This is a genomic window from Paenibacillus aurantius, from assembly GCF_032268605.1.
Classification (GTDB): domain Bacteria; phylum Bacillota; class Bacilli; order Paenibacillales; family NBRC-103111; genus Paenibacillus_AO; species Paenibacillus_AO aurantius.
The window spans coordinates 1,885,343-1,943,013 of the sequence record NZ_CP130318.1 but is presented as its reverse complement, the minus strand read 5'-3'; the positions used below and the strand labels follow the sequence as shown (position 1 = coordinate 1,943,013).

The 57,671-nt window shown below is 52.8% G+C and carries 41 protein-coding genes (2 of these 41 running past the window's edge); 4 read left to right on the top strand and 37 right to left on the bottom strand.

Going from position 1 to position 57,671, the window contains the following annotated elements; genetic code table 11:
* The 11 genes from MJA45_RS09045 to pelA form a co-directional block, all read right to left on the bottom strand.
* A protein-coding gene (locus tag MJA45_RS09045; protein WP_315606933.1) for a COG1470 family protein crosses the window boundary here: on the bottom strand, nucleotides 1-330 show its 5' portion. It extends 3,717 nt beyond the left edge of the window; only the first 330 of its 4,047 coding nucleotides appear in the window; the start codon lies at nucleotides 328-330; its stop codon lies beyond the left edge, outside the window.
* A gap of 88 nt (nucleotides 331-418) precedes the next feature.
* A complete protein-coding gene (locus tag MJA45_RS09040) occupies nucleotides 419-2,746 on the bottom strand; it encodes an alpha-L-rhamnosidase-related protein (RefSeq protein WP_315606932.1) in 2,328 nt (775 codons plus the stop codon).
* Nucleotides 2,747-2,828: 82 nt separating this feature from the next.
* Nucleotides 2,829-6,080, bottom strand: a complete 3,252-nt coding sequence (locus tag MJA45_RS09035; RefSeq protein WP_315606931.1) for a DUF5722 domain-containing protein — start codon at nucleotides 6,078-6,080, stop codon at nucleotides 2,829-2,831.
* Between the two features lie 42 nt (nucleotides 6,081-6,122).
* Nucleotides 6,123-8,138, bottom strand: a complete 2,016-nt coding sequence (locus tag MJA45_RS09030) for an alpha-L-rhamnosidase-related protein (RefSeq protein WP_315606930.1) — start codon at nucleotides 8,136-8,138, stop codon at nucleotides 6,123-6,125.
* Nucleotides 8,139-8,287: 149 nt separating this feature from the next.
* Nucleotides 8,288-9,175, bottom strand: a complete 888-nt coding sequence (locus tag MJA45_RS09025) for a carbohydrate ABC transporter permease (RefSeq protein WP_315606929.1) — start codon at nucleotides 9,173-9,175, stop codon at nucleotides 8,288-8,290.
* Nucleotides 9,176-9,189: 14 nt separating this feature from the next.
* Nucleotides 9,190-11,094, bottom strand: coding sequence for a DUF5711 family protein (locus tag MJA45_RS09020; protein ID WP_315606928.1), 1,905 nt, complete (start codon nucleotides 11,092-11,094; stop codon nucleotides 9,190-9,192).
* Between the two features lie 76 nt (nucleotides 11,095-11,170).
* Nucleotides 11,171-12,820: an ABC transporter substrate-binding protein gene (locus tag MJA45_RS09015; protein WP_315606927.1), complete on the bottom strand. Its 1,650-nt coding sequence runs from the start codon at nucleotides 12,818-12,820 to the stop codon at nucleotides 11,171-11,173.
* Between the two features lie 188 nt (nucleotides 12,821-13,008).
* Entirely contained in the window at nucleotides 13,009-14,025 is a 1,017-nt protein-coding gene (locus tag MJA45_RS09010; RefSeq protein ID WP_315606926.1) for a LacI family DNA-binding transcriptional regulator, read from the bottom strand.
* A 165-nt stretch (nucleotides 14,026-14,190) separates the two neighbouring features.
* Nucleotides 14,191-16,119 carry a family 20 glycosylhydrolase gene (locus MJA45_RS09005; RefSeq protein ID WP_315606925.1) on the bottom strand — a complete coding sequence of 643 codons (1,929 nt, stop codon included), beginning with the start codon at nucleotides 16,117-16,119 and terminating at the stop codon, nucleotides 14,191-14,193.
* 193 nt (nucleotides 16,120-16,312) lie between these two features.
* A complete protein-coding gene (locus tag MJA45_RS09000) occupies nucleotides 16,313-17,473 on the bottom strand; it encodes a glycoside hydrolase family 88/105 protein (protein WP_315606924.1) in 1,161 nt (386 codons plus the stop codon).
* 26 nt (nucleotides 17,474-17,499) lie between these two features.
* Nucleotides 17,500-19,254, bottom strand: a complete 1,755-nt coding sequence (gene pelA, locus MJA45_RS08995; protein WP_315606923.1) for a pectate lyase — start codon at nucleotides 19,252-19,254, stop codon at nucleotides 17,500-17,502.
* A gap of 375 nt (nucleotides 19,255-19,629) precedes the next feature.
* Between pelA and MJA45_RS08990 the strand changes: the two genes are divergently transcribed.
* The gene (locus MJA45_RS08990; protein ID WP_315606922.1) at nucleotides 19,630-20,406 is read left to right on the top strand and encodes an AraC family transcriptional regulator; all 777 of its coding nucleotides are present in this window, start codon (nucleotides 19,630-19,632) and stop codon (nucleotides 20,404-20,406) included.
* Nucleotides 20,407-20,410: 4 nt separating this feature from the next.
* Here the strand turns inward: MJA45_RS08990 and MJA45_RS08985 are convergent, their stop codons facing one another.
* From MJA45_RS08985 to MJA45_RS08955, 7 genes are all read right to left on the bottom strand, one after another.
* Complete coding sequence (locus MJA45_RS08985) at nucleotides 20,411-21,781, bottom strand: DUF1593 domain-containing protein (protein WP_315606921.1); 1,371 nt, start codon at nucleotides 21,779-21,781, stop codon at nucleotides 20,411-20,413.
* A gap of 32 nt (nucleotides 21,782-21,813) precedes the next feature.
* Nucleotides 21,814-23,313: an FGGY family carbohydrate kinase gene (locus MJA45_RS08980; RefSeq protein ID WP_315606920.1), complete on the bottom strand. Its 1,500-nt coding sequence runs from the start codon at nucleotides 23,311-23,313 to the stop codon at nucleotides 21,814-21,816.
* A 12-nt stretch (nucleotides 23,314-23,325) separates the two neighbouring features.
* A complete protein-coding gene (locus tag MJA45_RS08975; RefSeq protein ID WP_315606919.1) occupies nucleotides 23,326-24,261 on the bottom strand; it encodes a transketolase family protein in 936 nt (311 codons plus the stop codon).
* Between the two features lies 1 nt (nucleotide 24,262).
* Nucleotides 24,263-25,108, bottom strand: coding sequence for a transketolase (locus tag MJA45_RS08970; protein WP_315606918.1), 846 nt, complete (start codon nucleotides 25,106-25,108; stop codon nucleotides 24,263-24,265).
* A gap of 13 nt (nucleotides 25,109-25,121) precedes the next feature.
* Nucleotides 25,122-26,555, bottom strand: a complete 1,434-nt coding sequence (locus MJA45_RS08965) for an L-fucose/L-arabinose isomerase family protein (protein WP_315606917.1) — start codon at nucleotides 26,553-26,555, stop codon at nucleotides 25,122-25,124.
* 320 nt (nucleotides 26,556-26,875) lie between these two features.
* Complete coding sequence (locus MJA45_RS08960) at nucleotides 26,876-28,210, bottom strand: ABC transporter substrate-binding protein (protein ID WP_315606916.1); 1,335 nt, start codon at nucleotides 28,208-28,210, stop codon at nucleotides 26,876-26,878.
* Between the two features lie 70 nt (nucleotides 28,211-28,280).
* Complete coding sequence (locus MJA45_RS08955) at nucleotides 28,281-29,519, bottom strand: nucleoside hydrolase-like domain-containing protein (RefSeq protein ID WP_407083116.1); 1,239 nt, start codon at nucleotides 29,517-29,519, stop codon at nucleotides 28,281-28,283.
* A gap of 403 nt (nucleotides 29,520-29,922) precedes the next feature.
* On the opposite strand from MJA45_RS08955, the gene MJA45_RS08950 reads away from it, so the two are divergent.
* Nucleotides 29,923-30,984 carry a substrate-binding domain-containing protein gene (locus tag MJA45_RS08950; protein WP_315606914.1) on the top strand — a complete coding sequence of 354 codons (1,062 nt, stop codon included), beginning with the start codon at nucleotides 29,923-29,925 and terminating at the stop codon, nucleotides 30,982-30,984.
* A 12-nt stretch (nucleotides 30,985-30,996) separates the two neighbouring features.
* Here MJA45_RS08950 and MJA45_RS08945 read toward each other — a convergent pair whose 3' ends face one another.
* From MJA45_RS08945 to MJA45_RS08895, 11 genes are all read right to left on the bottom strand, one after another.
* Nucleotides 30,997-32,379 (bottom strand): sensor histidine kinase, encoded by a 1,383-nt coding sequence (locus MJA45_RS08945; protein ID WP_315606913.1) that lies wholly within the window; start codon nucleotides 32,377-32,379, stop codon nucleotides 30,997-30,999.
* Nucleotides 32,376-33,080, bottom strand: coding sequence for a response regulator transcription factor (locus tag MJA45_RS08940; protein ID WP_315606912.1), 705 nt, complete (start codon nucleotides 33,078-33,080; stop codon nucleotides 32,376-32,378). Before MJA45_RS08940 ends, MJA45_RS08945 begins: the two co-directional genes overlap by 4 nt.
* 108 nt (nucleotides 33,081-33,188) lie before the next feature.
* A complete protein-coding gene (locus tag MJA45_RS08935; RefSeq protein ID WP_315606911.1) occupies nucleotides 33,189-34,160 on the bottom strand; it encodes a carbohydrate ABC transporter permease in 972 nt (323 codons plus the stop codon).
* Between the two features lie 10 nt (nucleotides 34,161-34,170).
* The gene (locus MJA45_RS08930; protein ID WP_315606910.1) at nucleotides 34,171-35,043 is read right to left on the bottom strand and encodes a carbohydrate ABC transporter permease; all 873 of its coding nucleotides are present in this window, start codon (nucleotides 35,041-35,043) and stop codon (nucleotides 34,171-34,173) included.
* Nucleotides 35,040-37,283, bottom strand: coding sequence for a DUF5696 domain-containing protein (locus MJA45_RS08925; protein WP_315606909.1), 2,244 nt, complete (start codon nucleotides 37,281-37,283; stop codon nucleotides 35,040-35,042). The genes MJA45_RS08930 and MJA45_RS08925 overlap by 4 nt, the downstream gene beginning before the upstream one ends.
* Nucleotides 37,280-39,433 (bottom strand): YIP1 family protein, encoded by a 2,154-nt coding sequence (locus tag MJA45_RS08920; RefSeq protein ID WP_315606908.1) that lies wholly within the window; start codon nucleotides 39,431-39,433, stop codon nucleotides 37,280-37,282. The genes MJA45_RS08925 and MJA45_RS08920 overlap by 4 nt, the downstream gene beginning before the upstream one ends.
* Nucleotides 39,434-39,454: 21 nt before the next feature.
* Complete coding sequence (locus MJA45_RS08915; protein ID WP_315606907.1) at nucleotides 39,455-40,363, bottom strand: carbohydrate ABC transporter permease; 909 nt, start codon at nucleotides 40,361-40,363, stop codon at nucleotides 39,455-39,457.
* Nucleotides 40,364-41,272 (bottom strand): carbohydrate ABC transporter permease, encoded by a 909-nt coding sequence (locus MJA45_RS08910; protein WP_315607971.1) that lies wholly within the window; start codon nucleotides 41,270-41,272, stop codon nucleotides 40,364-40,366.
* A gap of 55 nt (nucleotides 41,273-41,327) precedes the next feature.
* Nucleotides 41,328-44,300, bottom strand: a complete 2,973-nt coding sequence (locus tag MJA45_RS08905; protein ID WP_315606906.1) for an extracellular solute-binding protein — start codon at nucleotides 44,298-44,300, stop codon at nucleotides 41,328-41,330.
* Between the two features lie 32 nt (nucleotides 44,301-44,332).
* A complete protein-coding gene (locus MJA45_RS08900) occupies nucleotides 44,333-45,451 on the bottom strand; it encodes an ABC transporter ATP-binding protein (protein ID WP_315606905.1) in 1,119 nt (372 codons plus the stop codon).
* Between the two features lie 140 nt (nucleotides 45,452-45,591).
* Nucleotides 45,592-47,082 carry a response regulator transcription factor gene (locus MJA45_RS08895; RefSeq protein WP_315606904.1) on the bottom strand — a complete coding sequence of 497 codons (1,491 nt, stop codon included), beginning with the start codon at nucleotides 47,080-47,082 and terminating at the stop codon, nucleotides 45,592-45,594.
* 230 nt (nucleotides 47,083-47,312) lie between these two features.
* Between MJA45_RS08895 and MJA45_RS08890 the strand changes: the two genes are divergently transcribed.
* On the top strand, nucleotides 47,313-47,681 hold the full coding sequence (locus tag MJA45_RS08890; RefSeq protein ID WP_315606903.1) for a CidA/LrgA family protein: 369 nt from the start codon (nucleotides 47,313-47,315) through the stop codon (nucleotides 47,679-47,681).
* Nucleotides 47,678-48,376: an LrgB family protein gene (locus tag MJA45_RS08885; protein ID WP_315606902.1), complete on the top strand. Its 699-nt coding sequence runs from the start codon at nucleotides 47,678-47,680 to the stop codon at nucleotides 48,374-48,376. The genes MJA45_RS08890 and MJA45_RS08885 overlap by 4 nt, the downstream gene beginning before the upstream one ends.
* 251 nt (nucleotides 48,377-48,627) lie before the next feature.
* On the opposite strand, the gene MJA45_RS08880 is transcribed toward MJA45_RS08885, so the two are convergent.
* From MJA45_RS08880 to MJA45_RS08845, 8 genes are all read right to left on the bottom strand, one after another.
* A complete protein-coding gene (locus MJA45_RS08880; RefSeq protein ID WP_315606901.1) occupies nucleotides 48,628-49,146 on the bottom strand; it encodes a spermidine/spermine N(1)-acetyltransferase in 519 nt (172 codons plus the stop codon).
* Between the two features lie 20 nt (nucleotides 49,147-49,166).
* Nucleotides 49,167-49,619 carry a MarR family winged helix-turn-helix transcriptional regulator gene (locus MJA45_RS08875; RefSeq protein WP_315606900.1) on the bottom strand — a complete coding sequence of 151 codons (453 nt, stop codon included), beginning with the start codon at nucleotides 49,617-49,619 and terminating at the stop codon, nucleotides 49,167-49,169.
* 203 nt (nucleotides 49,620-49,822) lie between these two features.
* The gene (locus MJA45_RS08870; RefSeq protein ID WP_315606899.1) at nucleotides 49,823-51,358 is read right to left on the bottom strand and encodes a response regulator transcription factor; all 1,536 of its coding nucleotides are present in this window, start codon (nucleotides 51,356-51,358) and stop codon (nucleotides 49,823-49,825) included.
* The gene (locus tag MJA45_RS08865; protein ID WP_315606898.1) at nucleotides 51,355-53,052 is read right to left on the bottom strand and encodes a cache domain-containing sensor histidine kinase; all 1,698 of its coding nucleotides are present in this window, start codon (nucleotides 53,050-53,052) and stop codon (nucleotides 51,355-51,357) included. Before MJA45_RS08865 ends, MJA45_RS08870 begins: the two co-directional genes overlap by 4 nt.
* 244 nt (nucleotides 53,053-53,296) lie before the next feature.
* Entirely contained in the window at nucleotides 53,297-54,412 is a 1,116-nt protein-coding gene (locus MJA45_RS08860; protein WP_315606897.1) for a glycoside hydrolase family 88/105 protein, read from the bottom strand.
* A 101-nt stretch (nucleotides 54,413-54,513) separates the two neighbouring features.
* Nucleotides 54,514-56,154 carry an extracellular solute-binding protein gene (locus MJA45_RS08855; protein ID WP_315606896.1) on the bottom strand — a complete coding sequence of 547 codons (1,641 nt, stop codon included), beginning with the start codon at nucleotides 56,152-56,154 and terminating at the stop codon, nucleotides 54,514-54,516.
* Nucleotides 56,155-56,198: 44 nt separating this feature from the next.
* Nucleotides 56,199-57,071 carry a carbohydrate ABC transporter permease gene (locus MJA45_RS08850; RefSeq protein ID WP_315606895.1) on the bottom strand — a complete coding sequence of 291 codons (873 nt, stop codon included), beginning with the start codon at nucleotides 57,069-57,071 and terminating at the stop codon, nucleotides 56,199-56,201.
* Nucleotides 57,072-57,090: 19 nt separating this feature from the next.
* On the bottom strand, nucleotides 57,091-57,671 hold the 3' portion of the coding sequence (locus tag MJA45_RS08845) for an ABC transporter permease (RefSeq protein ID WP_315606894.1). It continues 376 nt past the right edge of the window; only the last 581 of its 957 coding nucleotides appear in the window; its start codon lies beyond the right edge, outside the window — the gene reads right to left on this strand; its stop codon occupies nucleotides 57,091-57,093.

The following is a 57,671-nucleotide window of genomic DNA, read 5'->3' as shown; positions in this document are numbered from 1 at the left end:
ATAGACGGCGACGGAGTCTCCCTTGGTCGCCCGCATCCGCAAGGTAAACGATTGATCTGCGGAAGCCGTCAGCCCGACGGGATCCGGCCCATACCAAAACGGATCCGCTTTGTTTAATTTCAGCTGCAGGCTTCCCTCCTGTACCTGATAGCTCTCCACACCGTTCCGGGACTTCATCCAGCCTTCGGCATTGCCGTCTTCATTAAACTCATAATTGATGGAAGTCGTTGTCCCCGCTGCCGAAGCACCAAAGGGAACGGGAAACCCGGTACAGATGATGAGGAAAATAAGCACGGTCACGAGCGTTCGGAAAGTGCGATTTCTTTTCATTCGTTCCACCTCCATTAATGGTTGCGATGATGCCGCTTCTCGATGTGGGTGTAATTCGGACAACAGCGACCGCTGCCTGAAACCAGGTTCAACTTTCTGCTGTCATCCTCTGTAATCCCTCTCCTCCCTTCCGAACGGTGACGCGGTGACGGCCGCTGAGCAGCACCTTTACGCCGGCGGGAACGGACAAAGTGCAATCGAGCACGCCGTCTTCTCCTTTCTTCCACGCCGCGTGGACAGGGCCGTACCGGGTGGGGACGGTGCCTTCCGCCCAAACCAGACCCCCGGGATGGGGCTCAAAGCGGATCGCCTCACCTCCGGATTCGGACACGTCAATTCCCAAAACAAACTGCGTCAGCACATAAGTGGGAGAAGCCCCCCAGCCGTGACAGAAGCTGACCGGGATATGGTCCATCAGATAGGTCGGTGTGTTGCCTTGGTACGGGCTCGGCACCGTACATGCAGGAGTGGACGGATCGAATGTCTCCCACCAGGTCGCAGCCCCCCTCTCCACCATGCCTCCCCAGTACGAACGGACCAAGCCGAGCGCCTCCTCCACCCGGTTTAGCCAAACCAGGCTTTCCAGCACAATATGATAGAAGAAGGCCCCTTTCAGTTCCGGCGTCCGTCCCTGCAGGAACCATTCATCCAGGAAGAGGTTCGCCTCTTCCTGCTCCATCACCCCGCACCAAATGGCGGCAAAATTGGTTTGGGCCGTTATGGACGCTGACAGTCCTCCCGCTCCGATGCAGTCAGCGAATACAGGGGAGCCCGGAACACGCATCTTCCCGCGGATTGCTTCCCGAAGGCGGTCCGACCGCTTAAGCCATTCGTCTGCTTGGTTCGTTTCACCAGCCGCGAGGGCCAGGTCCGCCGCTGTCCGCAGCGCTTTGTAATAGAAGCAGGACATAGCGGTGACCCGGTCCCTGCGATCGATATAATCCGCCCAGTCGATAAAGCACCACCAACCCGGCCTATCGGCTCGGGCGAAGAGGCCTTCCTCATCCTCCTGCTTTTGAAACCACTCCATTAACCGGTACACGGAAGGCCACACTTCGCCAAGAAAGGAACGGTCTTGCGAAAAAAGCCAATGCTGGTACACGCCGAACAGCCAATGCGCATTGAAGTCCGGAAGCATGAACGAGTTTCGCTCGGGCCCTGTACCGGGTATCGATCCGTCCTCATTCTGGATTCGGGCACCCTGCAGGAGGCACTTCCGGAGCAGAAGCTCGTCACCGTATACATGGTAGATGACCTTTCCCATCACCACGGCGTCCGCCACCCACAACGCCTTCTCCCGCAGCGGGCAGTCTTCCAAGTGATCCTGGCTGTTCACCAGCGTCGTGTAGGTGCCGATTTCCCATATCCGGTTCAGCAGGGGATCGCTGCAGAGAAACATGCCGGCCGGACCAAAATCGTAATGCACGGACTCGGTCTCCAGCCGGGAAATGGTGACGGAGGACGGAGCGGCTTGCAACGTCACGTACAGAAAACGGAATGCCCGCCGGCCGAACGGCTTCAGCCGGTTTTCCCCGCGCTTCAACACGAAGGTATCGTAGAGCTTCAGATCCAGCGACTCCCCGTACCATAGCTGCAGCACACCACCTTCGGGCGCCGTAAGCTCCAATTCGGGATAACCAACCACCTCCTTAGAGTAATCGAAGACAACCCCGGGAAGAGAACCGGGTTTTCTCGCATCAATGGTCATGCAGCAAACTTGGCCGGAAGAAGCCAGCATGGTCTCTTCCCCCTCTATACAGCCGAAGTTGGCATCCGTTCGGACGACGGCTTCAGGCTTCAGGAGCTCCCGGTATAGAAAAGGGATCTCCCGAGGCAGAAGCCTCGGCCACCGGGCATCCGGTGCACCAGGCCGTTCCAGTCCGATCGCGCCCCCCCAGTCGGAGTCGTCATACCGGACACCTTCCCATCCGTCTTCACGGTCAGCCCTATAAATCTCGCGAAACCCATTCCAGAGATGCTGCCTTGAAACTTGTTCCACCCACCGGGGAGACCTGCGTACCTTCCAGGTGGAATCGCTTGCAATGGTGACCATTCCCGATCCGGTTGCCATTTCAAGCTCTGCAATCACCCCGCCCGCACCCTGCATCTGTCCGGTGACGATATCCGTCGTACCGAAGTTATACGCGAGCACCGCGAGAACATTTTTCCCTGGCAGCAAGTCCCTTCCCAACTCGTATTCGTCGTAATATTTCCAGTGCTGATCGGACGGAGAAGGACCTCTTCCGATTTCCTTACCGTTTATATAGATGCGGTATTCCTGGTTTGCGGACATGAAAAGTTTCGCATGGAGAGGCACCTCGTCCAGCAAAAATCCTTTTCTAGCTTCCATATAAACATTGGGCGTTTCCTGCGGCAGCTTGATCCAGATCCATTCCGCCTGCCAGTCCGTTTTCATAGGAACTTCCCTTCTCCCTGAGAAAGGCAGAGAGTTGACGCGGCCTGGCTGCCGGTCCTCTCCCTGCCTATTCTTCCTCGATTTACTGTAAGATTTTTTGTACGTCTCCTGTTACTCCTTCCGCCATACCAATGGCATCCATATGGAAACTGCCGGCCGCCCAGCGGACTCGGTCCATCGGTTCCAGCCAGATTTTGATTTTGGTCACCTGATCTTTATAGGCCCAATCGTTCAGGTTCACGGCAATGGTGCTCCATTCTTGCGGCTTTACATCAGCGGCGGCTTCCAAAACATGACTTCCGCTGTAAACCTTAATGCGTGCCGTGTAAGTGCCGGAGGCTGGCCCGTCAGTCGGATGGATGCCAAAGAACAAATAGGGCTTGCGCTTAAAGCTAAAGGGTGTGTCGAATGATTTGGAAACCCCCGCACTTTCTCCCAATTGGACACCGCTGTTCATGAGGACCGCTTTTAGGGAACGGGCGCCGTTTAGCTGCAGGGAACTGTCGGACTCCACCCGGGAGACATATTCCGCCTTTGCCCAGCCGTCATCCGTACTTTCAAAATCCGAGATCATCTTCGCGTCTTTCAACTGCTTCGGCTCAATCCGGACCGCTGGGTTTTCCTGCGGAATTTCCCGGAGAGCGAGCTTTGCCGGATCAAAAGCCGGTGCGATCTCTCTCCAATCGGAAATGCCGATGATAGACTTAGCGAATTCCGTTACCTCAAGGGAGCGGCTCGTATCGATGTACTTGAACACATCGTAAATATACTTGTGTTCATACGGGATGTTTTTGGCTCCGCTAATGTCCGGGTCGTGCGTCCAGAGACCAAGGTTCAAGCCGTATTCCCCCGCGTGGTCCACATGGCGGTGGAGAATAAACGAATCGATGCCATCGAGAAAGTTCGTGATGTAATAGGCGTAAGCATAGGCCGCAGCCTGTATCTTCTGTCCTTCAAGAGAATTGTCCAGACTGTGGAAGCCCTGCTCGGACAGGATGATCCGACGAGGCTCGCCGTTATACAGCATACGGGACTGCTTCAAATAGTCGACGAGGACATGCAGGTTCTTGAAGGTGATCTTCTTGGTATCAAACCGGTCCGTCGAAGTGGGAGCATTCCATGCCTTCGGATCGAACAGGTTTTCCGGATAAGGATGATAGGCGATGTTCCAAGGGATATCGCCTTGGCTCATCATTTCTTGCTGCAGCGTGTCGACGATCATCCGGCCATCGTAGTTGGTTCCAGTGGATGGCAGATCCTCATCCCAGTTATGCGTCAGGGAGATGTAGACTCTTGCCTGGCTGTAACGGCTCTTGAGAACCGTGTTCGTCAGGCGCACGGTCCGGCCGTAATCCTCGATAAACTCACCGATCAATTTGCCGGACCCCATGTTGTACCAGGCCTCGGCGGCGTCAACCTCGTTGCCGACGATGTAATTGACCGCTCTTCCGTACTTCTGGTCTTCGCGGGTATACCGATCAGCCAGGAAGGCGGTAATCGCCTTATAGTAATTGGTGCCGGTCTCATCGGTCGTATTGAAAGCATAGACAATTCCGTTATCGCCCGCGTCCGGATGGATCAAATAACGGTTGGGAGTCGTGCCGTCCATATTTTCTTTGTAGGCGAGCAGGATGAGAGAGACCGTCACGCTGTTATCCGACAGGCTTTTGATAGAGTTATCGTTCGCCTCGACCCAATTTTTCTTGAAGTAGTATTTCTGGCCTTCATACTCGTAAACCAACGTGTTAGCGGGGTTCACATTACCATCGATGTACAGCGCACCCGTATAGGTCACGTTCAAAGCGGCATGGCTGATTCCCAGATCCTCTGCGTCGCCAACCATCTGCACCTGCAGCCCCTTCTTGCTTGCCGCTGCGGGGAAGGGATAACGGTTCGGAGCGAGGGCTTCCGGATTCGTGACATAGTGAGCCCGGTCGATCAGTTCGTACGTTCCGTCCGCAAGCTGGGCCGCTACGGCAAATTTGGAAAACAGTCTGGAGCGCCCGTTCGTGTCCTTCAAGTCCGTTTCAAACGAAAAATTCGCAGAGACACTAGCTTCGGATAGAGGGGTTTTCCCCGTTAATGCCGTCTCATCCTCGTAAGGCTGCAGTTCAAAAAAGGCGATGCTTCCCGAGCCGTATTTGGAGAGAGCTTCCGGCTTGATGGACCCTGCGATGACGATCTTGTCCAGGGAGTCTGTCAGTTCGTGTCTGCTGATCTCACCCGGATAGACGACGATGGGAGCCAAGTTTTTGAATCCGATTTTGTCAATTCCAATCTGACCCGAGCTCGCCCCGTTTCCGCTGAGAAAAGTAAGCTTGAACTGCTTCAGCAGCCCGGTCCAAAGGGAATTGGCGGACAAATTGAAATCATAATCCGCGTATCCGCTGCCATTGGGCTGAATGTCGAACACCGCCGACTTGGCTTCATTCCACTCCGGGCTCTCCTCGGTGATCCAATCGATCCGGACCCGGTCGAACGCGGAATTGTTGCTCATGCTGACTTCCAAGGTGTTCAGCGATCCAATATTGTGAAGCAGCGGCGGGGAAACCAGCACGGGAGCGGAATCCGTTACCGTAAGGTTGAGTTCTCCTCCCGCTGCACTGGCCGAGGCGCCCTGGGCCGTAAAGCCCTCGGTCTCCCCCTCGATGTTGAAATCCATGTCGAGCGTATTCGAACCGCTCAAAAGGTCAATCTGGTAATTGCCGCCCCACCAGGCATAGCCCGGGTCGCCGTCCCGCAAGCCGGCGAGATCGTAATTAAGCATGAAAGAGAATTCGATCTTGGTAATCCGGTTTCGGTTTGCCCAGTCCGCGACGGATACGCCAACCTCATTCCAGCCATTGGGATTGATCTTTACGATGCTTTGGAACTTGTCGTCGCCGTTGTACAGGCTTACCCGAATCAAATAATCCTCGGTTTTCCAGCCATAGGCATTGGCGGCAAACGTCAGGTACTTTACGCTTGAGAGGTCAAGGGGGACGGAAAATTCCTTGTACATTGTTCGCCACTCGTACGCCTTGACCTGTCCCGATACGGCCTCCAGAACATGGGTGCCTTCATACGGGGATCCCGGACTGTTTGCCGTTTTGGCCGTATAACGGACTTCCGACACTCCTTCTCCCTTGCTCCATTTCCCCGGTGCGTCCACCGAATCCGGTGTGTTGAAGTCATCGATCTTGATGGAAGGATAAAAGCCCGTCACATGCCGGACATTCGGAGATTCCTGCAGGGTAGAGTCATACTTCCCTGCGAGAGCGATTCCCGACGGGATCCACTGGAGTCCCACGGCAAAAACCAAAGCAACGAGAAACAGTCTGTTCCACTTTGTCATCTTCTTCCTCCTTGTTATGTAAAATTCGCTCGGAATCGAGCTTCAACCGGTAATCACCCTTCCCGGATGCCAGACGGATTTATCCATGCCGCCCTCCGTCACCTTCCATTCCACGAGAATCGGCCCATTGGGTGTGTGGACAGCCCCTTTGCACTCCGTGAGCCCCGGCAGAGCATTTGGCATAAAGTCAAAGGTCCGGTAGCCCGGTTCAAGCGGCTGGATCCCGAGGATATAGCGGCTGATCCAAACAACGGGAGTGCCCGACCAACTGTGGCAGAGGCTCATCCGGTAGGACCCGTAAGCCGTGTACGTCGTCTGGGCATCATGATAATCCTCCCCGCGGGTAAGCACAGTGCTCTCCCAGAAGGTCGTGGCGCCTGAATCCAGCATGGAGCCCCAAACAAGGGAAATGGCCTCCCACGCTTTTTCGTGAAACCCATACCGGGAGCAGCAGTCGGCAAACCAATAAGCGGATAGAGGGGTCAGCGGGTCCTTGAGCTCGCAGTTCAAGAGAAACGCCTCTGCTTTTTCCGTAGAAACCGAACCGCTCATGATCCCTAGAAGTGGGGTGAGAAGCGCCGACGCGCCTTCCAGAAAGACTTCCTCCGGAAGCTTCGGTCCCTCTCCTCTTACCTCGATCCCCAGCTCGGGCACGTGTGCGGCCAGCCGGCTGATCTGTGTCCTCATGAGTTTATAAATCGCATTCAGACAGTACCAGGATTCCTCCCCGCCCATCGGCACCCATTCGATAAACGAAACCTCCTGCCGTGCATGCGTCAGAAAGAATCCGGTCTCCTTGTCGGTGTTCTCTTCGACCCACCGGAGATGACGGGCAATGTCCTCCCTAAGCTCCAGAACAAACGCGGCATCGCCCGTCTCCAGATAATAATCCCACACTCCGCACAGCCACCATAAGGTGTAGGAGGGAATGGAGTTCATCCAGTAACCGTAAGGTGTTTGACCCAGCTCCCGAATGGAACGGCGCAGGACGGAAAGATCATCCCATAGAACATAGTCCGCCTTGGCCGCCATGTAGATATCGTAAGCCCAATTTAGGCGATCCCTTTTAATTCCGTCCCACAATCCGGTCTGATGGCAGACCGCGCTGGTATGTACCGAAACGTCGTAGATCTTCTTCATCAACGGATTGTCACATTCCAGTCCTCCCACCTGCTTCATGGGAACGCCGACCGCCTCAAATTGGATTTCCAGGTGGAATCTTTCCTCCGCACCCGCCCCCACGATGAACTGAACCATTTTCATGCCCTGGGGATTCGTCACAAAACGGCTCCCCGGCTTCACGACGGTGTGCTCCGTGATGCAGGAATCATAGCCGTGCAGCTCATGCAGCGATTCCGCCCCGTTCCATACTATCTCCACTTCGTCTGAGCCCCGGTTCTCGATATGGAATCGGATGTTCATCTCGGAGGGGAATTCCACAAGGGCCTGGGGCATGTCGGTCCAGTCCCGTTCGGCCTGCTGCAGGCGAAGTGCCTTCCACTCGTTTTGCTTCATCAGATGATAAAAAATATAGCGCTCGTTCCGGGCATCCGTCTCACCGAGCTGGAGCGGCCGAACCCCGTTTCCGGTCAAAATCAGGGAGCCTCCGCGAACTTCGGCTCCGAGACCCGAGGCTGATAGGCAGTTAAGGCTCTCCATGCGTTCGGCGGCAATGTCGCCATATCCGCCGGCCACAAACCAATCCGGCGCGTTGTCCAACTCGCCGTATGGCTCCTCCCCGAGCCTGCACACCATCTCCGCCCGGCCGTCGTCCGCCTTCCATGTTTCGTCGGTCGGAAGCCAGAATCCGTCTCCCTGAAGATAAGCGATACAGCCGACGGAGCGGTCTTGGAGATGGATGTTGATGGGATGGATCGGCATAGGTTCATTGCAGCGAATCTTCAAGGTAAGGGTATGGACACCCGCTTCCAGTATATCCGGGAAGCTGTCAACACAGGTAAAGGCCATCGATTGCCGCGGATGCTCCGAGATGGCGCCCAGCAGGCTCCCATCCAGTTCCACCTCCGCATAGCCCGTACAGGCTATGCGGAATTCCATCCCCCTAGTCTCTCGTGTGAGGGTAAATTGTCTGCTCAAGTGGACCATCCTCTGACGCTCTCGGTCCGGATGCCAAATCCAGTTCGGGACTTGGCGAGTTTCCATAGGTTTGGTCATGGTTTTTCTCCGTTTAGGGTATTTGCGAACCTTTACATCTTAAGCGCGCCCTGCGTAAGTCCTTGAATGTAGTATTTCATGCCGAAGCTGAACAAAGCGACGAGCGGGATCGAAGAGATCATGTAAGCGGCGAATTCCACGCCCATGTTGGTGATGCCGAATTGATTTTTGAACTGCGTGAGGCCGACGCCGATCATCTGGATTTCGTTGGATTTGATGGTAAGCAGGGGCCAGATGTACTCGTTATAAATACCGACGGATGACATGATGAAAAGCGTCATCAGCACCGGCACGGTAAGGGGAAGAACGATTTTAAGAAATACGGTGAATTCCGAAGCCCCGTCTATTTTGGCCGAGTCGAACAGTTCATTGGAGAGCCCGCCCATGAAGCTCCGGCAGAGAAAAGTGCCGAATATTTGGCCTCCCGCCGCCGCGCTGATAATGATGACCCAGGGGGTGTTCACCAGCCCAAGGTCGGCGTAAAGGACATAGGAAGGGATTAACGTCAGGACGCCAGGAATCATCATGATCGCCAGCATCATCATGAAGAGAATCTCCTTGCCGAGAAAGTCTTTCTTGGCGAAGGTGTAGCCCGAAATGGCCGACAACAGCACGACCAGGATGCTGCTGATGGCCGCATACCCGACAGTATTCGCCGTATACCGCCAAATGGCCTTGAAGGCAATCTCATAGTTCCCCATCTGCGGTGGGGTAGGAAGCGACCAAAAGCCTCCGAGGATTTGGGCATTGGTCTTGAAGGAAGAAATCAGGGTAAAAAGAATGGGACCGAGCGTAAAGATTACGATGAGACCAAGAATGGCGTACAGCACGGCCTGCTGGGCGATTTCAGCCTTTTTGCGAAGCTGGACCGCCGGTTTTACCATACCGGTCCGGGGAACAAGCGTTTCCGATTTAGTCAACCTAATCACCCCCTTTAGTCGGCAGTCTTGATAAATTTCATGTTGATTACGGTGATCAGGAGGATTACAAAGAACATGCTGACGCCTAGAGCGGAAGCATAGCCCAAGTCACCGAACTTCGTGGCCGCATAATACATCTGTAGAGCGGGTACGTAGGTGGAATCCATTGGCCCCCCGCCGGTTACGATAAGGATGGAACCGAAATCCTGTACGATGCCGATGAGAGCCAGCACGATGAGCAGCTTGAACTGACCCGCGAGCAGCGGCAGATGGATGGAACGGATGATGCGGAACGACTTGGCCCCGTCCAGTTTGGCCGCCTCGATCACTTCGTCCGATATGGCAATAAGCCCCGAATACATCACGAGCAGCTGCATGATGCCGATGAAAGGAAATCCCATAAAGATGATGGCCCACAGCGCCGTGTCCGCGTCGCCGAGCCAAGGGTGGGCGAAGGAACCAAGTCCAATGACGTTCAGAATCTGATTGATCAGTCCGATATTCGGGTCGTACAGGTTTTGCCAGACCAGAAGAAAACCGACGGACGGGATGACCATGGAAATGACGAATGAAGTCCGGAACAGATACTGGGCTTTGCTGTTTCTCAAGTGATAGATCAGTTCCGCCACAATCAACGGAGGAATAAGGGTCTTAAACAGACCGGTGACCACGAGGATGAGGAGGTTGACCGTGCCTTTGGACACATAGGGGTCGTCCAGCATCCTCCTGAAATTATCCAGGCCGACGAACGTACTCCGGGATCCCGGATTCCAATCATAAAGAGAATGGAAAAGTCCGGAAAGAGACGGATAGTAAAGAAAGACAAGAATGAGCGAGAAGCTTGGAAGCAGCATGATGTAGGCGTATTTGTCCTTCCACAAACGCTTATAGAGGTGCGGAGTCCGTTTAACCGTCCAGAAGATCAAGACTGCGGCCAGAAGCAACGCCGCCGCGATCGAACCGTATTGGATGGCCTTTTGCCGGAAGGCCGCTTGTTTGCCTTTCTCGAGAAGATGCCCGACCTCATACTGATAGACCGCTCCTTTGTCAGATGCGGCGTACAGGTGCTTGCCGTCCGGACTGAACCGGATCTGGCGTCCGGCCCCGGCTTCTTTGGCCGACCAAAGCTCCCGGCCCTTCAGGCTGCCCACATAATACTTGCCTGAGTAGTCCGCATAAGCCACATAATCGGCACCGCCTGTAATATGGACGGATGTGATGACGTCTCCGGCAGGGAGCTCGGCAAGCTTATTTCCGCCTGCATCCAGGATCACGACCTTATCTTCCGACGAACCGACCACGGCAACCCCTTCATCGGAGATGGATACCGAGTTGATGCTGCCCGAAATCGACGTTTTGACGACAAGCTCCCCTTCCCTGTTATACACGTAAAGGAACTGGTCGGCTCCGGCCGCGGCCAGCCATTTCCCGTTGGGAGAGACCTCGGCGCCGGATATTTCAATCCCGACTGGGATTTCTCTTACGGTTTCCCCCTGCTTATTCAGCAGGTGCACGGCATTAGAGCGAAAAAGCGTTATCGCAATCACTTCTCCGTCTGGAGTGGATGCAATCGATTTGACCATCTTCCCCATGCCCTTAGACCAGACGGGCTTGCCCTCGGCATTGAGGAGATATACATGCTGGTCGTCGGAAGAAACCAGCAATTCCCCGGTGTCCAGCATCGATACGCCTGTTATGACGTTCTTTGCTTCAAACCGGTAGACCGGCGTACCGTCGGGCTTGAGCACAAACGCAGCGGCGTCCTGAGTGCCTATTGCGATCCGCTCGCCGTCGGATGCGACGGATAGTGAGTTTACGTTCATTTCCTTTTCCATTTGCCAGAGGGGCTCCGCCATAGCCGGATGAGCAAAAAGCAGCAGGGAGCCGGCCAGCATTAGATAAATAAGGAGTTTTTTCATGGGTTCTCCCTTCTTCCGGGACGATCATTGTCCTTTGCTCCGCGTCGTGACGGACGCGGAGCAAAGAGAGGGTTGCTTACTGCCTGACCGGAGGCTTGCGTTCCGGGTGCTCCAAATCGGATATCTCCCATTTCTTGCGCTCTTTCATCATGGTCTCAAACTTCGAGTCAATATCAGCCTGGTACTGCTTCATGAATTCGTCTACGCCGATCTGCCCGCTGAAATACTTGGAGATCAGGCCGACATAGCTTTGTACGGAAGGCTGATAATCGTACAGGCCGCGTGCCAAGACATTGCCCGGGCTCGGAAGTCCTTCCGTGTTTCCGATGGCGCTGAAGGATTCGAATGCCTTCTTCATGCTTTCCGGCAGCTCAATGTTGTTCAACATCGGGGCACCGGTCATCGAGGCGTCTTTGGAATTCTGAACGGCTTCCATATATACCTTGAAGCCTTTCGGACTGGTGAAGTACATCATAAAATCAATGTCGAGGGCGGTTTGCTCCGCATCCTTCTTGACGAAACCGTAAAATCCTGTATTGACATGGATCGTGCGGGCCGGCGCCTGGACAAGAGGACCTTCCATCGAAGGCATGTTGAAGTAGCCGAATTCAAACGGCTTGACTCCGCCGCTCTCCCCTGTCTTCTCGGCATCCTTGAAATCCTTCGGAAGCTGCCAATAGGAGGAGGGGAGGGCAACCATTGTCGCCGCCTTGCCCGTGAGGAACAGCTTGTAAGCCTGATCCTCCGACATGCCCATAAAGCCTTGGGGAGCATAGCCGAAAAGCTTTTTCAGGTTCTCATACACATCCCGCCAAGCAGGATTGCCTTCGATTTTGTACGGGCCTTCTTTGTCGTGGATAGCCTTCAGCATGCGGAGTTCGTTTGGTGACACCTTGGCCCGCGCATCGTTATAGGGATCCTTCAAGTCAAACTTCCAAGTTTCGTCTTTCGGCAAATAAGTATAGTCCCCGCTCTTTGAACGGATCTGGTTGATGTAATCCCGGAAGTATTGGTCCGGGAATATTCGCATCAGCCAGCCGGCCTGACCGCTCCAGAGCGAAAGGGCGTTTCCGCCGATGGAGAAAGGCGTATAACCGGCGTCCTTGATTTTTTGAAAGGCGGCCATAAGCTCATTGAAGGTTTTGGGAGGGGACGAAATGCCCGCCTTCTGGAAAATCTCTTTGTTGTACATCCACAGAATCTGCACGGACTCAATGTTCAGGGAGTTGAGCTGGTCAAGCTGGGGATCCTCTAGATTGATACCCATCCCCTCCAGGTTGAGAGCCTCCTTCCAAGGTTTGCTCGTATACGGATTGACTTTCTCCAAATAAGGCTTGAAGTCGACAAATTTCTCTTTTGCCAGCTCCGAGTTTTCGTTCGTCATGATGAAGTCCGCTTCCGGTTTCCCGGCCGCAAACTGGGCCTGCACCCACTCACGGTAGCCCTGTGCCGGTTTGACGTCAACAATCACCTTAACGTTCGGATGCAAGGCCGTGTAGGATTCCGCCATCTTGTTCCAGACTTCCGCCGATGCTCCCCGGAGATTGACCCGTATGGTACCTTTGAGCGGGTCCGCGGTCGGAGCAGGAGTGCCTTGTGCCTTTAGTGTTTCTGCCGGTTTGACGCCAGGGGACTCCGTCGTCTGTCCGCTCTTTGTGCATCCCGTGATGCCGACTGCCATAGCAAAAGTCAGAAACGTATTCGTAACCTTAATAACCTGCTTCAAGCTTTTCACTCCCCTATGAATGATTGAAACCGCTTACGAAACTGCCTGAATTTCTTATTAGCCTGCCTCCACCTGTACGTGTTAAAAGGCATCACATCCTCTCTGTCGCGGTTTAAAAACGTTTTTGCAAAGGCAAGGAAGAAGGCTTGGATGGTGTGCTGCTATTGAGGCCTCATCCAAGCCAATTTTTACGCGGATTCTCTTGCATGCAGGGTGCAGGGCAGGACTATTCTTTGGGTGTCGTCATAGGAGATGCCGCCTTCAATCAGCTGAATCAAGAGATTCGACGCCTTATATCCCATTTCAAGCATCGGCAATTCAATGGAAGTGATGGCAGGACGGGCGGCCTGGGAGATGATACTGTTATCAAAACCCATTACCGCAAGATCGTCGGGTACTTTGTAGCCCAGGTCCGTCGCTTTCTCAATAACGCGAGAGGCTATGACGTCCCGGCCGGCGATAATGGCAGTCGGACGCTCCTTCAGACTCAAGAGCCTTTCCGTCTCGGCATAGCCGCTGTCGGAAGCAAAGCTGCCATACGCAATCAATTGGTCATCAACACCACCGAAAAAGGCACTCATCGCCCTCCGGTAACCGGTCAGCCGGTCCTGGGAAGCGTCGACCTCAAGGGAACAAGGGGTGATAAAAGCGATGCGCTTATGGCCTTTTCCGGCCAAATACTCTACCGCCAGGTAGGCACCCTGCTCGTTGTCCGCGTTCACGCTGTGACACTGACAGTCCGAGGAAGGGCGGCCTAGAAGAACGAAAGGAAACCGTTTGGCAACCAGCTCTCGGTAAGGCGTCTCTCCCATCTTCGTTCCCATCATGATCAGACCGTCCGCGGACTGTTTGCGGTATACGTCCAGCAAATGATCGTCCGGCCTTGCCGCTTGGGGTTTCTGAAAGGACAGCATGACATCATAGTTGTAGTTGCCTGCCGCCTGACCCATTCCTTTGATGACATCCAGTAAAATCCCGTTCTCCAACCCATCCGCCGTTTCCGATACAGCCAGCCCGATGTTGTTGGTCCTCTTGGTGACCAATCCCCGGGCGGACTGATTGGGGCGGTAGTTCAGGCGGTCAATCGCTTCGAATATCCGTTTCTTGGTTTCTTCAGCCACGTGAGCGGAACCGTTCATTGCGAAGGAAACCGTACATACAGCCACTCCTGCTGCTTTTGCCACATCCTTTATCGTTGCTGCCATATTAGTGTCCTTCCTTGTTTCGGTATAAAAACGTTTTTGCAAAATCGCTTTTGATATCAAAATACTACCATAACCAGGCTGTGTCAATATATTCCTTTAGGTATAATTTTAAAAAAGATTTCTTACCAAGTGGCTTTCATCCGCTTCCGGCCCGGCTTGTCAGGCTTACTCTACCTTCTGCATACCGCTTGTTTTAAGCTGCATCAGAGCCTCGCCGTACTGCTGCCGAAGCGACACCAGCTTGACGAGGCTGCTGTCGAGACCGCCCCGGCGGTTTCTCATGAGCCAGACTTCCTTGAACTCCAAAAGGATCCCGTCCAAGTCTTCAAGCAGCAGCTCCAAACGGCGCTCCCTTCCCGACAGATCCGAAGAAGGATCCGTCTTTAACAGACCGAGCTCCGCCCCATGCAGGACAAGCTTTATAGCCAGCGCATATTCCCTTTTAACAAGGGGGGCGTCGGAACAGCGCGGAACCGCTTCTTCCAGCTCCTCGGCAAGTGCCGTAACATGCTCTTTGACCCTGCTGAAGTCTTCTCTTGCGGGATCCGGCAGCTGCAGGAAATCCAAATCCTTATTCATATCGTTCCATTGATGATAATAAAGCGTGCGAAAGACGCCGCTGCCGTTGTACGCGGTCTGCTTCTCCAACAAATAATAGTTGCCCAGATCAACCGCGAATTGACCTAACCGGCATGAGCTGTCCTTGAATACGAACCGGTCCAGGTAGGCCGGTACATTTAGATGGCGGTTACGTTCCACGTTCCAGCTTAGGCCGGCCCCGTATACGAATCCGGCGTAACTGACCGGCAGGGGCTGCCAATGGCCGCAATCCCCCCAATCCGTTATCAGGTATCCTGCTGCACCGTACTTTTTGCCGTTCACGGCGGCAGTCAGCAAATTGGAATTCATATTATCCGTCAATCCGGTAATGGAGTTCCAGCTCGATGTACCCGGACAGACATAATAGGGAATCCCGGCCGCATGAAAAGCGCCGCAATCTTCCTCCGACGGACGGCTCGCATGATAGCCCCACTCCAGAACGATCACGTCCTTCGGCAGCTCGGAAATCAGTTCCGGATGCTGCTTGATGATATCCCCCCAGAACATCATCTTTTTGCCGAAACGGCTGACCAGCTTGTGTACCTGCAGCAGGAACTCCAAATAAACCCGGCCCTTGCCCCGCTCCTCGCATGCAGCCTTACTTCGGCCCTGCCCCAAATCGAACGTTTCATCGCACCCGACGTTGAAGAGACCGGAAGTAAAATAAGGCAGCAAATCACCGTATGTACGTTCAATCAGCTCCAGGCTTCTCTTATCCAGCGGATTTAAAGTCATGGGCTTGTCATATCTTCCCCATGGCGCTTCGCACCCTGTCGGACAGTCCGCCAAATCATTGAATTCCTTTCTTTCAAGCCACGGGGTCATATGTCCGAAGCTGTTCTGATTAGGAACCAGCTGAATAAACCGCTCCCTGCAGTATTGGTCCAGGAGCAGAATATCCTCGCCCGTGACCGGCGTGCCGGACTTCCACACTTCCGGAAAAGATTCGTATGCGAAAGAGAACCCTTCCACATAAAGCTGAAGCTGGTTCATCTTCAAATCGGCCATCAAATCCACAAGGCGGAACAGGGTCTCCAGCCTGGGAATTTTATTGCGGCTTATATCAAGCATGATCCCTCTGGCTTGGAAGTCGGGCTCATCTTCGACGTTCATGCAGGGCAGCTGTTTTCCATACTGCACGACTAATTGTTTAAGCGTACTGACGGCGTGGTAAGCGCCCGCAGCGGACGCATACCGGATCAAGACCCCGTCGCTTGTGATGCGAAGCATATAAGCCTCTTCATTGGTCATCTTGCCAATCATTCGGTCAAATCTCAGCAGGCTTGGGCCCACCGGCGATGGTCCGACTGCGATGGCGGGTAAGATACCGGTTTCGCGGAGTATCAAATCCTGCAGCCTTTGGGCAATGGGAAAAATCGCTTGCTTGTCCTCCTCGGGGAGGCTTATTCGATACCCGCTGGTAAGCCTCAGGACGGACGGCAGCGGCTCCAAGGACTTTGGGTTGGGCACCAGATTGATAAGCTCCTTCTTCATTGCCTCATCTCCTCAGCTGTATGATCATACAGCGGATTACAAAAACGTTTTTGTTCCTTACGGTTTGAAGATACTACCAAAAGGAAGCGTTGTCAATTACCTTTTTCTTTTCTTATTCGACATGTAAGGGATGACACAACAAAGGGCCTGCCATCAGGCAGGCCTCATCTTTTATACGAAGTTCCCTCCGTCACTAGAAGACCAATTGATTTCTTCCGCTGTCCCCCGCCGGTCCATCCGGCACCTTGGCCAGCTTCTCCATTTCCATACTGGCCAAAATAAAGGGAGCCTGCCCCATGAACTGATCGCTTACCATCTCCTCATTTATATAGTAGCTGTACGATCCATCCCGGTAAGGGCGGTTACCCAACCCGGCTCCTCTGCATATTTTATGTAAATGCACGCCCGCTTCGTCTTTCTCCACAAGATGCTCCAGCAGCCCTTCATAGCTCTTGAAGGCGAGCTTGCGGTAATAGCGGGACAAGTAGCCCAGCCTGACCCCTTTGGCAAGGGCATAGATAAACATGCAGGTGCCGGAGGCTTCCAAATAATTGCCTGTCCGGCTGCCCTTATCCAGCACTTGGTACCAAAGTCCGCTGTCGGCATCCTGCACCTTCTCCAGGGCTCCCATCATCCGTTCGAAAACTCCGGCGATGGTTCCTCTGTTGGCGTGATCCCGAGGGAAATGCTCCAAGGCGTCAACGATCGCCATAGCGTACCAGCCCATAGCGCGGCTCCAGAAATGCAGAGACTTTCCGGTAGCCGGATCACACCATTCCTGCTCCTTGCTTTCATCCCAGCCGTGATATAACAAACCGGTTCTCGGGTCTCGGGTACGCCGTTCTACGGTCAGGATCTGATGGGCGACCTCGTCAAACAGATTCGCCTGGTCAAAGGTTTTGGCATATTCAGCCAAAAAGGGAGAGGACATGTACAGTCCGTCCAGCCACATTTGGAACGGATAGATTTTCTTATGCCAGTAGCCGCCTTCCGTCGTCCGCGGGTGCCCTTTCAACTGGGCAGCCAGTAAATAGGCGGCCTTGGCATAACGCTCTTCCCCGGTGCGCTGGAACAGAGGGAACAGCACTTTTCCCTGATTGATTTGATCCAGATTGTACTCCTCCAGCTCATAAGTCCGAATGGCCCCGTCGGGCTCCACGAACAAATCCATATGCTTTTTCACATAGTCGTGGTAGTTCTCCTCCCCGGTCATTTCGCCTATTCGGTGCAAAGCCAGCAGCATCATACCGGGGACATAAGACCACCGCGCCTTGATCTGCGGATGATAACCCTCCCTGTCGGTTTGGGCCAGGACGGTGCCAGCCATATCAACTGCCCATTGCAGGTGACTCATCGAACATTCCCTCCTACTCATTGATTTTATTCGCTTAGGCTATTCGCGATTGTCCCATTGGTCGGAACAGCTTGAACGATTATCGGGGCCGCCTGATTCCCGGCGCTGTCCACGGCTGTTATGGTGATAACATTCATACCCGGCTGCAGCGTGATCGGATCCGAAGTAAAGCTTAGGCTGCTATCCAGCTTCGTTGGAACTCCATTCACCTTCACCTGTGCCCTCTCGCTAACGGCTCCACTCAAGCTCCAAGGAGTCACATCGATATTATAGTGGTTGCCAGTTTGTCGGCCGATAGGCTGGAGCGTTACCTGCGGAGCTATCGCATCCTCGACTCTCTTGACGTCCCCCTTCGTTAATGTTTTGCCGTTCTGAGATTGGGAGTCACTGCCCACTACCTTTACATAGACCCTGTTTTCGTAGTAACCCGTAGTCTTAGCGATCTTGAGCAAGTTTAGCGCCCAGGAACCGGCCCAGCGGTATCCGTTGCGGCGTTCGGCTTCAATCTCTAGAATGTTGTGCTTGATGATTCCGTCACGGCCTGAGAAGATCGGGAGGTTCGTTCCGATTTCGTAGAATCGGTACCAGATCGTGCTCGCAGGATCCGGAACGAAGTAGACGTTGTTCTTATCTCCGGAAATGTAAGTCATGCCGGATAATTTGTGCGCGTCAAACCAGGACAAAGCCCCTTCTACGGCCCTTTTCACTTCCGGTGTTTGTTCAGGAAGGGCCATCAGATACTTGATAATATCGACGGATTCGGCCCCTGCAATGGAGGGATGCTCATAGCTTCTCGCCTCTCTCGGCTCATAGGTTACAGGATCATGCTGGGCGCACCACCCGGCGAGTTCGCCATCCGAGACAATCTGGGACTTAAGGATATAATCCAGTCCCAGGTCCAAGCTGTTCTGTACCCGGCCGGCTAAATCTTCCGTTACCATATCGGTGTTAAACGGGTATTGCTTATCCCTTGCCATTCTCAGAACGTTCATGACCCGCATCATGGCGTTATCGTTAAAGGTGACGTAATCCGAGTAATTTCCCCGTGCAGGATAGACCTGAGGCCAGCCTCCGTTCGGATACTGCATCGCCAACAGAAACTGAAGGCCCCGCTCTACCGCCGCCTTGTATCGGGCTTCGCCGGTCTCTTTGTACATTAAGGCAAGAAACAGAATTTCATTGGTCGTCGCATTATTATCAATCGTTCCGATATCTTTCCCTTCGGCGGTGCGCCAATCCGATTTGTTCTCTTTCCCATCCCAGGCCCTTCCATACTTATCCTTGATACTATACTTGTACCAGCCTCCCTCGGTTGTCTGCCAGGTCAACAGATTGTCGGCCCGCAGCCTGTCGGTTGCCTGATCTCCCGTATAATAATTTCCATCCTGGAACGGGATACCCTTCGGATTCTCGGCGACCGTTCGTGTCATCGTGGCATCGGGATGGATCGCTTCCTCTGTCTCCAGGAGCACCGTCGTCAGCCCCTCGGCGTTCACCCCCTCAGTCACCTTCTTGACGGTAAACTTCTTGGTCAGCATCGGGTTAAGGCTGTACCAATCTCCCAAGGCCGCGTCAAGCTCCAGATCCCCAGGCTGAAAGGAAGCTAATCGATCGTTGAAGGTGATCCTTATCGATGTGGTGGTGAGGGCCTCCGCCTTCAAAATCTCCAGCTTATCCGCACCCGCGGAGCCGGCTGTTAAGACACGGGGACTGACGGCAGTCATCAGCAAACCTAATGAGCAGAGTGCGGGTAGAAGAAACCTCCATTGTTTTCTTGCCATTTACTATTCCTCCTCCGAATTAATCCTTTAGCGGATAGCAAGCTTAGGCGGGGTCCTTAGACCGTCGAACCGTGGTCATCCCGGCCATCCCTTTTTCCCAATAGTTCCCCCCTTCCATCCTTGACCTTGTAAGCGTTTACCATTAATCAATGGTAGAATATCACAAATTTCACTCTGTTATTTTTATAATTTTGTCTCTTTTTTTCGATTTTTTGTCTTCCTTCTCTTATATACTAGAAGAAATGGTGATAGGATGATCGAAAAACTGCAGGAAAGCGAGGTCAGACCATGGACTCTGTTAAAGGGACCAAGCATCACATCGGGAGCGAAGGCGAATTTGCCATCCAGTACCTCTACCGGGAGGGCTATTCCATCATGCCTGCCCCTCATTCCCATGCTACGTTTGAGTTGTTCTACGTGCTTGATGGAGGCCGCTGTTTTTTTGTAAATGACACCATACACGCGCTTCAGAAGGGCGACTTGATGTTGATTTCCCCGCACGACCTGCACCGGACGTCCAGTTCCGACGCTCCAAAATGCGAGCGGATTCTGATCAATTTTTCGGAGTCGTTTATCCGCCCTGAAATAGCCAGAGCCTCCGTAGACCTTATTCCGAAAAATAAATCCCCTTTTTACCGGTTCCCCATAAATGAACAGACTGCCATCGCAGAGATCCTGCACCAAATGCTCCAAGAATGTGAAACGAGGGGCGCTGGATTCGAAACGTATGTCCGATCCCTGCTAATCAAATTACTCCTTCAGATGTACCGGTACGAGCACAAAGAAAATCAGGTGAACCTGACCAAGGCTCACCCGATGCATCAGAAAATATCAGAAATTGCTTCTTACCTGGGCGAACATGGTCAACATAACTTGAGCTTAAAGGAAGTAGCCCATACCTTTTATATCAGCCCCGCCTACCTAAGCCGCATCTTTCTCAAAATTACCGGTTTCAAATTCAAAGAATATGTTCTGCTTGTACGCGTGCGCCGGGCCCAAAGGCTGCTTAGGGAAACAAAGCTACCTATCGGGCTGATCGCGGAAAAGGCGGGATTTGAGCATACCTCTCATTTCAATGTCGTTTTCAAGAAGCTGACAGGCGATACCCCGGGGGATTATCGTAAAACCTATACCACCCACCCAATCGAATAACGCTTCAGACGACGTTTACGATCACGCGCCGGTAGCGGGTCAGTGCCGGAGTTCCGTTGTCGGTGACGGCGAGGATGATGTGCATCGTGCCGTTGCGCAAGACACGTTGGGTGGGGACGGTAAACCAGGCCTTCGGTTTATCGGCGTCCTGAATCGGGACGGGATCCCCGCTGCGGGCGTTGGAGGTGGTAAAGGAACCGGCCTCGCCGTAATAGAACCAATGATAGGAAAGCGTGTCGCCGTCCGGGTCAAACGAGCCTTCAGCGCTAAGCTCCACGCGTTCCCCTGGCCTGGCCGTCAGCTCGGCCGGGTGACCCAGCTTAGGAACGGGCGGATGATTGGCCTCGCCATAGGACTTGATCGTCCAATCCATTCGGGCGGCAAAATCATTCTGAAAGGCGGAACGCCATCGCCAGATTGTCGCTTTGTTGCTCGTATGCCAATGGCCGTCCACACCGAGAACCTCATCAGCGGCATCGTTCCAGAATGGCCGGGTCTCCGGCTCCAGAAAGCTCTTCTGGGTAGGAGGGGTATACCATTCGTAACGCCCTCCCCAGCTTCCCCAATCCGGGTGCTCCGGGCTGCCGAGTCCATTATTAATAAGATAGAGGAAAGTGGGCGTGTCGCCTTCCATGAGAAACGTGGCTTGCGGGTATTGGGCACCAAGCGGCCCTTTGCAGCGGATGTTATCATCCAGCCATGGATTGTCTACGATGGTAAAGTCGGCACCGGTAAAACGGCCGTGAAACCGGTCCCCGCTAATCCCGCTCCAGGTTGCGAAATGATAAGCGCCGCCGCTGTGGTAGCCGGGACTGGCGATATAAAACAAGTCAGGGAATGTCTTGCGGATCCAGGGACCGGAATCGTCTTGATCGGAGATCGCGTAAACCCGGAGACGGGACACGAATTGATCGAGCTCTGCTGCCGGACGCGTAGCCCGGACCTTCCAGAGGGACTGGGCCAGAACATTCGGGCCGCCCCAGATCAGGACCCATAACGGGCGGGGGTCGTCGCGGTCAACGGCCTCGATCAACCGTTCGGAGCCCGAGGAATCCTTATCGGCCCCGACGGCTTCCATCCCATAGAGAGGAAGCCCTTCCTTGATGATGGATAGCAAATACCGGCCATCCGGATAACCGGGCTCGTGCTGTTCCAGATTATCGCGGACTTGGCCGTAGGCTTCGACGATTTCCCGGATCCGCCACGCGGCGGTTTTATCCCTTTGGTGGATCGAAGTGGTGGCGACAAGTCCTTCCACGTCCCAGTGATTGGAATAGGTAAGAAAGCGCACCAGCGACATGGCATCGTCGGGTTCGTTCTCAATATCGGTCAGCACAAGGACGCGGGGCTTGCCGTTTGGTTCCTCCAGGTTCATGGTTACCTCCTTATGGCGGATAAGCCGTGGCTTCATCCGGTATGGGTTAACACGGAACGGACCGCCCGCAGCCAGCCCTCATAGAAGCGGTCGCGAAGCTCGGGCTTCATTTCCGGAATGTAGCTCTGATAGGGGGCGCTTGGCGAAGGAAGGTCAGACGGGGAAGACCAGAAGCCTACGGCCAGTCCGCCCAGATAATAAGATCCCATGGCCGAAAGCTCGGCTATCTTCGATTTGACAACGGGACGATTCAACAAGTCCGCTTGAAATTGCATCAGGGTCGGATTGTCGGAGGCTCCCCCGTCCGTACGGAGCTCCTGTAGAAGGATCCCGGTTTCTTTCTCCAATAACCGAACCGCGTCACAGACTTGATAGGCCGTACTCTCCAACGCGGCGCGGATGATATGTGCCTTCCCCGTACTTCTGCTCATTCCGGTGAGGGAAGCTCGTGCATAAGCATCCCAGTAAGGCGCACCCAGCCCCACAAAAGCAGGCACGAGATAGACCCCTTCGTTCGATGGGGCTTGTGCCAAAAGCTGACCCATCTCCTCGAAGGTCTTGAACAATCCCAAATTATCCCGGACCCATTTCATGCTGTCTCCCGTCGTTCGAATCACCGCTTCCATCGCATAGGTGATCCGGCCTCCCCTCCCCCAGGCGATAGCGGTTACCAGTCCGTTCCCGGAGGGAGAGGGCTTCTCTCCGATGTTCATTAACAGAGAAGTACCGGTTCCATAAGTAGCCTTGGCCATACCCGGCTGAAAGCATTGATTTCCATAAAGAGCAGCCTGGGAATCCCCGATAATGCCGGTGATCGGAACCCGTACCTCCCCGAACAGAGCGGGATCTTCCGTATACCCGTATCCATCATCGGAGAACTTCACTTCGGGAAGGAGTCTCGAGGGAACACCGAACTGTTCACAAAGGGCTTCATCCCAGCCCAGCGTATGAATATTGAACAGGGAGGTCCGGCTGGCGTTGGTATAATCCGTAGCGTGAACCTTGCCCGCCGTAAGCTTCCATAGGATCCAGCTATCGATCGTGCCTGCCAGCAGCCTTCCCTCGTTAAGCTTCTGCTCCGCCCCTTCCACTTCCTTCAGCATCCATCCCCATTTGGCTGCCGAGAAATACGGATCCAGCATTAAGCCGGTTTTGGACCGGACCTCTTCCTCTAATCCGGCCGCTTTATAGGATTGGCACTGATCCGCTGTACGCTGGCATTGCCAGACGATCGCCGGATAAACGGGCAAACCCGTTAGGCGGTCCCACATGACGGCCGTCTCGCGCTGATTGGTTACCGTTAGAGCGGCCAGCTCGCCGGGTTGAATACCGGCCGTCTGCAGCACGTCAAGCGCTGTCTGTTTGACGCTTTCGTATATCTCCAAAGGATCATGCTCTACCCAGCCGGGCTGCGGATAGATCTGTTGATGCGGAGCCGAGGAGCGAGCCATAATCGTCCCGGACCGGTCGAAGACCAGGGCCTTCGTACCGGAGGTGCTTTGATCGATCGTCAGGATATAATCTTTCTTCATGAGTATGGACTCCTATTGGCCGAGAAGCTGAAGGGCCACCCGTTTAAGGTTATCCGCACTGATCCCGTAATGCTTGAAGACCTCCGGCGTTTTTCCCGCGATGGCCGGCTCATCCGGAATCCCGAGGATACGCATGGGCACCGGCTGATGCTGGACCACCACCTCAGCCACCGCAGCTCCTAGTCCTCCCAGCACGCTGTGCTCCTCCACCGTAATAATAGCGCCCGTTTCCTTCGCCGCTTTCACGATCGCTTCTTCGTCGAGAGGTTTAATCGTGTGCATATTCAATACCCGGCAGGATATTCCGGCTTCCTTGAGCGCTTCGTGGGCGTCAAGGGCGACACGGACCGTCTCTCCGGCGGCGATAATGGTAATATCCGTCCCCTCGCGCATCGTTACGGCTTTCCCGATCAGGAATTCATAGTCACCCGATTCGTAGACGTCCTCGACCGGATTGCGGCCGATCCGCACATAAACACCGCCCACATGGTTGACCAATGCCTCCGTCATTCGTTTCGTTTCATGCCGGTCGGCGGGCAGGATTACGGAGAGTCCCGGTATCGCCCGGGCTACGGCTATGTCCTGTACGGAATGATGGGACATGCCCAGAGCCCCGTAGCTTACGCCCCCGCTGATCCCGATAAGCTTCACGTTGGTTGCGGAATAAGCGACATCCACCTTAATCTGCTCAATGCTGCGCATGCTAAGGAAGCAGGCGGGTGAGGTGACAAATGGCTTTTTCCCGCTGTGGGCGAGTCCCGCCGAGATCCCCACGATATTCTGCTCGGCTATCCCCACCTCGACGAACTGATTAGGAAATTCATTGGCGAAAGGCGCCATGGCCGCTGATCCCCGGGAATCACTTGCCAGCACCATAATATCCTGGTCATCCTTGGCAAGGTTCAGCAGGGTCTCGCATATGACCTGCCGGTTGGCGATTGTGTTCATATTAGCAAACCTGCCCTTCCCGTTTAAGCTTTTCAATAGAAGAATCCAGTTCGGACAGCGCTTTCTCCCATTCCGCATCGTTTGGCACATGATGATGCCAGTGGGCCACATTCTCCGCAAACGATACCCCTTTGCCTTTTACGGTATTGGCCATGACGAGCGTCGGCTTATCCGCCACCTGGGGGACCGCTTCAAAGGTTTGCACCAGCTCCTGCATATCGTTGCCATCGATCGAAACGACGTGCCAGCCAAAGGAAGCCCATTTCTCTTCCAGCGGTTCAAGGCCCATGACTTCATCGGTGGGGCCGCTAATCTGGAGCCGGTTACGGTCAATGATGCCGATTAAGTTATCCAGCTTATAATGGGCGCCCGCCATAGCTCCTTCCCATACGGAGCCTTCCGCTTGCTCGCCGTCCCCCATCAAGCAATAGGTGCGGTACTTCTTCCCAAACCGTTTAGCGGCAAGGGCCATTCCAACGGATACGGCTAGCCCGTGGCCAAGGGCGCCTGTGTTCATCTCGATCCCGGGCACCTTATTGTTAGGATGGCCGATCAACCTCGTACCGAACTGGCTGTACGTTAGAAGCTCTTCTTTAGCAAAAAAACCTCTATCGGCCAGAATCGACCACAGCGATTCCACGGAATGGCCTTTGCTTAACACAAAGCGGTCCCGGTTCTCGTCTTGCGGATGGTCCGGATCGATATTCATAACCCGGTAATACAAGGCCGTCAGGATGTCCGTATTGCTGAGGGAACCGCCGGTGTGCCCGGTTTTGGCACGATGGATAATCGTCAGCAGATCCTTTCGGATTTGGGCGGCTTTTAGTTGAAGCTCTACTATTTCCATATGCCCTCCTTAGTTATAGGCCCTTTCCTCTAATCCAGGCCTGAATTTCACTTTCGGTCGGATCTACGGGATCCGGTGTTAACCCGGGGATATAGTGGCAGGCTTCGTATAAGGCCGGAATGACGTTCGCGTGAATCCCCACGGAATGGTGGACGTAAGGACCCTTAACCAGCTTTTCTTCCCATAGAGGCCAGTCGTTCACTTCGACCCATACGTAAGAACCGCGGGTGTAGGGTCCTTGAATTCCCTTGGCGCGCCCAAGAAACAGCTGGTAATCGCCGTGATCTCCGTCAAAACGCGCCAGCGTCATATCGCCTCCCTTAATTTCCCCCTCATGCGTTCCTGGGGAGTGGTCATCAAACAGAAAATGCTTACGCAGCTTCGGTTGGTTCTCGACCGAAAGCGATACCGGGAAATTGCCGCAATGAAACAAAAGCTCCCCGTTGGGATTCTCCGGGTGGCGGATCGTCAGATCCGCGAAAAAGGTAGGAGCTTGATTCATCGAGGCCGCCTGAACCATAACGGAGGTAATCGCCCCGTGGATGTCCGTCTCGCAAGTGACCGGAATTTGTTCGTCCGTCAAGATGGCATTGGCCAGGCAGGGCATAATCCCCATAGCATCCTGCAGGGAAGACCAGCATTGGATGGCGATCGCGGAGCTGCCTGTCTGCCGGGCGTACTGTCTCATGGCGACTTTCAACGAAGCGATCCGCTTCACATCGTCCTCCGTGACCTCCGACCAATCCAGCTTCGCTTTGATATAGTCTATCGCCTCCGTCAGCTCGGAGGAACTTCCTTTCTCGATCTGCTTCGAGGCCCGCTGTATATCGACAAGCGTAATAGGATGCACCTCGATGCCAAACCGCTCCAGCAGCTCACCCTCATTGCAAATCATGGTCCAGAAGGAAGACGGACGCGGTCCGATTTGAAGGATACGAAGATGGCGGAACTGGCGAACGACATTAGCCGCCGAGACGAAATTGGCAAATCCCCTTTCGAATACCGGATCGTTTACCCGTGTATTCGTTATGTAGGAGAAGGGAACGTTAAACCGGCGTAACACCTTGCCTGTTGCGAACAAGCCGCACTGCGTATCGCGAAGGCGGGTTCCATCCTCAAGAGGAGCTTCGTCCCGTGGTCCCCACAGCAGCACCGGCTTCCCCAGCGCTTTCCCGACCCGGGCCACAGTATCCTCGGTTCCAAAGTTGCAATGAGGAAAAAAAACGGCGTCCACCTGCTCCTGCCTAAATCTCTCGATAATCAGGTCCGCGTTAATATTATCATCATAGAGAAGTCCTTCCTGGTTCAGCCCTTCCAGGTCAACCAGGTCCAGGTCGAGGCCGAAGCTTTCCACCTTTTCTTTAATCATGACCTTGTACTTGAAAGCATCCTCTGCACTGAATACAAATCTTCGTGTTGGAGCATAGCCGAGCTTTAGTTTTTTCATTCGATGAAACCTCCGTAGGGGAATAATAAATGCGGCTGGATGTTTTGGATGATAACTAAATTTCAGAATATAAGTTTAGTACTAATCCCGTATAAATGTATGTTATCATGGCCTTATTTCCATGGTCAACCATTGTTTAGTTAAAATTTAAGTATTATTTTATATAAATTTCAAATTCCATTTACCTTCCTCTCTGCTATTCCGAAGAAAAGATCTAATTAGCAATGTAAAGTTTTCTTGTAAACAACGGATAAAACCAAAAAAGCCTGCCTCAAAATACGGCAGGCTTTTGGCGTTCGTTTATACTCCGGCTTGTTCGATTACTTTTTGTTTTTCTGAATCTCCTTTTCCCCTTCCTCGTAGGCCGTCCGCAGGGCGGTGTTCGGGTCCATATTCCCAAGGGAGAGATCGACCAGCTTGGAAACAATCGTCGATTGAACCGGGGAATCCAATTCCGACTTGGGAGAGATAGGAGCGGGCTTATTATAAAATACGGCACCAAAATTAATATTCTTGTCTTTGTATTTCGTTTCCGTGGCAAAGCTCTTCTTTAGGCTGTCATTCTTAAGAACAGGCATCACCCCTTTTTTCGAATACTCGTTCTGATATTCTTCACTAGTCAAGTATTTGATCATCTGGAAGACGATATCTTTGTGTTTGCTCAGAGAAGTGGTCGAAAAGTAGGTGGGATACATCTGACTGCCAACCCCTGGAAGCTGTTTATAGGTAGGCAGGGAGACCATATCAAAATTCATGTTAAGGAACTCGGGTTCATTGATAAACGGCAGATTGGACAAATGAGCGTACATGGCAGCCTCATACGTTTTTTGCCATTCATTCGCATAAGGAAGCTTCTTACCCAACTGCTCAATTTTCGCTTTGTATCCGCTGTCACTCGCCGGTTGAATGAAGGAGGTCTGAAGGAGGGTTTTCCAAGATTCATTCCAATTGCTATCTGTATACGATGGAAGTTTGGTCTTGGGGTCCACGTAAGGGATGGAGAATTGATTTACGTTCATAATATGCTTAGGAGAAACGATCAACCCTATATATTGCTTGCCATCAACGGTTTGATTGAATTTCTTGGAGATATCGATAACTTCATCCCAGGTCATTCCATCCTTCAGGTAGGGAACGCCAAACTTATCAAAAATATCTTTATTGTAATAGAGGACCATATTATTATTGTTTACAGGCAATCCCCAGATTTGACCATTCCCATTTGTTTTTAGCGCATCGATTAGAGAGGGTTCGAAAGTGTCGAGATCCACCTGATATTTCTTAATGAGGTCCGTATGATCAAATTGCAAATTATATTTGGGCAGAGTGCCGAAATAGCCTCCTATTGATTCGTAATACAAGTCGACGGTTTCACCGGAAGCCAAAAAATTATCGATCCTTAGCGCATCGTTCCCTCTTGGGCTGATAAATTTAAAGGTAACATTAGGGAATTTCTTCTTAATGGCATCTCCGTACCGATCGTTCCATGACGCTTCCGAATCACCCGGAGCGGAGAAAACGGTAATCTGAACAGGACCGGTTTCCGCTTGTTCCCCTTTATCCGGGGTTGCCTCAGCCTCGGGGTTGCTCTTGGTGCATCCAGCCGTCCAAACCGTTAGAGCCAAACCCAAACAAATAAATGGGATCTTCTTCATTCCTTTTGCCTCCTTTAAATTCAACCTCTTTTTTCCTTGCGGGTGCCGGACTATAAGATGTCAAAAGGTTCTAAAGACAGCGGTCCATACGTGATTGAAAATCCCTCAGGTAGGATTCCCTCCACATGCTGACCGTTTTGGCTCCTTTATGGGAAGCCTCCGCCAAATCGGATTCTAACAAGTCCGACCACCAATGGGGATACCGGTCAGGATCATACCCTAGTCTTGCCGGCGATTCTCCTACACAAGTAAACTCCCCGGTTTGGCCGTCCAGCTCCGGAATCTCGCTCTTCGTCGCATAGGAGAAGAGCCCTGTCCTCTTCGGCATATAACGGACTCTGTACTTTCCCTCCCCACAATAGAAACCTTCAAATTCCTGCTCCTCGACCACGAGGAAGAAAACAGGGCGGTCTGTGGGAACCGCTGGATCCGGTCCTCGAAACACTAACTCCAGAACGCCAAATATCTCAATCCGGTCCTCCTTGCCGGTGTTTCGCTCCAACAAGTAAGCGGGCCGGCTCAAGACTTTTGTAAACCTCCCGCCCCACCCGGGCTGCTCGGGATCCTCGGGGTTCCCTTTAAGCAAGTACGCAACCGATGGGGTATCTCCCATTTTGATGCTTCCGTTTAAATGTTTCGCAAAATACTCCCCCAAGGCGCCATGTCCGCTTATGTGGTTGGCCACAAAAGAATCATTACCAAGATCGTTTTCTTGATTTCCTCCCACAAACCACCCCCGATAAGTGGAGTTATTCTCGATTATCCATAGCTTAGGGAAATTCTCCCGGATGTACTCATAAGCATTCAGCCCCCATTTTTTATTGGGACCCCCTATGTAATAGACCCTCAGTTTATCCTGAATGCCCGGGTCATCATGGAGTGCTTGGGCAAGGTCCTCCAGCAATCCCCAAACTAAAAGATAGAGCGGACGTTCATCCTTCTTTCTGGCACAGTGGATGATCCAATCCGATCCCTCTGTTGGGTTGGAGAAACCCCGGTAGGGAGCAAAGTCTATCGTGCCTTGCTTGCTGATGGAACGCAGATAATGGGGATCGGGGTAATTTTCCGAATGAGCTCGTAAGGAAAGGTAATCACGCTCATATTGGTCTATTACTTCCAAGATGTGTTCCTTGCGGCCATGACTCCATGGAGAAGAGATAAGACCTTCCGTATCAAACAGATCGGAGTATAGAAGATAATGCACCAGGGATTGAAAGTCATCCGGGTCACTCCCGCCAATATCGGTTGAAACGATTACTCGATACCTTTCCCCGTTTAGCGCTCCTTTGGTTAAAGGAATCCTAACCACCGCCTTATCTTGAAATCGTTTTCAACAAAATCAATGCCCACCGCCCGTCCGCCTTATCCCCTCCCCTTACAAACTAAAATTTTATTTCTTTTTCATTTAAAAAATGATCGTCGTTACATTTGCCAATTATGGATGCATTAAACTTAATCCTTCCAACTTTATGTTATCACTGTAATTTTTGATGTGTCAATCACTTTTTATATAAAATTTAACTAATTTTTTAGTGACAATCCCTCCTCTATTCTAAGCGCTATTAATGTAAGAAAAGAATAGGAGCTGTTAACAAAAGTTTAATTTTTCAGCTTAACCGGACAAAATTTGAATTGAATTGTTTATTAAGTTTAGTTGATGTAATATGATTTTTAGAAAACAGCATTTCCAGCGAAATACGGAGGGGCCTAACATGAGAATAGAAGATATCGCCAAGTTGGCTAACGTTTCCAAATCGGCTGTGTCCCTTGCCCTAAACGGGAAACCGGGAGTTAGCCAGGATACCCGGAATAAGATTATGGAAATTGTCCGGGTTCAAGGGTATGTGCCGAAGTATACCCGGACGGAGCGGAGCTCGGTTTCCGGAAATTCCATTCGTTTCGTCGCTTGTACTCATGAAGGCATTGTAATGGAACACTATAACCAGCAGCCTTTCTTCATGGAGCTCATACATTATCTTGAGGAGAAATGCCGCAAGCGGGGACTTGTCTTGTTGTTTAATACCGTGCCGGCCCATGAGCTGAAGGGCAGAATCGATGAGCTGGAGCAGGACTATGAGTCGGGCGGAATCCTGTTACTCGGGACGAATCTAACCCGCGAGCAAGTACGGATGATTTCCGCCCGCTATCGCAACCTTGTCGTTCTCGACACCTGCTATCCTACGCTGGATGCTAATTTCATCGTCATGAACAATACGCTGGGGGCTTATCAGGCAGCTCAGCATTTGGTCAATCAGGGCCATAAGAGGATCGGGTATGTGGCGTCAAGCGTTCGCATGCATAATTTTGATGCCCGGAAGGAGGGCTTTATTAGCGCTCTTCACGAGATGGGCTTGGAGTTGGCCGAACGAGACCAATTTAAGGCAGCCCCCACCGTTGTTACCGCTCAAGCCGAGTTTATATCGGCCATTCGCGCCAGCCGGGATGATTTGCCTACCGCTCTTTTCTGTGAGTGCGATTATATGGCGATCAGTGTAATCAAATCTTTGATGGAGCTGGGGATTCGGGTCCCCCGCGATCTATCGGTAGTGGGTTTTGACAATATTCACGAAGCGGTTGTGATCTCCCCGGAATTGACTACCGTCCATGTGGAGAAAGAAGCCATTGCCGACACCGCCGTATCCAAGCTGATCGAATTGATGGAGAACAGAGGAACGTCCCTCACTACCAAAATTCAAATCGATACCAAGCTGATTGTACGCCATTCTTCCCGCGCTCCGTCCGGTTCCCCGGGAGTACCAGGAATCGGAGCTTAAAGTCCGGCTCCTTCAGGCTCCTTCTTCCTTCGAGTAAGCCTGGTAACGGTTGGGGAGCTTAATCATAAACCGGGAGCCCTTTCCCACTTGGCTGGAAGCCGTGAGCTCGCCGTTATGCGCCTCCACCAGAGCTTTGGCAATACTAAGCCCCAACCCGACACCTCCGCTGAAGCGGGAACGGGATTTGTCGGCGCGGTACAACCGGTTAAAGATGTACGGAAGATCCTGGGTGCTTATGCCGATGCCCGTATCCTCGCAAGCCAGGAGGATGTGATCCTCCGTCCAATCCGTCATTAGGGTAACCCTGCCTCCCGGTGGGGTATATTTGATGGCATTCAAGACGACATTCGTCATGACCTGAACGATTTTGTCCCGATCGATTTCCGCATAACAGGGAACATTGGTGGCTTCCAGCTTAAGCTTGATCCCTTTCTCCTTCGCGAGCGCCTTGTGCTGATTGTAGATCTGAAGAGTCAGCTTAACCATATTCGTTCTCTTGATGATCATGGCGAACCGGGCGGCCTCCGCCTCCGAAAGCCTTTCCAGGTCGTTAACCAGACGGGTGAACCGTTCGAGCTCTTCATATATTTCCTGCATTTGGGCAGGGTCCGGCTTAAGCAAACCATCCACCATCGCCTCCACCCGCGGAAGCACCGAGGTCAGCGGGGTCCTCAGCTCATGCATGAAATCCTCCATCAACTGGTGCCGCCAGTCCTCCTGCCTCTTCAGCTCCGCCGACATGTTGTTCAGAGTAGCGGTAAGCCGGCGGACTTCCTCCGGCCCTTCCAGCGGAATCCGGATGCTCCGGTTCCCCGAGCCAATCTCTTCGGCCATCCGGTACACCCGATTCAAATGCCTCGACAATCGCTTGGCGATCAGGTAGCTGACCACGACGGCAACAAGAAAAAGAAGGGAATACAGCAGCTTGGTGCGCCATACAAGGCTTTCCTGATACCCTTGTATGGCGGGATTCAAGGAAGTGCTTTGCTCCCGGTCGGCCAATCTCAAATAGCCGAGCGTCATGCCGTCGTACAAATAGGGCAGTTCCTTTTCGATAACCGCGGTTTGGCCTATCCGCTGAATGGTTTGGAACCAGACAACGGAACGGTCCTTGTTCCGGAACTCCATAAGGACCCCGTACAAAGCGGCACGTCTTTGAAGCCAATCCCTTTGATCCGAGGTAAGCGGCTTATCCCTAATCCCATGCTCGCGCATATCGTCCAGGAGCAGATAGCCGGTCCTTTCTAAATCCCTCCCAACGAATCCATTAAGCATTTGCTGGAGATTGAAACTCGTTACATTGGTCACCAGAATCAGGAAAAGAACAGAGACCATCAGGAACGCAAGAAAAAGCTGCACGTTCATTTTTCTAAGAAAACGGCGAAGCTCGTTCATGTCTCCCCATCCGCCTTCACCCCGAATTTATAACCGAGGCCGATCACGGTCACGATATAAGTCGGATGGCCCGGGCCGGGTTCGATCTTCTTCCTCAGGTTTTTGATATGGGCGTCCATCGTACGGCCGTCCCCCTCGAAACGGTCACCGTGGATCATGTAGATGAGCTCTTCCCTATGAAAAATCCTTCCGGGCCGCGCGCTCAAAATCTCCAGCAGCTTATACTCCGTGGCGGTTAGGCTTACGGACCGGCCTTCGACAAGAACCTGCTTCTCTTCCGGGAAGATCACCATTTTGCCCCGCTGAAAGATCCGCCCGTTCCCCCTGGCTTCCTTGACGGCTGGAGCCACCCGCCGCATAAGCGCATAGATGCGGGCGACCAGCTCTTTGGCACGGAAAGGCTTTATGATGTAATCATCCGCACCCAGGTTCAAGCCTTTGATCGTATCGGACTCCCGGGCCCGGGAGGTCAGCATAATGAGCGGAACCTGGGATTGCTGCCGGATGGTCCGGCACACGTCTTCTCCCTGCAAGCCTTCGAGCATAAGGTCTAGGATGACCAAATCATAAGAGGCCTGGCGGAACATTTGGCAAGCCTCATGCCCGTTTGGGGTACAATCGGCGGTCCACCCCTCGTTCTCAAAATACAAAACCAGCATATCCCGAATTTTCGGCTCGTCTTCGATAACCAAAATATGCATTTCCTCACCCCGCTTTCCTCTATTCTACACCCCCCTATTATTTTCCTATCTCCTCTAGAAGTCCCGATTTTCAGAGCTTCCGCCGTTTCTTTTCCCTATTCTCCTCTGCTATTCGACCAGGCCGGTACGTTCCACGCCTTCTATGAACCAGCGTTGGGCGAACAAATACAGGACAAGCGGGGGCAGAATGATGAGGAACGCACCGGCCATTTTGATCGGCTCATCAAAAAGGGAAGGACCGCTTTCGCCGGCCTGTGCCGCGAGCTGTGCGCTGATCTGGGTAATGCCGAGAGACAGCGGAAGGCTTTTGGAGCCGCCCATATACATCCCCGGTGTATAATAATCGTTCCAGGTCCACACGAAGGAGAACAGGAAGACAACCAGGATAGCCGGCCTTGCCAGAGGCAGCATGACCCGGGTGAAGACACGAAGCACCCCGGCTCCGTCCATCCTCGCCGCCTCTTCCAGCTCCTTCGGCTGGGTGGAGAAGAACTGCCGGTAAATGATGACGAACAGGGCTCCCTTAAGCCCGTGGCCGAACAGGGCGGGCACAATGATCGGGTAGTAGGTTTTCATAACATGAAAGATTTGACTGGCCGCGATCAGATTGGGCAGGATGATAACCTGCGGGGGTACCACGAAAGTCAGCAGAAGACAGAAGAACCAGAAGGACTTAAACGGAATGTCCAGCCGGGCCAGAGCATAACCGGCTACCGCACAGGATAACGTCTGCAGCAAAGCGACCGAAGTAGAAAGCAAGAGGCTGATGGTGAATGCCTGGGGGAACCTCACATGAATCCACGCATCGGTGAGCGTGCCCGTAAAGATTTCCCGGGGAATCCAACGGACGGAGGGATCCAGCAAATCCGCCGAATTTTTGACCATGGAGGTGATCATATAGAACAGCGGATTCAGGTAGATATAGGCGGTATCGATCAGGATCAAATAAATCATGACCCGGAACAGTAAGCCTTTGTCGGCCTCCTTGCCAAGAAGCAGGTAGCGGGTCTTCTTAAGCCAAGCCCGAAAAGGCGGCCGGCCTGCCCGGAATCGGGCGGGATTAATCAATGGCTTGCTCATGTCTTCCCTCCTATCGGCCTGCCGGTTTTACGCCGCGGAAGAAGCGCGTAAACAGGAAAAAGATAATCCCGAGAAACACGAAGATGATTGCAAAGTAAATCCAGGCAAGGGCGCTGGACCGGCCGTAATCGGTCGTATTCACCTGGGTCAGAATCGGGTTTCCCGGATAGGTAAACAAATCCACCGTGGTGTAGATCAGGTTCAAGAGAACAAAAGGCAGCATGGCCGGAAGGGTAATTTTCCAGAAGACCTCCCAAGGGTTGGCTCCATCAATCCGCGCCGCCTCATATACGGAAGGAGAGATCGTCTGCCTCCCCGCCAGAAAGATCAAAATCTGCACTCCGGAATACCAAAGCACGAGTACGAAGGAGCTTAATACGGCGACAATCGGCGATGCCCACGAGGGGGGCAGATACGTCACAACCAGGGAGGAAAGATTATACCGTTCGAGAAAATCAAGATTGCCTTCTCCCTGGGTAATAAATTCCGTTATGACCTGTCCGGTCGTAAAGATAACCGGTAAGAAGAAGACGGCCCGGAAGAATGTGCGTCCCCAGAAGTTCTGATTAAGAATAATGGCCGTGAACAGGGAAAACACGACGATGATCGGCAGCATCAGAACGGCCTGCCGCAAAAACGGAATCAGCTGGTTGTACAACAGATCGGCATTCTCGAACAGGATATATTTGTAGTAATAGAACCCCTTATACTGGAAGCTGATTCCCGTTGCAAGAATTTGGACCTGGTGAAAGCTCATATAGAACGAATAACCGAGCGGAAAAACCATAAACAGAAGAAACCCCACTATCCAAGGAGTAAAGAACAAGGTCCCCTCCAGCTTGCGGATCGTAGAGGAAGGCAAGCGGCGTACCGGAGTTCTCATGGCTTAGCCCCCCCTTGCAGAACCAAGTAATTCTCCGGCTCAACCGGACGCCCTTCGTATACATAGGCACTCGTGCCATAATTAACGACTATGCGTTTGCCGTTCCCGAAGGTGGTTTCCCTGACCTCCTTGGACAATATACGGTGGCCGGTGATAAACTCATGCTGCACATCACCAAGCGCCTGGTTCCACTTCTGGAATTCCTGAACCGCCGTCTGTTCCCAATCCTGGGGGGAGGGACTGTAGTAAGTAAGATTCTGCACATACTTAAGGTCCTCGGAGCTGCTGCCGGTAAACAGGTAAGAGGGATTGGCCCCGTATTCCAGGTCACGAAGAAATTGCTTATTAAATTGATCCCTCTCATTGGAGGGCATGGAGGTATAGGGAATCAGACCGTGCAGGGCGATCTGCAGAAACGGAATCCCATCTTCCGAGAACAGGTCGTTCGAGAAATCATCCTCAAGCCGCGCTACCCCATCCATTAGAGGGGCCGCAAACAGACTGGAACGATAGCCAAGCACCTTGCCCACCCCCTCCCGGAGTTTGGTTATGATGGCCTGCTGCTGACCCATGCTCTCCTTACGCGAGGCTCCGTATTTGCTGTTGTAGTCGCTGCTTAGATACTGGCCGATCCCCTGGAGTTCCACTCCATCCACCCCCAGCTCCCGGAAGTACCTTATATCCTGATCAACAAGCTGACGTACAAAAGACAGGCTGGCGAATTTCTCGATAGGCGTTCCTCCCAGATCTCTTACTCCATGAACCCGTGTGGAGAATCCTCCCGCCCCGGACGTGTTGCGCGAATAATCCGTACGGAGATACACCGGAACGTTCAGAGAATGGGCAAAGGTTACCAAATCCTTCATTCCCTTCTCTCCCCCCAACCGGGAGTCAACAACCGCTCCTCCTCCCGTTTCTCCGTATCCGCCTTTCTGCCAGCCCCAATACCGCATGGCCATGTTATCGATTCCCAGTCCATACAGCCGCTGGATCATCTGCATGGCATCGATGGTCGTCGTGGCTTTGACATACCGGTCCCCTAACAGCCCTTTGGCGGAGTCCCCGCCCACCACGATGATATCCATAGGAACTTTGCCGCTGCCTGGGGGAAGCTGGTTAAGCTTGTAAGCTTTCATTAAATAGGTGCGGTACCGCTTGGCCATTCCCGCATAATCGGAGGCCTGGCTGTCGAGCAGCACATACCGGGTTACACGGTCCCCGCTAAAGCGTGCCTCTTTGTTATAGGTATCGAAGGAACGTTCTTTCTCCCGGTTGGTGACTTGCCGGTATTTCTGCCGGTAATTGTTCTGTCCGGTTATCCAGTTATAGGTGCTGTAAGCTCCGGCGGGAGACGCCAGCAGGTCGGCGTATTCGGCCCCCTCTTCCAGAATCGCAAGAAACCCCCGGTCGCCGCTTTTCGCCCCATAGACCGGGGCGCTTATTTTGTGCCTGGCGTTGTCCCTATAATCGTCACTGCTCTTTAATTGGTAAGCCAGGTCCTTGCCGAACACCGGCTCCTGGTAAATGCGGGTGGCATTCGTGCCGCCTTCCTGGAAACGGATCAACGCACCCGACCCGTCGGGTATGAACAGGTAGCCGTCCTGTTCCTCCGAGCGTTCCGCCCCGAAGAAAGGATAAAGGCGAAGCCACAGCAGGCTCAAATTTTCTTCCTTGATGCCGGAATCGACGATGCGGGTGACGACCGAATCCCCTTCCAGCTTCACTTCGATCGGCACGGAAAGCTTCTTCGACGGCATATCGAAGGTCAGCCGAAAGCCGCCGGGGAAGGTTTCCAGCTTCTGAATGGTTCCCTGCTCCTCCAGAAAATTGGTCTCCTTCGGCTGCGATTTGTTCGAAGTCAAATCCGCATATTGAAACATGAGCGGGGAACGGAGATGAGTTCTCCAAAGCCCAACGGTCGTTTCCCTGCTCCATTGGGCTGGATTGGGATACGAGCGCCATACCCTGCCGTCCTTCTTATCTTGTACAAGGAAGTGGGCGGTCTTGGCATCCAGCTTAAGGGTCAGCCTGTCATTCTCCCCCACCGTCTGGAGCTTCGACTCATCCGGTAGCTCCGCCGGTCCGGGGCTAACCTTCAGCGCACCAGGCGAATTGCTTGCTGCCGCGGAAACGGAACGGTTGATTCTCCCGATTTGAAGGTGAGTCGCGACATAAACCGCCACCCCTGCCAAAAGCAGCAAGACCAGACCCTGGGGGATAAGCCGGGTAAGGTTCTTCATCGCAGCCTCACCTCCTGATAGATTTCGAAAACGAACGACTTCAAATCACTGGAAAGCCCGAACACCGTTAGAACAAGAACCGCTCCAATGAGAAAGGCAAATGCCGTAGAAGCCAGATTGACGGCCGTTTCTCCCACCGAGTAATTCTGCAGCGATTGCACCTTCCACACGAAGAGCAGAAGCAGCCAAATGATCATCGCCGAATACAAGTCGTTATAGATGGCCTCCTCTGAATACGTCATGATGTTGGAGAGGAGAGCAAGCGGGATCCCTACCAAGATGAGCGGCATAAGCGCATAGCTGCTCGCGATAAAGACATCCCGAAACCGCCCTTCCCCCTGGAGAATGGAGCTGACCAAGTAGTTGCAGACGACCCAGCCGAGCCACAGGACAACAAATTCAATAAACAGAATCAGCATATTAAACTTATAAGGATTAACGGGATTGAAAGGAAAACCTGTATATAGCTTGGCAAACACAAGGGATCCGAACGCAAGCAGAAGGATAACAAGGGCTCCCGGGTAGCTGCCCTTTCCTTCGTAACGCAAAGCGCTAAACCCATCGATCGGATGGCGGATAATGGTAAACAAGTGCTTGAGCTGGACAATAGCCGGGTTGGCACTGCGCTTTCGGTTCCTCCAAGCCTTTCTCCAACGGGTCTCCCGGGTCAATCGCCCCAGGAGAAGAAATCCGGCCGATCCCAACGTGTATATCGTGGCCAGCATGCTGAAGTTTCGCTGAAACCATTTCAGCCGGATCTGCCAGTAAGCGTCCGAATACCCCTTGCGGTTTCCTCCTCTTTGGAAATACTGTTTGGCCTGTTCGTAGTCCCCCTTCTTGTAGGACGCTTTGGCCAACCCCAGAAGAGCCGGGGTAAAGAAAGTATTGTACCGGAGAACCTCCTGCCACGGAACCTCACTTTCCTCATACCGGCCTTGCAAGGTTAAGCCGTTGGCCTTGTTGACGAGTGAACCGAATTCCGATTGACGGAACCACTGAATGCTTCCTTCCTGGCTGTCCAGCACGAGAAGGTCGCCCTTCGAATTGGAATCGATCGCCGCAGGGGCTTTGATCAAGCCTAGCTGGGTTGCCGCCTCCGTTTCCCCTCCCCCCCAGAAAAACAACAGATTTCCGTTCGCGTCATACTGACTGATGACATGGTAGGAGCTGTCGATCGTGGTAATATTTCCGCTTCGGTCTATGGTCAGATCGATGAGCTGCGGTTTGGCGTAGCCTTGTCCGCTTACGTATTTCCGATCCCGTGGAGCGTATTCCCCGAACGTACTCTTGTTCTGGCTGCTGTTATACTGAAGCATATTCTGCCCGCGAATGTTGAGCTTCTTGACCTGATTCTCGCTTACGTTGCCCGCTGTGGTCGTGTAGATGAAGCCATTCTTGTCTACGGCGACACTGCTGATGGTCCCCGGGAGCTTGCTGATTTCGTTGGCATACATCTGCTTGGGGTAGAGGGCTTTTTTAATTTTGTCAAGGGTGGAAAGCTCCGTCGCATTGGTGCCATAGAAGCTTTGAAATTCCCCTTGGGGATCCATCTGAAGCAGCCCCTGGTACCCCCCGAGCGTCGCGATATACAGAAAACCTCTCTTGTCCACGACTAGCCGGGTCGGATCAAATTTAAAGGAATCCGGAAGGAAAGGGGATTGGGGCTTCTCAAACTTCTGAAGCAGCTTTCCTTCGCTGTTCAGCCTGACCACCCGTTTGTTACCGGTGTCCGCCACATAGATATCCCCTTCCGCGGTGATGAACAAGCCTTCCGGCTTGTTCAGAGGGCTTTCGGGGACGGTCAAATACCGGAGCCACTTCCCTTGGTCATCAAACTCGACAAGCCGGTTGTTTCCCGTATCCGCCACATAGACATGGTCCTGCCTGTCAATAAACAGATCCTTGGGGCCTTTGAGCGGCGATGCCGCCAGCTTGTTGTCCTTGTCAGGCGCCTTCAGCCCTTGTCCCACCAGCTTAACGGGAGTATAAGCCGGCTGGGTCCAGATGATGGTGCCTTCGCTGTCCTTCGAGCGGGTCGAGTACGGGTTGACCTCGGCCGCCGCAGGCAGCGCAGCCGTAAGCATGGTCATGGCGGCGAAGCCGGCGAGAACAGCACGCCGCAGCCCTTTAAAGGGACGTTTCCTTATCAAGCCCATTGCCTCCTTCCTGTCTTATTTGATTCCGGAATGTGCCATCGTCGTAATGACCTTACGCTGGAAAAACAGGAATATTATGAAGTTCGGCAGGAACATGATGAGCGCCGCCGCTGCGGCCGCCCCCTGTCTCGCGACGCTGTTGGCCAACCCGTTCGTCAGGGTTGTCAGAAAGAAAGGGAAGGTCTTCATGGTTTCCTCCTGCATGAACAAGGCCGATGCCTCCGTACTGCTCCAAATCCCCTGAAAGGCAAGGATGGAAATGGTGGCCACGGCCGGCATGCAGATCGGGATGACGACGCGCAGGAAGATTTGCCATTCCTTGGCCCCGTCGATCTTCGCAGCCTCCAGCAGCTCGTTCGGCACCTGATCGATGAACTGCTTCATGAGAAAGACGCCGACGGGAGCCGCAAGGTTAGGCAGAACATGCGCCCAATACGTATTGATCATGTGAAGGTTGACCATAACCAAATACCGCGGAATGGCGACGGTTTCCGGGGCATACATAAGCGAAAGCAGAATGACCGCGAACAGCGTCCTTTGTCCCGGAAACCGGTGCTTGGAAATGGGATAGGCGCATAAAGCACTGACCACGATCGTTCCCACTACAACCATGACGGACACCACAACGCTGTTAAAGAAGTAACGCGAGACCGGGACAACCGACGATCCGGTCACGGCAAACAATTCGACGAAATTTTGCAGGGTGGGCTTGCGGACGAAAACGTTCGGCGGATAAACGAACAGCTCGTTGTACGGCTTCAGCGAATGATTGAAAATATAGAAAAGCGGCAGCAGCATAAAAAGGGAAGCCAGCGTCAGCAGGACATAAAGCACCCACTGAAAGCCGTCCGTTCCATTAAGACGGCTCCTGCGGCGGAACGGAAGCTTATTCCAGGCTTTCCCTATAAGGACGGACAGGATCATTTATTCATCCCCTTTGGTGCCGAACAGCCGGAACCCCAGCCGGTTGGACACATACATCATGATTAGCAAAAAAACCGAGATCGACGCCGCATAGCCCATCTCGAACCGAACCGCGCCATAATCATCAATATGGCTGATAATTAACGTTCCCGCGTACTGCGGAGTCGGGAATTGGCCGGATAGCTCCGTTCCGATCGCACCCGCCTTGAAGGTACCGACAATGGCCATGACCGCTCCGAACAGCATCTGCGGCTTCATCGAGGGGATGGTAATGTACCAGATTTCCTGCAGACGGCTCTTGATGCCGTCGATTTTGGCGGCTTCGTACAATTCTCGGTTTACCCCAAGCAGACCGGCGAGCATCGCCAGGAAGCCGACCCCCATGCTGGACCAAAGCGTAACCGCTATCATCGAATTCATCAGATAGGCTTTATCCAGGACCCACTGAATCGGCTTCTCGATGAGGCCCCATTTCAGGAGAAAGCTGTTCAAATACCCTATCCGGTCTCCATTAAGAAGGGGCAGCCAGATGATTCCCATCGCAATACCGGACGTCAGCGAGGGGGTATACATGGCAAGGGCGTACCAGGGGCGGGAGTAATTGGGCAGATGAGAGATCAGCCACGCCAGCAGGAAAGCCGCTATATACCCTCCCGGCCCCACGATAATAGCGAACTTGATGGTATTGGGAAGAGCATACTTCAGAAAGACAATATCCTGGGAAAGCAAATACTCAAAGTTCTTCCAGCCGATGAAATGCGGCTTCTCGATCGCGTTGTAGTAGGTGAAGCTGAGCGAAATCGCCACAAGGACGGGAACAAGGATGAAGGCCGTAAACAAGAGGACAAAGGGAGCGATAAAGGCATAGGAAAGCCGATTCTTCCAAATTTTCCCCGCCAGCGTCCTCATCCGGAGCAGCGGTTTCCGCCCCGTCCGTTTAATAACCGCAGAGGGCCATACCGGATTATTGGAAGACATAACGGTCCACTCCTTCCCATGGGGTCTTGACGACCGGCAGATCCAGCGTATGCAGAACCTTGCCTTCGGCATCGACAAAGCCGAATTCCTGTTCCTTCCTCATCATTTCACGGTCCGTATTGACGATCGCTTCTTCAAGCGATTCCCGGTCATTCATTCCGTCCACCACCGTCCGGTTCCAGGCATTCGTCAGCTCCCGGGTGAGGAAGTAGGAGCCTGGAAGGTTGGGAACTTCCTTGTACCAGCGCCACTGCTCGAGAATAACCTTCAGATCTTCCTTCGGCCACGGCAGCTTCGTGAACGCTTCGATATTAGCGGTATTCCAGCGGAACTGGATGCCGTTGAATGATTCGAGGTCCGAGCCGTACCGCTCCTGGGTTTCGGCGGACACAAGCCACTTCAGAAACTCCCACGATTCTTTCGGATGCTTCGTATTCTTGTAAATAAACCCGGTCGTCTGCCCTCCGGCGGCCCAGCGGGCTACCGTCCCATCCGCCTGCTTGACTCCAGGTATAGGAGCAATTCCCCACCAGCCGGTTAGCTCCGGAGCCGCCACGGAAAGCGTCACATACGTGTTGTAATCCGCTACTCCGATGGGGAAATCCCCTTTGCGGAAATGCTGATAGAAGCTGGGCACGGACTTCTCCAAATCATAGATATTGAACAAGTCCGTCCACTGCTTGAATCCCTTAAAGGCTGCCGGTGTATTCAAGTTGGTCTTCATGCCGTCGCCGGTAAAGAATTCCGCCCCGTTCTGATAGAAGAAGGTCAGGAAGTCACCGGAAGGCACATAGAAGTTGTAGCCGTTCTGCTGGAGGCTCGGCAGCATGTCATAGACGTCGCCCCACGTGTCCGGCACCTGCAAGCCGAGGCGGTTCAGAATGTCTTTGCGGTAGAACAGCACCTTGAAGGACTGGGTTTCCGGCAGGGCATAGTACCCGCCGTTATAATAGAACGGCAGCAGCGCCCCCGGTGCGAACGTCTTCGTCACTTCCTGGAAATCGGGGTATTGGCTGAGATCGTAAAGGGCATTCCTCATGGCAAAGTCGGTTGATTTGTCCTGCGGCTGGCCCAATGCGACGTCCGGGGAAAGCCCGGCGGCATTCGCCAGGACAAGCAGATTCTCGTTCTGGAGAAGATTAACCTTGACCTTGATCCCATATTCCGGTGTAAACGATTCGTTGGCGAGCTCCTGCAGAAGATTGACATAATCCCGCCCGCGGTTGACCCAAACGTTCAAAACATCCTCGTCCACCTTGGCCGCATCCCTCTTGCGCGTAAAAGAGTACAGGAAGTTACGGAAGGATCCGTTAATCTTCTGCCAGAAACCGGCTTCCATGGCAGGCAGCTCCGCTCCCGCCGGAATAAAGTAAAGCTGATCCAGCTTGAGCGGCGTTTTGACGAGGATCTCCTGAAGGCTGCCCACCTTCTCGATCATATTGGAGATATCCTCCATATGGTAGGGAATGTCATTCGGGTTCTTCAGGTAGTCCTTCAAATCCTGAATGGCCGTTTCCATCGTTTGCAGCGTATTGTCACGGCGGTGGTTGGCCTTCAGCATGCCGTCCGCCATTTTCTCCAGCTCCGCTTTGGCTGTTTCCAGACGCTTGGGAAGATCGGGAAAATCCTGAGTAACCTTCCAGGTGCGGTTGGTATCGACTTCCCCTCCGGTCATCCCGCGGATGTCTTGATCCGCCTGCCTAAGGGCTTCAACCGCACGGTTTCCTTGAATAATCACACTTTGAAAAGGCGCCACCGTCGCCGTCATGCTGATCGTATGCTTGCCTTTCTCAAAGTAAAATTCAAAGGGCTCCGCCGACTCCGTGCCCAAGATAGTTCCCTGCCACTTGGGGGAATAAGGAAACCGGTATGCCAGCAGCTCGCTAAAGGGTACCTTGCCGTCAATCTCTATGGTCCGGAATACGGACATATTGGAGACATAGCTCTGCATGGAGCGCATGGCGATTCGATACCGGCCGCTCTCAGGCACCTCAAACGTCCAACCCGCCTGCTGCCCGCCGGTCTGCCAGCGTTCTCCTCCCAGGGAATTGAAACGGTCATACCCGTCTGCGTAAGGCACCGACAGCGGATCATGATCCGGGGTGAGCTGAATCGCCACATCATTCTTCCAAGCCATTTCCTCCGCCTGTATGGTCACCACCTGACTGTTCTTGGGTTGACCGGCGGGGTATTCCTTGGATACGGTTGGATAGCTCGGGATCGAAACGGGAGGCTGGACGGCAACCGACCCGATGACGACCGGATCGGACCCTGTAAACCGAAGCGTGTGTTTGCCTTTGGTCAAAAACCACTGGAAGGGCTGCGGGTAGCCGCCCGCGGAATCGGTCAGTGTTTGGTTGATCCATTCCTTTATTTCCACGGGCCGCGGGCGGATGTCGTCCCCGAACTCGTCACGCTTGACCGGCAGATTATCCTTGAATTGGCGCCGCAGGGAGACGGCCCGGGCTTCCCGGTAAGGGAAAACGCCGTCCATCTGAAGAGATAGGTTAACCGGTCTTCTCACCGTGGAACCGGCGGGATCCGAATAGGTGTGATAAGTCAGGGCGATTTCGTATAGGCCGTCTTCCGGTATGTCCACGGTGTATTCAATCCAGTTGTCCCGGCCGCTTTTCCACAGCAGAACATTGTTCTTTCCTTCATAAGATCCGCCTTCAGTAAGAGCAGGGTCGGATTGAGCCGCGATGGCGGATCCCGGCAGGGTGATCGTTTGCGAAGCCGGCTTATAGCCTTTCTGCTTCCATTCCTCCGCCACTTCCTGATAGAAGGGCCCCAGCTCGCTCGTCAAGGTGTCTCTCCCGGGCGGGGCCGCTTTGATCGGAGCCGTACGGCCGGCGGCTTCCTCTGCCTGTCCCTCCTGCGGCACCAGGCCCGGTCCAGCCAGCACGGCCAAGGCCAGTACGGCATGAACCCAGCTCAGCAGGCGTCGCTTTTGTTTCATCCCTTCGTCATTCCTTTCCCCGCTATCGGGCATTAATCGATAAGCCGCTCCCCGGAGTCGCAGTCAAAGAACAACGTGCGGTTCATATCCACGGCTACCTCCAGCTTAGTATCCTCTTCGTACGTATAGCGGGGATTGGTCCGAACCGTCAGGTTGGTTTTCCCTCCGACATCAAGGAGTAGGTAACGATCCGCCCCCATCAATTCGCTCAGAAGATGAAGACCGGGAATAACGGCGCGGGGAAAGGCTTCGAACATAATAGGCTCCACACTGATGTTCTCGGGACGGATGCCAAGGGTGACAAGCCGGTTTTCGAGCCGACTCTCCCTCAAAGCAGACGCCTTGCCCGGCGGAATCTCCAACGCAAACCGGTTCGTATGAAATTCCAGCCGCCCTTGCTCTTCCAAAAGTCTTCCTTCGATGAAGTTCATAGGGGGAGATCCGACGAAGCCGGCCACAAACGTATTGGCGGGGTTGTTATAAATTTGCTCGGGAGTATCGACCTGCTGGATAATTCCGTCCTTCATGACGACGATCCGGCTGCCCATCGTCATCGCTTCCGTTTGATCGTGCGTAACATAGATGGTGGTGACGCCAAGCTGTTTATGGAGCTTGATGATTTCGGTTCTCATCTGCACCCGAAGCTTCGCATCGAGGTTGGACAGCGGTTCGTCGAGCAGGAACACCTGCGGTTGCCGGACAATGGCGCGTCCCAACGCCACCCGCTGGCGCTGGCCTCCGGAAAGCTGCTTCGGCTTCCGATCGAGAAAGGATTCGATCTCCAGCACGCGGGCGGCTCTTTTGACATTCAGATCAATTTCGTGCTTGGGGAGCTTGCGCAGCCGGAGGCCGAAAGCGATATTCTCATAGACGGACATGTTGGGGTACAGGGCATAATTTTGAAACACCATGGCAATGTCACGGTCTTTAGGAGGCAGGTCGTTAATGAGCTGGTCTCCGATATATATTTCTCCTTTGGAGATATCCTCGAGTCCCGCCACCATCCGCAGGGTAGTCGACTTCCCGCAGCCGGAAGGGCCGACGAATACCATGAATTCCCCTTCCCGAATCTCCAGATCGAAATCCTTGACCACGGGCAAATGGTCTTTGCCATACTGCTTGTAAACGTGATTGAACAGGATACGCGACACTTTAGCTAATCCCCCGTTCCAGTTGGATTGGAAACGCTTTACTAACAGCCTAAAGGACCGGTGTGAAGATGGTGTGAAGGAAATAAAAAAAGAACCGCGATTCCGCGGCCCCTTCTCCTCCATCCCCCTACCGGGAAGTTTTATTTGTCCTGCCCCCCTTCCATTCGTTTCCGGTAATTCGTCGGGGTCATCCCGGTAAACCGTTTGAAGAGTTTGGAAAAATACACCGCATCCTGGTAGCCGAGCTTCCAGGACAGGTGCTGCACGCTCATTTTACTGTGCCTTAAGAGCAATTTGGCCTCCTCCATCTTCAGCTGGGTCACGTACTGGAGGAACGATACCCCTACCTTCTTCCGGAATAGTTTGCTCAGCCAAACCGGGGAGATAAAGAGATGGCCCGCCACCTCTTCGAGCGTGACCCGCTGAGACAGGTGAGAGCCGATGTAATCGATGGCCTTCTGCATAAGGTCTCCGGTTTGCGGGTTAACGAGTTCACCCAAATGCAGGAAGTGAGCGGCAACCCGCTCGCGGAGCTGCCCTTCCCCTTCTGTTTCTCCAAGCTGCTCCTCCAGCCTCGAGGCATCCAGAACAGGATGCTGGAGCGCGCCGGATTGTTCAAGAAAGCGATGAATGTCCTTTATCCACGCAAGGGTTCTTGCTTCCAGGGGCAGCCCGGCATCTGGAGAAGGAGGCAGCAGGGAGGCGGGAAACCGCTGCAGCACCTCGCGGATCCCTTTTTTGTTCCCGGCGAAGAGCTCGTCCAATAAGCGCATTTGATCCGAATGGCCATCCTTCTTCGTTCTCAGAATAGCAGCGGTCCGATCGTAACGAAGAACTTTATTGCCCACAAAGCGCTGATAAGCCAAAGCTTCCATCGCCTGGGTGAGCCGATGCGGCCATTCTCTCCAATGGGAGGCCAGCCTGCTGATGCCAATGGCGATCCGACCGTGGGTATACCGTTCCATGCTGGCTACCCAATTCTGCGTAATGGTTTGAACATGGTGCAGGGCCTGCTCTTCCCCTTCCTGCGACATCTGTTGCGGGAGTCCGGCGACAAGAATCCACCGGTTCCTGCCTTGCGGAAGCAGCACCGTATGCTCCAGAGGCTCGGTTAACTCGCTCAGCACATTATCCATGGCGAACTCGATCAGCTGCCGGTCCTTCCAATCCTGAATGGCATTCTTGTAGCCGCTCAGCTCAATGGCCATGACGGCACTGGGCAGCGTGCGGATCCACTCCAGCTGCAGGGGACGAATCGTTTCAAGGAAGGTCTTGTCGCTGTAGAAGCTCTTGCCTTTAACGAGGCGGTTAACGAACTTCTGCTGAAGCTGCAGCTGGGTTTTCCTCCACATTTGCAAACTAACCTTGCTCTCCCGCTCCCATTCCCGGATCATTCGGACCACCACATCCTCCACCTGCTGAGGCTGGACAGGTTTAAGCAGGTAATCCACCGCTCCCAGCTGGATGGCCTCTCTAACCGTATGAAAATCCTCCCGTTCACTCCAAAAGGCTATTTTGTGAGGATGTTCCTCCCTTATAAGAAGCTTCACCCAGTCAGACTCCCCGCCGCCGGGCAGCTGAATCTCACTCAGGATAAGCTCCGGTCCCCTTTCCTTTGCGATACCAGCCAAGCAGCTATACTGACACAACCATAACACAAAATACCCAGTCAGAATAGATTAACTAAGGCGATTCAGTCGATTATTCGATTAAATATGTAATAATACCTAACATTAAATAAGGTTTTAGCTGTTTCGATCCATTTTGTATAGGAATACCTCACTCCAACTTGACACTAAATGCTTTATAATTTAGTTCAAAGGCAGATTAAGGGATCAAGAAAGGGGGGCTATATCCGATTATGAAAGCCGTGAAGCTCGCCTGTCAGATCAGCTTGATCACTTTGTTCGTACTCGCCGGTCACCTCTTGGCGGAGCTGTTCCGCGTCAACATTCCGGGCAGCATCATCGGGTTGCTTTTGTTATTCTTGAGCCTCCAATGCCGCCTAATCCGGCTAGAATGGGTGGAAGGCGGCGCGTCCTTCCTGCTCGCCGAGATGCTCATTTTTTTCGTTCCGGCCGCTGTCGGAGTCATGCAATACGGGGACCTGATCGCCGCCGAGGGCCTCCGGATCACCCTCGTGATTATCCTGAGTACCATACTCGTCATGTCCGTTTCCGGACTGCTAGTCGATTATATGAACAAAAAAAGGAGAGAAACGGACTTATGACCATCCTTATTCCCATCCTCAGTTTGATTGTGACCGTTGGAGTCTATTTGCTTTCCAAGAAAATGTATAGACGGTGGAAGTGGTTCGTCTTCTCCCCCCTGCTCGTCAGTCCGGTCGTGCTCATCGGCTGCTTGTTGGCCACCCGTACCTCCTACGACGCCTATGCCTCCGGGACGCACGTTCTGCTTGATTTGTTGAAGCCCGCAACCGTCGCCTTCGCCATTCCGATCTACAAGCATCTTCCCCTGCTGCGGAAGCATGCGGCCGAGCTTATCGTCAGCGTAATGCTCGGGTCGCTTTTGGCTTTTGCCTCTTCCATCCTGATCGCCCGGTTGTTCGGTCTGGAGCTGTCCATGCTGGCGAATTTGGCGCCAAGGTCTGTCACGACACCGATTGCGATGGCCATAACCGAGAAAATAGGGGGCATCGCCTCCTTGACGGCGGCTTGCGTCATCGTCACGGCGATTCTCGGGATGTTCCTCGGTCCTTTGCTGATCCGCTTGCTTTCCATTCAAACGCCCATCGCCAAAGGTGTCATGCTCGGGATGGGGGCACACGGAGGCGGCACCTCGAAGGCCTTTGAGTTCGGGCCTGTGGAAGGTACGGTGTCCTGCCTGTCCATGATTGCGGCGGCGGTCGTCAGTCTGGCTTTCGCCCCGTTGACCTTTCCCCTCCTGATGAATGTCCTCCGCTGATGCTTTCCGTGTAACGTATCATGGCTGCCGTTCATCGCGGAATATAGCGAATGAGTGTGATAATCGCTCCGTAAATATCGTGGTTCGCTTGGTGGTGTGAATCACTCCACCATGACCGACCGCACCAAGACGCATCTGACGGACATGTTAGCAGCCGGCGGAGCGAAAGGCCATACGCTGGCGAATATGACTTTGCTTTCCTTGTTTGGCAATAGATTTCCTGTCCCAGCTCGAGGCATCGCGACCGCCCGTTAGATAAGGGATTTGGTCATGATCCAATCGATTTGTTTTTCTTCCCCCATGTAGAAAGCGTGGTCTCCCGTTTGAACAAACCCCATTTTTTTATAAAAGCGGATGGCATTCTCATTTTTTTCCCAAACCCCTAACCAAATTCTCTCTTTATTCCGCTCTTTCGCTAGTTCTATAGCTTTGTTTATTAGATCCTTACCAAGCCCTTGTTTATGATACTTCTTCCTTATATAGATCCTCTCGATTTCGAGCGAATCACGCCCCATTGCCTCCGATTGCGCGTCATCCGTATTGATCTTTAAATATCCGGCCATTTCCCCATTTGCATAAAGAAAATAAAATTCAGAAGAGGCACGGGATAATTCTTTCTCCAATTGGGACAGGTTAAACGCTTTTTCCAAATAGGCTTTCATGGTTTCGGGTGAATTTTGATTTCTAAAGGTCTCTTTAAAGGTTTCGATACTAATCTCTTGAAGCAGACCTAAATCGTCAACGGTGCACCTTGTCATCTGTATAGTCATAGGACCCTCCTTGATATAGCTCAATAATTTCTCTTGTTTCCTTTCTTTACATGTTCCCAGTCCGTTTCTATATTTCTCCTGATTCTTTGCAAAAGGTTGTACAGGATTTCTTCTTCGCTCTCGGAGAATCCCCTTAGGGCAACGGTGTTGGAATGATCATTTTCCCTCTTGATAAAAGGATAAACCGCCTTTCCTTTCTCTGTAGGAAACAGTTTTTTTATTTTTTTGTTATGTTCATCATCTCCCTTCTCAATAAAGCCGTTCATCTCCAGCTTCTTTACAGCCCGGGCCGCCGTGGTTCGATCCACCTTAATCATTTCAGCTACCTTCTCTTGAATAATCCCTGGAGTCTCACAGATCCGCACGAGGTATAAGTATTGTCCTCTGGTCAGATCGAGATCTTTAAATTCTATATTGCTAATGGAGTCTAATGCCCTTGCGATCATTCCGATTTCACGAAGAATTTCCTTCATATTAACTCCTTAGGACGTATTAACTGCAACTAAATAATAGCCTTTTTATGTTGCATTTGCAACAATAAGACTGGCCCTAAATCTTTATTCAAGCACCCCATGATTCGGCTGGCGATGCTTGTCTGCCAGTGGATGAAGTTCCTTTAGAAATTCTGTTAAGCCGGTTTGGGCACGGTGTAAAATGAACTTTTTTCCTGGAAGAGTCACTGGCCGGCCATCTGCTTGCGGTATTCTTTGGGCGAGACTCCCGCTATTTTGTTGAAGATATGCGTGAAATAATTGGAGTCGTTGAAGCCCGTGGCTTCGGAAATTTCGAATATTTTCATATCTGTACTTTTCAGCAGAAGCTTCGCTTTTTGTACGCGCAGGTTCTGGATATAGCCGGTTACACTTTCCCCGGTTTCCTTTTTAAACATATTACTGAAGTAGCTGGGGTTGAGATGGACATGGGCCGCCACCTCGGCCAAGCCGCATACCCCCATGTATGACTCTTCAATAAACCGGATAGCCTGCTTGACCGGATTATCATTCTTGCTGGCAAGCCAGTTATTGTGGGACTGCAGGAATTCATGAATATATCCCTGCAGCCATGCCGCAATATCCTCCGGCGTCGCACATTTGTAGACAGTATCCCACTCTATGGGGCGCACAGCCATTTGCCATTCGGGAAACTGGACCTGCACTAGCCGAAGAATGGCAGCAGCCAGCAGCAGCGCTTCAATCTTGGCGGTTTGCGGGGGCAAATGGCTGATCCGGACGGCTTGCTCCTGCAGCTCACGGCTCAGCCGGCTGTTATCCTCCGACATAAGCCAGGTTACAATTTCCTTCTCCTTCTCGTAAAGCGCCGTCTGGTTGAGCAGTGATTCATTGGCAGAACCGTAGTCCCTGTCCCCTTCCCGGCAATAGCGTCTGTAGCCCTGACGCAATTCCTCCGTATTGGCGCATAGCCCTTGTCCGCTGTATTCAAGAGCCAGCCTCAGATAATGATGGACCGAATCGGTGAGTATCTGCGGCCATGAGGGGGATGTATCCGGCTGGGAAGCACTCCGGTCCACCAATAAAGCCCACTCCGATGCGTTCATGGGAAACAGGCGAAAGCCGCCGGGAAACCATTTATTCAAGTGCTCCCCGGCAATATTGGCGAAAGCAAACTGCAAAAGCGGCACATCCTCGGCGGAATAATGCTTCTCCGGGGGGAAATAGGTAGGAATACGGAGAAAATGCAGCTCACATTGCTTCAACCGCTTCAGCAGTGCCTCCACCTTTTCCCCGCTGCAGGGCATGCCCATAATGGCCGAGCGCAGCTCGCTGTCTTCATGCTGGCGCTTCCAGCCCTCCACCAAGAGCTGAGACTGGCTTTCTTCAATCAGCTGCACATAAATCCGCTCGAGTACGCTTAATATATCCGTTTCCACACAAGGCTTCGTGATAAAGTCCAGCACACCGAACTTGACGGCGGACTGGGCATACGAAAAATCCTTGAATCCGGTTACAATCACAATCTTCGTCAGCCAGCCGCGTCTTCTGATTTCTTCTGCCAGCTGCAGACCATCTATATGGGGCATCCGGATATCGGTCAGCAAGAGATCCGGGACACAATTCTCCATCATTAACAAGGCGTCCCGGCCATTGGCCGCTTCCCCAGTCACCACCCACTCGGCGGACCGCTTCCCCACCAGTTTCAGCAGCCCCTTGCGGAAGTTAGGCTGATCCTCTGCAATAAACAACTTGCCCTTCACCCGTTTCCCTCCTCATGACTCCCCAGTGTCCCGGATTTAATAGGAAGCGTCATGTGAACAACCGTTCCTTTTCCTTTACTACTGGTAATTTCCACTCCATATGCGGGTCCGTATACCAGTTGAATGCGCCGCAGCACACTTTTGTAGCCGATTCCTGTCTTATCGCCGTCCGGCAGTATAGCCTCCGCCTCTGTCAAGGTTCTCAGGGTTTCTTTATCCATACCGCATCCGTTGTCAGCCACCACGATATGCAGCGCCTCATTTAACAGGAACGCTTTAATCCGCAGCACCCGGTCTTTCTCCATATCACGGAAAGCGTGCACAAAAACATTTTCCACCACCGGCAGCAAGAGGGATCGCATCATCCGCAGACTCAGCAGGGACTCCTCAGCTTGGATAATGGTTTCAATCCCGCCGGTGAACAGCTCTGTCTGGATCTTGATGTAATTGCGGATCTGGTGCAGCTCTTCGCCAAGAGTCGTATCCGTCTGGACAGATTTAAGGGAATACTTCAACATCTCCGAGATGGCGTTGATCAGAAGCGCCGCCTCCTCCTGATCGTTGCTGTACAGCTTCCAATACAGCTCATTGAACAGGTTGTGCAGATAATGAGGGTTCAGCTGTGCCTGGATGGCCTTCAGCTCCGATTCCCTCTGGCTGATCTGGGCCAGATATACCTTATTAATCAGCTCGCTCACTTGCTCCGCCATGCTGTTGAAGCTGTCTCCGATGAAGCCCAGCTCATCGCCGGAATCCACTTTGACACGGACCGTGAAATCGCCGGAACGCAGCATACGCAGTCCCTGCATCAGATGGGCAAGAGGAGTGAGGAGCGTCCGGGTGGAAATCGTAATAAGTAGTGCACTGAGCAGGATCACGCCGATTCCGGCAAATGCCAATACCTGGATGATGTCTTTATTTTTCCTCTGTATCTCCTGCAAGGAAGCCCCTCCATATAGGGTAAAACCTGCCGGAATCAGCTCGTGGCGGACAAACAGATAGGTGATGCCATTCATTTTGACATAACGAGGATAATGTGCCTTTGTCAGTTGCACGAGTTGCTCCATCTCGCTCTGATCGTTATTGGAGTAGAGCACACCGCCTGCAGGCTCCAGCAGCAACACCTTGCCGCTGCTGTTCTCCGTAAGATCACGCAGCACCTTGGATACCAAGCTTTCCTCCATCACCATCACCATGGTGCCGTACGGGATCAGCCTCTCATTGAGCATCCGTCTGGCTGCAACCAGAACCGTTCTGCGGCCCTCCGGATCAATGGTGCTGGCCGCCTCGGCTCGGCCCCAGACCATATTCCCCCGATGGGGCTTAAGCTTTTCCATCATCCTGGTCAAGTCATCCGTTCCCGGCTCTCCCGACGCACCGGTTTTGGAGAGAGCCGTCATTTCCCCGTCCTCATTGTACAGGAAAACGGAACGGATGGACGGCGCATCCACCAGGAGCATATTCAACTGTTCTTCCACATACTTGCGGTTCTTGAATTGGGTGTAGGAATCGTTTACGGGAACGACGTTCTCCCTGAGGAACAGTTCGATGGACGGATTCAGGATAATGGATTGGGATACGCGGTTGATTTCCTGGAAGGTCATCTCCAGTCTGGCCAAAGCCTGTTCGTTGGCGATGGAGAACTGCTTGCTGATTTCATCCTCCATTAACTGGATATTTGACCGATAAACCATCCAGCCTGCCAAGGCAAAGGCAAGTGTTACCATACACGAGAGCAGCACGATCAGTTTGATCTTGAAGCTGCCCTTTATTTTTCCGGCTATATAACCCGGCCAGCTTGTCGGATGCAGTCGACTCCCCTCCCCCTTTGAATTTCATACTGTGTTATAAAACGCTTCCTTCCAAGCAAACAAGGTTTACATTTTACCTGTCTACGTAGGAAGGAAGCGCGTCACGTTCCGGTCCGGTTTACCTGAATTATTTTAAAGCTTCATACAAGGCAATAAGAGCAAGGGACTGTCCGTATGCCATTGGCATAATGGTAATGTTTTTATAATGGTCTTTATCCATTCCCATACCGGTTCCGGCTGACACATTCAGCACGGTTCCATCCCCGCTGATATTTTGACAAACCGCCTGGATGGCCATGTCTGCAACAGCCTGATAGGAGGAATCCAGAATACCGGCTTTTATGCCTTTTAGGATACCCGCGGCAATTGCGGCCGATCCGGATACCTCTTCATAGCTGGTTGGGTCTTGCAGGACGGTGTGCCATAGACCGGAAACGGCCTGGAGCGGAACCAGAGCGTTGACCTGAGCCTTATACGTATCGACCAGAAATTGACGGACACCCGGGTTCATCGTATCCTGGCAAGTTTCCAGGTAATCGACGAGGCCGTAGGTGAACCAGGAATTGCCGCGGCACCAGAAGATGCTGCCAAAATTATCATTGCGCTCGAAGCTCCAGCCGTGGAAGAACAGTCCGGTATGTTTGTCGAACAAGTACTTGATATGGAGCAAAATCTGGTGTACTGCTTCTTGCTCCCACTCCGGCCGATTGAACTTGCGCCCGGCCTGGTTCAGAAACAGAACCGCCATAAAGAGCGTATCAATCCATAACTGCCCATTGTGCAAGTGGATTCCATCCCGGTTGCCAATGGCAGTGACTGTATGCTGGAAGCCGCCTTCCTTGGTCTTGGGCAGCTCATGAACGAGCCAGTCCGCGTGATCCCGGCATAACTGTTCCAGCTGGTTGGAAGGCTCAAGCTGATCTAGGAGCAGAACCAGAGCCAGATAAGGGGCGGTCGTATTAATGTTTTTTGACGGCAGACCAACCTCAAAATTGCGGGAATACCAGTTCTGAAAAAACTTTATATAGCGGTGATCGCTGTAATACTCCTGCAGCTTGTACAGACCATAAAGACCGATGCCCTGGGGCCAGTCCCATTCTTCAATTCCGAAATCCCGCTGGACAATTCCTTTTCTTGTATCGGCCTGGACCACGGTTTTATCCTTTTCATAGTCGCTGCCGCCCAGATTCATAAGCTTGTCCACTACTAGTCCGATTTTTTGAAGCAGCATTTCATTTGTCATGATTCCTATACTCCTCCTCATATAAAATGTTCCGAAAGCAAACTTGGCCCGGCCTTTGCCGAACCAAGTCCGCATTTATCCTATTCCAGGCCCTTCAGCCCTTACTTGTGTTGGGAGCGGACCAACTCCAGGATATCCTTACCTAGGAAGGCTCTGCCCTTATTTTCTTTATACCAGGTATTCATGAATTCTTCTATCTGTTTGCCGCCGCCTCTCTCCCAGGCAGCTTTGGCATCTACAATGGCCTGCTCAGGGGTATATGGGGCCCCGCCGATAATGCCTTTGGTATAGATGTCCTTCATTTCCTTGTCGATATTGGTATTGATCACTACCAACTCGCTCGACAGGGTAGGCATATGCTCATAGTGACTCAGCGCGGGATACTGGGCCTCGGGATTAAGCAGAAACTCGTCGGCTTTCTTCAACATGTCCAGACCAGCCTTCTGGTCAGGATCACTCATGTCGAACGCAGTGGTGGAAATCAGAAGCGGATTCTCTGGGATCGAGTAAAACATGGAGTAGTCCATGGCCCAATCCAGTTCCTTGGCATTCTTCGCAGGATCAATGACCTTGGGAAAACCGTCCGCACCTTTTTTCCAATGCTCTCCTTCCATACCTTTTTTCAGAATCAGACTGTTCTCCGGCTTGATGATGAAGTTAATATATTCCATAGCAGCCTTGGGATTTTTGGCCGCGGCATTGATCACCGTGGTCATTTGAACCGGATTGACCACATGGTGAACGAATTGCCCCATGGAAGACTTGGGCTGCGCCATTGGCGCAATCTCCGCCTCCGGAACAATCTTGCGGAGCGTTTTGACGTCCGTTACCGTACTCTCAAACCAGTTGCTGACAACAGGAGGAAGATAAACGCCTATTTTTCCGTTCAGATAATCCTGCTTGGCTTTGGCTCCATTCTTGTCCGCCAGGTAATCCTTATCGATAAGCCCTTCCTCAAATAACCTTTTCTTGAACTTAAGAGACTCCAGCGTATTATCCCAAGTTCTGATAATTTTGTCATCATTGGAGATTTTCCAGCCGTACGAGCCGAACATGGAATCCACCATGCCGTCCGAGGTGTAGCTCATATTGGTTCCATAAGTATCCTTCTTCCCGTTGCCGTCAGGGTCCTGCTCAACGAATGCTTTCAGAACGACAAGCAATTCGTCGGTGGTCTTCGGAACCTCAAGCTTCAGCTTTTTCAGCCAATCCATCCGGATAAAGGCTACACTCTGCAGATGGGGCTCATTAATTTTACCAATTTCGTAAAGCTTGCCGTCCGGCTTGGTGCCTATTTTGCGAAGCTGGGGGTACTTCTCCAGCAGCTTCTGGTATTCAGGGGCATATTGCAAGTAATCGTCCAGAGGCATCAATTGCTTCTGCTGGTACAGGGAATTCCGGAACCCCGTATCATAATCATTGACAATATCCGGCGCACTGCCCGATGCGAACAACACATTCAGCTTCTTGACTGCCTCTGCCCGGGCCACCGGCACAAACTTGGCCGTAACGGGAGAATGCTCATTGATCCACTTGGTCCAACGGTTGTCCTCAACCGTTCCCTCCGCTGCGGGAATATTGCCCCTGTCATAGTTGGAAACGGTAATTGTGGCTTTTCCTTCAGCTTGCCCTTCTGTCCCTTCTTCCTTTTGACTGCAACCAGCTGCCCCTGCTGCCATAACCGCCGACAGTCCCAGCGCTAACGTAATCTTCATTTTTGGTGCCAATGTTTGTCCAAACATGTGGAATCCCCCTCATCAATCTATGATACATTTCCTTGTTGCCGCTAACCCTTGATAGAGCCAAGCATAATGCCTTTGACAAAATATTTCTGCAGGAACGGATATACCACCAGCATAGGCACAACCATAACCACAACCCCAACCGCTTTCAGCTTTTCGGATACCATTTCCTGCTGCTGCATCATATCCATGGCCGACATATTGAAGTTCCCCTGAATTTGCAACATCCCCTGAACGATAACAGTAAGATTCTGCAAATTCGTCTTATTGATGTAAAGAATAACGCTCATGAACATGTTCCAGTAGCCCACTCCGTAGAATAACGTCAGCGTAGCCAACATGGGAAGAGACAAGGGCAGTATGATGCGCATGAGCAGTTGGACCTCGCCGCAGCCATCAATCTGGGCGGATTCCGCCACTTCTCCCGGGATGCTCTCAAAATAGCTTTTCATAATCAGCATATTATAGGTGCTGATCAGCCCGCCAAACCAGAGGGACCAGTAAGTATTGGTCAAATGCAGGCTATTCATGACCAGATATGTAGGGATCATCCCTCCACTGAAGAGCATGGTGAACAATGCGGCCGTTGTGATCGGTTTGCGGGCGTAGAGGTAACGGCGGGATAAGGGATAGGCCGTCAGCACCGTGGCCAGCATGCTCAAGGCCGTTCCGCATAAGGTAATGATCACGCTGTTGGTAAAGGCGCGTAAGGCCGGTGTATTCTCAAAAAAGTATATGTAAACGGTGAAATCAAGCCCCACCGGCCAGAACCAGACTTGACCCAGGTCAACCGCATGCCCTGAGCTTATGGACAGCGCAATCAGATGCAGGAAAGGCAGAATGCAGGTGAGTGAAATGATGATCAATACCACGTGAATAAAGATTACAAAAATTTTTCCGCCTGTGGATTCCCTCAAGAGGATTTCCCTCCTTTCTTCAGAATAAGCCCTGATCGAATTTACGGGCTAATGCATTAGCCGACAGCACAAGCACCAGACCGACAAAGGATTCAAACAAGCCCATGGCTGTAGTCAGGCCAAACTGGGCCTGCTGCAGCCCCACTTTGTACACGTAGGTGCTGATGACCTCCGCTTTCTGCAGGACTGTGGGATTCTGCAAATTGTAAACCTGGTCAAATCCTACCTCCATCAGACGGCCCATTCCAAGAATCAGCAGCAGGATAATCGTAGGACGGATGCCTGGCAGGGTGATATGCCAAATCTGCCTAAGCTTGCCTGCGCCGTCCATCCCTGCGGATTCGTACAGACTGGGGTCAATGCCGGAGATAGCGGCGAGATAGATAATAGCGCTGAAGCCCATCTCCTTCCACATGCCGGAGCCGATAAAGATGGCGATCCATGAGTTCGAGCGGTACAGGAAAGGCACAGGCTCCATCCCCCATTGGCCCAGCAGCTTGTTGATGGTGCCTCCGTCAATGGAGAACAGAGTCAGGATAATGCCTGCAACGATAACCCAGGACAAAAAATGAGGCAGATAAATAATGGTTTGAATCCAGC

What these genes read in the sequence shown, in the direction of transcription:
- MJA45_RS08970 (WP_315606918.1), bottom strand. Translation starts at nt 25,108, where the DNA reads ATGGAAATAGTAGAGCTTCAACTAAAAGCCGCCCAAATCCGAAAGGAT.
- MJA45_RS08975 (WP_315606919.1), bottom strand. Translation starts at nt 24,261, where the DNA reads ATGAACACAATCGCCAACCGGCAGGTCATATGCGAGACCCTGCTGAAC.
- MJA45_RS09040 (WP_315606932.1), bottom strand. Translation starts at nt 2,746, where the DNA reads ATGAAAACGGACTGGCAGGCGGAATGGATCTGGATCAAGCTGCCGCAG.
- MJA45_RS08855 (WP_315606896.1), bottom strand. Translation starts at nt 56,154, where the DNA reads ATGTTTGGACAAACATTGGCACCAAAAATGAAGATTACGTTAGCGCTG.
- MJA45_RS08925 (WP_315606909.1), bottom strand. Translation starts at nt 37,283, where the DNA reads ATGAAGAACCTTACCCGGCTTATCCCCCAGGGTCTGGTCTTGCTGCTT.
- MJA45_RS08910 (WP_315607971.1), bottom strand. Translation starts at nt 41,272, where the DNA reads ATGAGGACGCTGGCGGGGAAAATTTGGAAGAATCGGCTTTCCTATGCC.
- MJA45_RS08990 (WP_315606922.1), top strand. Translation starts at nt 19,630, where the DNA reads ATGCCTGCCCCTCATTCCCATGCTACGTTTGAGTTGTTCTACGTGCTT.
- MJA45_RS08950 (WP_315606914.1), top strand. Translation starts at nt 29,923, where the DNA reads ATGAGAATAGAAGATATCGCCAAGTTGGCTAACGTTTCCAAATCGGCT.
- MJA45_RS09030 (WP_315606930.1), bottom strand. Translation starts at nt 8,138, where the DNA reads ATGGAATTCCGCATAGCCTGTACGGGCTATGCGGAGGTGGAACTGGAT.
- MJA45_RS08860 (WP_315606897.1), bottom strand. Translation starts at nt 54,412, where the DNA reads ATGACAAATGAAATGCTGCTTCAAAAAATCGGACTAGTAGTGGACAAG.
- MJA45_RS08915 (WP_315606907.1), bottom strand. Translation starts at nt 40,363, where the DNA reads ATGATCCTGTCCGTCCTTATAGGGAAAGCCTGGAATAAGCTTCCGTTC.
- MJA45_RS08885 (WP_315606902.1), top strand. Translation starts at nt 47,678, where the DNA reads ATGACCATCCTTATTCCCATCCTCAGTTTGATTGTGACCGTTGGAGTC.
- MJA45_RS08945 (WP_315606913.1), bottom strand. Translation starts at nt 32,379, where the DNA reads ATGAACGAGCTTCGCCGTTTTCTTAGAAAAATGAACGTGCAGCTTTTT.
- MJA45_RS08980 (WP_315606920.1), bottom strand. Translation starts at nt 23,313, where the DNA reads ATGAAGAAAGATTATATCCTGACGATCGATCAAAGCACCTCCGGTACG.
- MJA45_RS09020 (WP_315606928.1), bottom strand. Translation starts at nt 11,094, where the DNA reads ATGAAAAAACTCCTTATTTATCTAATGCTGGCCGGCTCCCTGCTGCTT.
- MJA45_RS08875 (WP_315606900.1), bottom strand. Translation starts at nt 49,619, where the DNA reads ATGAAGGAAATTCTTCGTGAAATCGGAATGATCGCAAGGGCATTAGAC.
- MJA45_RS08935 (WP_315606911.1), bottom strand. Translation starts at nt 34,160, where the DNA reads ATGAGCAAGCCATTGATTAATCCCGCCCGATTCCGGGCAGGCCGGCCG.
- MJA45_RS08940 (WP_315606912.1), bottom strand. Translation starts at nt 33,080, where the DNA reads ATGCATATTTTGGTTATCGAAGACGAGCCGAAAATTCGGGATATGCTG.
- MJA45_RS08930 (WP_315606910.1), bottom strand. Translation starts at nt 35,043, where the DNA reads ATGAGAACTCCGGTACGCCGCTTGCCTTCCTCTACGATCCGCAAGCTG.
- MJA45_RS08865 (WP_315606898.1), bottom strand. Translation starts at nt 53,052, where the DNA reads ATGGTTTATCGGTCAAATATCCAGTTAATGGAGGATGAAATCAGCAAG.
- MJA45_RS09010 (WP_315606926.1), bottom strand. Translation starts at nt 14,025, where the DNA reads ATGGCAGCAACGATAAAGGATGTGGCAAAAGCAGCAGGAGTGGCTGTA.
- MJA45_RS09035 (WP_315606931.1), bottom strand. Translation starts at nt 6,080, where the DNA reads ATGACAAAGTGGAACAGACTGTTTCTCGTTGCTTTGGTTTTTGCCGTG.
- pelA (WP_315606923.1), bottom strand. Translation starts at nt 19,254, where the DNA reads ATGGCAAGAAAACAATGGAGGTTTCTTCTACCCGCACTCTGCTCATTA.
- MJA45_RS09005 (WP_315606925.1), bottom strand. Translation starts at nt 16,119, where the DNA reads ATGAAGAAGGAGCTTATCAATCTGGTGCCCAACCCAAAGTCCTTGGAG.
- MJA45_RS09000 (WP_315606924.1), bottom strand. Translation starts at nt 17,473, where the DNA reads ATGAGTCACCTGCAATGGGCAGTTGATATGGCTGGCACCGTCCTGGCC.
- MJA45_RS08985 (WP_315606921.1), bottom strand. Translation starts at nt 21,781, where the DNA reads ATGAACCTGGAGGAACCAAACGGCAAGCCCCGCGTCCTTGTGCTGACC.
- MJA45_RS08905 (WP_315606906.1), bottom strand. Translation starts at nt 44,300, where the DNA reads ATGAAACAAAAGCGACGCCTGCTGAGCTGGGTTCATGCCGTACTGGCC.
- MJA45_RS08880 (WP_315606901.1), bottom strand. Translation starts at nt 49,146, where the DNA reads ATGACTATACAGATGACAAGGTGCACCGTTGACGATTTAGGTCTGCTT.
- MJA45_RS08890 (WP_315606903.1), top strand. Translation starts at nt 47,313, where the DNA reads ATGAAAGCCGTGAAGCTCGCCTGTCAGATCAGCTTGATCACTTTGTTC.
- MJA45_RS08960 (WP_315606916.1), bottom strand. Translation starts at nt 28,210, where the DNA reads ATGAAGAAGATCCCATTTATTTGTTTGGGTTTGGCTCTAACGGTTTGG.
- MJA45_RS08965 (WP_315606917.1), bottom strand. Translation starts at nt 26,555, where the DNA reads ATGAAAAAACTAAAGCTCGGCTATGCTCCAACACGAAGATTTGTATTC.